The organism is Shinella sp. GW821-FHT10F02, from assembly GCF_058809275.1.
Map to the genome: position 1 here is coordinate 1 of NZ_JBXASL010000018.1, position 40933 is coordinate 40933.

At 61.6% G+C, this 40933-nt stretch carries 38 protein-coding genes and 1 pseudogene; 32 read left to right on the forward strand and 7 right to left on the reverse strand.

Going from position 1 to position 40933, the window contains the following annotated elements; all coding sequences use genetic code 11:
• Positions 1-129 precede the first annotated feature (129 nt).
• Positions 130-915 carry a TetR/AcrR family transcriptional regulator gene (locus AC1RWL_RS31765; protein WP_493097490.1) on the reverse strand — a complete coding sequence of 262 codons (786 nt, stop codon included), beginning with the start codon at positions 913-915 and terminating at the stop codon, positions 130-132.
• A 340-nt stretch (positions 916-1255) separates the two neighbouring features.
• On the opposite strand from AC1RWL_RS31765, the gene AC1RWL_RS31770 reads away from it, so the two are divergent.
• The 5 genes from AC1RWL_RS31770 to AC1RWL_RS31790 all read left to right on the forward strand — a co-directional run bounded on the left by AC1RWL_RS31770 (position 1256) and on the right by AC1RWL_RS31790 (position 6217).
• On the forward strand, positions 1256-1729 hold the full coding sequence (locus AC1RWL_RS31770; protein ID WP_493158606.1) for an RNA polymerase sigma factor: 474 nt from the start codon (positions 1256-1258) through the stop codon (positions 1727-1729).
• Between the two features lie 103 nt (positions 1730-1832).
• Entirely contained in the window at positions 1833-2759 is a 927-nt protein-coding gene (locus AC1RWL_RS31775) for a FecR family protein (protein ID WP_493097488.1), read from the forward strand.
• A gap of 180 nt (positions 2760-2939) precedes the next feature.
• Positions 2940-5381 carry a TonB-dependent siderophore receptor gene (locus AC1RWL_RS31780; protein WP_493097487.1) on the forward strand — a complete coding sequence of 814 codons (2442 nt, stop codon included), beginning with the start codon at positions 2940-2942 and terminating at the stop codon, positions 5379-5381.
• Between the two features lie 162 nt (positions 5382-5543).
• Positions 5544-5798, forward strand: a complete 255-nt coding sequence (locus AC1RWL_RS31785; RefSeq protein ID WP_493097486.1) for a type II toxin-antitoxin system Phd/YefM family antitoxin — start codon at positions 5544-5546, stop codon at positions 5796-5798.
• Entirely contained in the window at positions 5795-6217 is a 423-nt protein-coding gene (locus tag AC1RWL_RS31790; RefSeq protein WP_493097485.1) for a type II toxin-antitoxin system VapC family toxin, read from the forward strand. The genes AC1RWL_RS31785 and AC1RWL_RS31790 overlap by 4 nt, the downstream gene beginning before the upstream one ends.
• Positions 6218-6302: 85 nt before the next feature.
• Here AC1RWL_RS31790 and AC1RWL_RS31795 read toward each other — a convergent pair whose 3' ends face one another.
• Complete coding sequence (locus AC1RWL_RS31795) at positions 6303-6911, reverse strand: J domain-containing protein (RefSeq protein WP_493097494.1); 609 nt, start codon at positions 6909-6911, stop codon at positions 6303-6305.
• Between the two features lie 210 nt (positions 6912-7121).
• Between AC1RWL_RS31795 and groES the strand changes: the two genes are divergently transcribed.
• The 4 genes from groES to AC1RWL_RS31815 all read left to right on the forward strand — a co-directional run bounded on the left by groES (position 7122) and on the right by AC1RWL_RS31815 (position 12637).
• Positions 7122-7418 carry a co-chaperone GroES gene (gene groES, locus AC1RWL_RS31800; protein ID WP_439626987.1) on the forward strand — a complete coding sequence of 99 codons (297 nt, stop codon included), beginning with the start codon at positions 7122-7124 and terminating at the stop codon, positions 7416-7418.
• A gap of 65 nt (positions 7419-7483) precedes the next feature.
• Positions 7484-9118, forward strand: a complete 1635-nt coding sequence (gene groL / locus AC1RWL_RS31805) for a chaperonin GroEL (RefSeq protein ID WP_493097484.1) — start codon at positions 7484-7486, stop codon at positions 9116-9118.
• Between the two features lie 126 nt (positions 9119-9244).
• Entirely contained in the window at positions 9245-9508 is a 264-nt protein-coding gene (locus AC1RWL_RS31810; RefSeq protein WP_493097483.1) for a hypothetical protein, read from the forward strand.
• Between the two features lie 339 nt (positions 9509-9847).
• A complete protein-coding gene (locus AC1RWL_RS31815) occupies positions 9848-12637 on the forward strand; it encodes a bifunctional aconitate hydratase 2/2-methylisocitrate dehydratase (protein WP_493097482.1) in 2790 nt (929 codons plus the stop codon).
• Positions 12638-12888: 251 nt separating this feature from the next.
• On the opposite strand, the pseudogene AC1RWL_RS31820 reads toward AC1RWL_RS31815, so the two are convergent.
• Positions 12889-13080 (reverse strand): annotated as a pseudogene (locus AC1RWL_RS31820) (transposase); the annotation flags it as partial.
• Positions 13081-13198: 118 nt separating this feature from the next.
• Between AC1RWL_RS31820 and AC1RWL_RS31825 the strand changes: the two are divergent.
• Positions 13199-13786 (forward strand): CGNR zinc finger domain-containing protein, encoded by a 588-nt coding sequence (locus AC1RWL_RS31825; protein ID WP_493097481.1) that lies wholly within the window; start codon positions 13199-13201, stop codon positions 13784-13786.
• On the opposite strand, the gene AC1RWL_RS31830 is transcribed toward AC1RWL_RS31825, so the two are convergent.
• Positions 13758-14477 (reverse strand): GntR family transcriptional regulator, encoded by a 720-nt coding sequence (locus tag AC1RWL_RS31830; protein WP_493097480.1) that lies wholly within the window; start codon positions 14475-14477, stop codon positions 13758-13760. The two genes, AC1RWL_RS31825 and AC1RWL_RS31830, sit on opposite strands and share 29 nt — an antisense overlap.
• Positions 14478-14602: 125 nt before the next feature.
• Between AC1RWL_RS31830 and AC1RWL_RS31835 the strand changes: the two genes are divergently transcribed.
• The 12 genes from AC1RWL_RS31835 (at position 14603) to AC1RWL_RS31890 (ending at position 25432) form a co-directional block, all read left to right on the forward strand.
• A complete protein-coding gene (locus AC1RWL_RS31835) occupies positions 14603-15475 on the forward strand; it encodes a fumarylacetoacetate hydrolase family protein (RefSeq protein WP_493158608.1) in 873 nt (290 codons plus the stop codon).
• Positions 15476-15494: 19 nt separating this feature from the next.
• Complete coding sequence (locus AC1RWL_RS31840; RefSeq protein ID WP_493097479.1) at positions 15495-16451, forward strand: VOC family protein; 957 nt, start codon at positions 15495-15497, stop codon at positions 16449-16451.
• A gap of 125 nt (positions 16452-16576) precedes the next feature.
• Positions 16577-17005, forward strand: a complete 429-nt coding sequence (locus AC1RWL_RS31845; RefSeq protein WP_493097478.1) for a nuclear transport factor 2 family protein — start codon at positions 16577-16579, stop codon at positions 17003-17005.
• Positions 17002-17796: an SDR family oxidoreductase gene (locus tag AC1RWL_RS31850; protein WP_493097477.1), complete on the forward strand. Its 795-nt coding sequence runs from the start codon at positions 17002-17004 to the stop codon at positions 17794-17796. Before AC1RWL_RS31845 ends, AC1RWL_RS31850 begins: the two co-directional genes overlap by 4 nt.
• 1 nt (position 17797) lies before the next feature.
• Entirely contained in the window at positions 17798-18538 is a 741-nt protein-coding gene (locus tag AC1RWL_RS31855) for an SDR family NAD(P)-dependent oxidoreductase (protein WP_493097476.1), read from the forward strand.
• Between the two features lie 23 nt (positions 18539-18561).
• A complete protein-coding gene (locus AC1RWL_RS31860; RefSeq protein ID WP_493097475.1) occupies positions 18562-19614 on the forward strand; it encodes a sugar ABC transporter substrate-binding protein in 1053 nt (350 codons plus the stop codon).
• Entirely contained in the window at positions 19614-20408 is a 795-nt protein-coding gene (locus tag AC1RWL_RS31865) for an SDR family NAD(P)-dependent oxidoreductase (protein WP_493097474.1), read from the forward strand. Before AC1RWL_RS31860 ends, AC1RWL_RS31865 begins: the two co-directional genes overlap by 1 nt.
• Before the next feature lie 22 nt (positions 20409-20430).
• Positions 20431-21492, forward strand: coding sequence for a sugar ABC transporter substrate-binding protein (locus AC1RWL_RS31870; RefSeq protein ID WP_493097473.1), 1062 nt, complete (start codon positions 20431-20433; stop codon positions 21490-21492).
• A gap of 7 nt (positions 21493-21499) precedes the next feature.
• Complete coding sequence (locus AC1RWL_RS31875; protein ID WP_493097472.1) at positions 21500-21847, forward strand: putative quinol monooxygenase; 348 nt, start codon at positions 21500-21502, stop codon at positions 21845-21847.
• A gap of 1 nt (position 21848) precedes the next feature.
• Positions 21849-22886 carry a sugar ABC transporter substrate-binding protein gene (locus AC1RWL_RS31880; RefSeq protein WP_493097471.1) on the forward strand — a complete coding sequence of 346 codons (1038 nt, stop codon included), beginning with the start codon at positions 21849-21851 and terminating at the stop codon, positions 22884-22886.
• 31 nt (positions 22887-22917) lie between these two features.
• Positions 22918-24456, forward strand: coding sequence for a sugar ABC transporter ATP-binding protein (locus tag AC1RWL_RS31885; RefSeq protein WP_493097470.1), 1539 nt, complete (start codon positions 22918-22920; stop codon positions 24454-24456).
• Positions 24449-25432: an ABC transporter permease gene (locus tag AC1RWL_RS31890; RefSeq protein WP_493097469.1), complete on the forward strand. Its 984-nt coding sequence runs from the start codon at positions 24449-24451 to the stop codon at positions 25430-25432. The genes AC1RWL_RS31885 and AC1RWL_RS31890 overlap by 8 nt, the downstream gene beginning before the upstream one ends.
• Before the next feature lie 22 nt (positions 25433-25454).
• Here the strand turns inward: AC1RWL_RS31890 and AC1RWL_RS31895 are convergent, their stop codons facing one another.
• Complete coding sequence (locus AC1RWL_RS31895) at positions 25455-26435, reverse strand: LacI family DNA-binding transcriptional regulator (RefSeq protein ID WP_493097468.1); 981 nt, start codon at positions 26433-26435, stop codon at positions 25455-25457.
• Between the two features lie 92 nt (positions 26436-26527).
• On the opposite strand from AC1RWL_RS31895, the gene hisD reads away from it, so the two are divergent.
• From hisD to AC1RWL_RS31915, 4 genes are read left to right on the forward strand one after another with little or no spacing between them, the layout of a single operon-like run.
• On the forward strand, positions 26528-27838 hold the full coding sequence (gene hisD / locus AC1RWL_RS31900; protein WP_493097467.1) for a histidinol dehydrogenase: 1311 nt from the start codon (positions 26528-26530) through the stop codon (positions 27836-27838).
• Complete coding sequence (locus AC1RWL_RS31905; protein WP_493097466.1) at positions 27835-28608, forward strand: SDR family NAD(P)-dependent oxidoreductase; 774 nt, start codon at positions 27835-27837, stop codon at positions 28606-28608. The genes hisD and AC1RWL_RS31905 overlap by 4 nt, the downstream gene beginning before the upstream one ends.
• 22 nt (positions 28609-28630) lie before the next feature.
• On the forward strand, positions 28631-30217 hold the full coding sequence (locus AC1RWL_RS31910; protein ID WP_493097465.1) for a Re/Si-specific NAD(P)(+) transhydrogenase subunit alpha: 1587 nt from the start codon (positions 28631-28633) through the stop codon (positions 30215-30217).
• A gap of 18 nt (positions 30218-30235) precedes the next feature.
• On the forward strand, positions 30236-31669 hold the full coding sequence (locus tag AC1RWL_RS31915) for an NAD(P)(+) transhydrogenase (Re/Si-specific) subunit beta (protein ID WP_493097464.1): 1434 nt from the start codon (positions 30236-30238) through the stop codon (positions 31667-31669).
• Between the two features lie 44 nt (positions 31670-31713).
• Here AC1RWL_RS31915 and AC1RWL_RS31920 read toward each other — a convergent pair whose 3' ends face one another.
• Entirely contained in the window at positions 31714-32901 is a 1188-nt protein-coding gene (locus AC1RWL_RS31920) for a serine hydrolase domain-containing protein (RefSeq protein ID WP_493097463.1), read from the reverse strand.
• 52 nt (positions 32902-32953) lie between these two features.
• A complete protein-coding gene (locus AC1RWL_RS31925; RefSeq protein ID WP_493097462.1) occupies positions 32954-34030 on the reverse strand; it encodes an ester cyclase in 1077 nt (358 codons plus the stop codon).
• Positions 34031-34362: 332 nt separating this feature from the next.
• Here AC1RWL_RS31925 and AC1RWL_RS31930 point away from each other — a divergent pair, with 332 nt between their 5' ends.
• From AC1RWL_RS31930 to AC1RWL_RS31955, 6 genes are all read left to right on the forward strand, one after another.
• Positions 34363-35397 (forward strand): LacI family DNA-binding transcriptional regulator, encoded by a 1035-nt coding sequence (locus tag AC1RWL_RS31930; RefSeq protein WP_493097492.1) that lies wholly within the window; start codon positions 34363-34365, stop codon positions 35395-35397.
• Between the two features lie 157 nt (positions 35398-35554).
• Complete coding sequence (locus AC1RWL_RS31935) at positions 35555-36820, forward strand: ABC transporter substrate-binding protein (protein ID WP_493097461.1); 1266 nt, start codon at positions 35555-35557, stop codon at positions 36818-36820.
• Between the two features lie 139 nt (positions 36821-36959).
• Entirely contained in the window at positions 36960-37832 is an 873-nt protein-coding gene (locus AC1RWL_RS31940; RefSeq protein ID WP_493097460.1) for a carbohydrate ABC transporter permease, read from the forward strand.
• A 1-nt stretch (position 37833) separates the two neighbouring features.
• The gene (locus AC1RWL_RS31945) at positions 37834-38661 is read left to right on the forward strand and encodes a carbohydrate ABC transporter permease (protein WP_493097459.1); all 828 of its coding nucleotides are present in this window, start codon (positions 37834-37836) and stop codon (positions 38659-38661) included.
• An 8-nt stretch (positions 38662-38669) separates the two neighbouring features.
• Entirely contained in the window at positions 38670-39764 is a 1095-nt protein-coding gene (locus tag AC1RWL_RS31950) for a nuclear transport factor 2 family protein (RefSeq protein ID WP_493097458.1), read from the forward strand.
• A gap of 3 nt (positions 39765-39767) precedes the next feature.
• Positions 39768-40853, forward strand: a complete 1086-nt coding sequence (locus AC1RWL_RS31955; protein WP_493097457.1) for an ABC transporter ATP-binding protein — start codon at positions 39768-39770, stop codon at positions 40851-40853.
• Positions 40854-40933 lie beyond the last annotated feature (80 nt).

The following is a 40933-nucleotide window of genomic DNA, read 5'->3' on the forward strand; positions in this document are numbered from 1 at the left end:
ACAACTACTACTGGCTCTATGAAAAAGCATCGCTCTTTTCATGGAAGTCTAAATAACCAGAGGGAACTCCGCGACCGGCTTGCCGGCGCGGAACTGGGGCAGGGCAGGGGCGCGTCATCGTAAGCCCTGTCAGGGCTTTGCCTTGGTATTCAGTGCTTCAAGTCCGGCACATATAAACGCTTTTAGACGACGAACCGTGACTTCATCGGTTTCCTGCTGGTCCACCGAGGCCAGGAAGTCATCCGGCAGCTTCGCCACGGGTGACTTTCCAGCCAATGTGAAGACGAGGATTCCGACCATATAATTGTATCCCCATATGGCGTCCGCCAAGGATATTCCTTCGCAGCTCCGCTGTATCGCCGAAATAAATCCCCGAGCAACCGACTCGTAATAGTTTTGCAGGTACTTGTGTTCATCCGGGTTGGACAGAACCTGCTTGGAAAACAACATGATGATTCGAGCTTTTGCCCCAGGCTTTCCGAAATCTTCACTCTCGAAAAGAGGGGAAATGTATGCCTCGACTATGTCCTGTAAAGAGATTTTGCCTTTTTTCGTTTTCTGATCGAGCAATTCGAGACGTCGATCATTGACCGGAACTATCCTACGCAGGAAGGCCTGCTCAAACAGGCCAGCCTTGGAACCAAAGTAATAGTTTGCAGACGCCAGGTGTTGGCCGGATTCAGCAGCGATGGTGCGCATCGAGACAGCAGAAAACCCTTTCTGCGCGAACAATTCTTCAGCGGCATCAAGGATAGCATCTGCATTCCCGGCGGGAGACATGCTACTTTCCGAACGTCGAACACGTTTCTCGTTTGAAGGCATATACGACTCTCCCACATTGTTAAGCCACACGACGCTATTGGCAGCCGTTCCGTGCAAATGCAAGGCAGAATACGAACGTTTGTATTCGCCCATCGCCTCAAGCCCTCAATGGAACCTGGCGTGGCCCCATTCCGCCATGGGTTTCGAAGCCAGAAATGCCTGTCGTTGATTCGAATCCAATGAAAGCCTCCAGTCAATTCACACTGTGTCGACTGTTGCGCTTTTGGCGATCTTGGGCGGGCCGCTGGGTTGAGACATTCTTCGAGGCTGCGGATGTCCCACGGCGCGTTAAATCTGGATTTTTACAATCCAGATTTATTGACCGCCCCGGGTTTCGCGCCTATTGGAGGCGGCGTTGGGCTTGGCCCTGTCTCAATCCTCAAGTCGTCGTCAGAACCGCCTCGTGAAAGACACGTTTCTCTTTCGGACCTTTGTGGACAGCTACAACGAGCTTGTGCGGTATCTGACGGTCAAGCTGCGCAGCCGGTCCGATGCGGATGACGTGGCGCAGGAGACCTTTCTCAAGATCAGCCGCATGGGTGGCGATACGGTCGTCGACAATCCGCGCTCCTATCTCTTCCGCATGGCGGACAATGCGGCGATCGACCATCTGCGCCGGCAGAAGGTGCGCACGCGTTTCGTTTCGGGCGAGCCGGAAACGGAGCAGCCCGCAGAAGAGCCCTCGCCGGAGGAGCAGGCGGATTACCGCCAGCGCCTCGCGCTTCTCGCCCGCATCGTCGATGACCTGCCGCCGCGCCAGAAGCAGGCGTTCGTGCTGCACAAGTTCGACGGGCTCGGGCACCAGGAGATTGCCGCAAGGCTCGGCATATCGAGAAGTGCGGTGGAAAAGCTGCTCATGAAGGCACTGGCGACCTGCCGGGACCGGTTCGAGGAGCACCTCGAATGACAGGGATCGTCAGCACGGGGGTGAGGTGCCGTTGCGTGAGAAACGTCTTTGCTCCAGATGAGTGCCGAGAAAATCGACCGGGCATGCGGGCTGGATGAGCGCGATGGCGAACGAAGAGAACGATCCGCGATCGATCGCGATGGCGTGGTTCGTCCGGATGCAATCCGGCGAGACGACACAGGCAGAGCGTCTTGCCCATGCCCGCTGGCTGGCGGAGGCCGACGCGCATCGCCAGGAATATCGCAAGCTCGAAGGGCTGTGGACGGATTTCGACGCGATTCCGCGCCCGGTGATCGAGCCCGTCGACCGGAGCCGGCGCCGCTTTCTCGTCGGCAGCGCTGCCGGGCTTGCCGCAAGTCTCGTCGGCGTTGCCGCCTGGCAGGGCGGTTATCTGGGCAACCTCGGCGATTTTTCGACCGGAACGGGCGAACAGCGCACCATCCGTCTTACCGATGGCAGCCAGGTGACGCTCGATGCCGACAGCGCCATCGACGTCGGTTTCGACGCGCGCACCCGGCGGGTCCATCTGCTGCAAGGCCGCGCCTTCTTCGACGTTGCCGCGGACAAGGCACGCCCCTTCTCCGTCGAGGCGTCGAAGGGGGTGGCCACGGCGCTCGGCACGCGGTTCTCCGTCCATCGGCGCGAGACATCCGTGACGGTCGACGTGGAGGAAAGCATCGTTTCGGTGGTGGCGCCGGATGCGTCCACGATCGTGCTGACCGCGCCCGAAAGCCTGTCCTATAGCCAGCGGGGCATAGCGCAGGTCGGCCGGATCGATACGGAGGTCGCCGCCGCGTGGCGCCATGGCAAGCTGATTTTCGAGGATCAGCCGCTGGGGCAGGTGATCGAGGATGTGAACCGCTACAGACACGGCTCGATCCGCATTTATGGTGATGGCCTCCAGGCCTTGCGGGTCAGCGGCATCTTCGACATGGCCAATCCGGATGGCGTGCTCGACACGATCACCCGCACCTTGCCGATTTCCGCCTACAGGCTCACCGACTATTTCGTCGTTCTGCGGCCGGCGTAAGCGCCGCGCGGCTCCGTAAAAATTTGATAGGAAAATTCCACTTTTGGGGTGAGGAGATGCGCGCCGGCATGCGTCTTGCGGGATAGACGGGGCAGAACGCCCCGGGAATGACGGTAAAGGTTGAGGCGCATGGGCATGATTTCGAAGACCGGCAGGGGCTTGCGTGGCGGGGTTGCCTGCATGGCGATTGTCTTGGCGGCGGCAGGGGCGGCGACGCCCGGTTTCGGCCAGGAAACAAAGCAGGCCCGCATTCACGCCGCCAGCTACGCCATTCCGGCCGGTCCGCTCGGCCAGGTGATCTCCCGCTTTGCCAACCGTGCCAACCTGCAGATCCTCTATCCCGCCGGCCTCGTGCGCGGAAAGACGAGTGCCGGCCTTTCCGGTTCACACTCCGTCGAGAGCGGCCTTACCGCAATCCTGTCCGGATCCGGGCTGAGCTACAGGCTCACCGGCGGCAATACGGTGACGATCCTCGATCCTTCGGCGTCGTCCTCTTCGCAGGCGCAGCCGCTGGCGGATGGCTCGACCGGACTGGAGACGATCAATGTCGAGGGGGAGGGTTCCACGACGGAGGGAACCAACTCCTACACGACCCGGGAAATGGTGACCGCGACCGGCTTGCCGCTCTCGATTGCCGAGACGCCGCAATCGGTGACGGTCGTCACGCGCACCCGAATGGAGGATCAGGCCAGCACCTCGCTGCGCGATGCGCTGGAATCGGCAACCGGCATGACCACGCAGCAATATGACAGCGACCGCACCGAATATACCGCGCGCGGCTTCGCGATCACCGAGTTCCAGTATGACGGCGTAGCCGTCGAGACGGATGGCGTCTACGATTTCGGCCTGAGCAATGCCGACATGACCATCTATGACCATGTCGAAGTGGTGAAGGGCGCCAATGGTCTGCTGATGGGTGCCGGCAACCCCGGCGCTGCGGTCAATCTCGTGCGCAAGCGCCCGACCGATACATTCCAGGGCTCGGTGACCGGCACGCTTGGATCGTGGAACACCTATCGCAGCGAACTCGACGTCTCCGGCCCGCTCAATGACGACGGCTCCGTTCGCGGGCGTTTTTCCGGCTCCTTCGAAGACGGGGAGTCCTATCTCGACCATTACGAGAAGAAGTCCTTCACGCTCTATGGCGTGCTGGAGGCCGATATTGGCGACAGCACGACGTTGTCGCTCGGTGCCGACTACCAGCAGAACCGCCCGCGCGGCTCGACCTGGACGGGCCTGCCGATGTTCTTTTCCGACGGAACCCGCACCGACTGGGACATTTCCACCAACCCGGCGACGACATGGAGCAGGCGCGATACTTTCACGAACAATGTCTTCGTCACGCTCGACCATGAATTCGACAATGGCTGGAAGGCGGACGTGACCTACAACCACCGCCGCAACGGCCATGACAGCGTTCTCGGCTCCGCCGGTGGCGGTTTTCCCGATCCCTTTACGGGGGCGGGTGTCTCGCAATATGTCGGCAAATATTCGGGCCGGGTCGTGCAGGACACGATCGATGCCAAGGTGTCGGGTCCGTTCGAACTGTTCGGCCGCGAACACGACCTGATGTTCGGCGCCACCGCATCCCGGCGCACGGACAAGGGCCCGTGGTATGGCTATGGCGGCGTCGGTTACGATCCGTCCGTGCCGAATTTCTTCCTGTGGGACGGGAAGACGGCGGAGCCGGACTTCGACCTTGCAGGGCGCTACGAGGATTCGCTGACCCAGTACGGCGCCTATGCGGCCGCCCGCCTGAAGGCGACGGACGACCTGTCCGTCATTCTCGGCAGCCGCATCAGCTGGTGGGATTTCAAGGACCAGGGAACTTATGACATTGCAACCGATGCGTGGACCGGGGCAGGCGCCTATTCCGCCAAGGGCAAGCTGACGCCCTATGCCGGCATCGTCTACGACTTCACCGATGCCTATTCCGTCTATGCGAGCTATACCGGCATCTTCAAGCCGCAGGGCAACCAGGACGTGACCGGCGCCTATCTCGCGCCGGAAGAGGGCACGAGCTATGAGGCCGGCGTCAAGGGCAGCTTCTTCGATGGCGCGCTGAATGCCAGCGCTGCCGTGTTCATGACCAAGCAGGACAATCTGGCGGAAGTTGCCGGATATGACCCGATCCGCGGCGGAAACTACTACCGGGCCGTGCAGGGCGTGACGACAAAGGGCTTCGAGCTTGAAGCCTCGGGCGAAATCCTGCCGGACTGGAATATCTATGCCGGCTACACCCATGCCCGCGCCCGCAAGCAGAATGGCGACCACGTCTATTCCTTCATCCAGACGAGCGCACCGGACAATGTCGTGAAGCTCTACACGAGCTATACGCTGCCCGCCGAATGGGAGAACCTGACGATCGGCGGCGGCCTGCGCTGGCAGGACGAGATCCACGCCTATGTCTGGAGCCCCGCGAATGTCTACCAGAACATCACGCAGAAGAACGTGCTGCTGGTCGACCTGATGGCGAAATACCGGTTCAACGAAAAGGTCGACGTGACCTTCAACGTCAAGAACCTCTTCGACGAGAAGTATTTTGCCGGCCTCGGGAATTTCGATACCGGCTTCTACGGCGAACCGCGCAGTTTCAGCATTTCGACGAAGTTCAAGTTCTGATGCTGCTCGCCCCGCGCCGGGCTCCCGGCGGGGCGGCGGCCTTCCCGTTCACGGCCGGGCACACGCTCTGCCTTCGCCACCCAGGTGCACCAGCTGCCCTCGGCATTGTTTTACGACCTGCCAGGCGCTATATGTAGGTATGTTCCTACATGGAGGCAGATCATGGGTACGATCCGTTTGACAAGCCGTGAGCTGAATCACGACGTCAGCAGGGCAAAGAAGGCTGCCGAGAATGGGCCTGTCGTTATCACCGATCGCGGTAGGCCGTCGCATGTGCTCATGACCTACAGCGAGTTTGAGCGCCTGACCGGCAAGCGTCGCAATCTTGTCGATGCCCTTTCAATGCCCGGTTTATCAGCCATCGATTTCGATCCACCTCGAGCCGCAATTTCCCCTCGCGAGGTCGATCTGTCTTGAGATATTTGCTGGATACGAATGTTGTCTCGGAGTTGCGCAAAGTAGGTGATGGCAAAGCCGATGCGAATGTGACGGCCTGGGTTGGCGCGCGAGATTCCCGCGACCTGTTCATTTCAGCCATAACAATCTTGGAACTTGAGCGCGGGATATTGGGCATTCAGCGTCGCGACGCTGCGCAAAGTTCGCGTTTGCGGGCGTGGATGGATAGCCGGGTTCGCCCCGAATTTGTCGAGCGGGTTCTGCCAATCGATGACGCGGTCGCTACGCGCTGTGCCCACCTGCATGTCCCAGACCGCCGCAATGAGGCTGACGCTCTCATCGCGGCCACGGCGTTGTGTCATGGCCTGATAGTGGCGACCCGAAATGTCAAAGATTTCGAGAGTATGGGCGTGATCATATTCGACCCGTGGCAAGCCTGAACCGGGGCTAGTGCCTCGTAAGGGCCGACGGTCCAGATGATTGGCCAATCGCCGCCCGCGTCATTCCGGCCTCTGCCGCTACCTCTCAACAAAAACCGTTCAGTTTAAGGATCTTGTGCGCTTCGATCGATGCGCGAAGCTCGTCCTCGGAGAGGCGGTCGCCCTGGTTGGTGTCGGGATGGAGCATTTTGAGCCTTTCCTTATAGCGGCTCTTGATTTCCGCAGGCGTCGCATCCGGTGAGAGTCCCAGGGTCTCGAAAGCCCTTGCTTCGAGGACCTTGAGCTTTCGTTTCTGGAGATCGGCTTTTTGCGCCTGGCGTTGTGCAGCTGTCTTGCGGGCATTCAATGCCTTTGCCGAACCCGAACGGGTGGTGGACGGCATTGGGATTTCGGTTGCCTGGTCGACTGCGGTACCCCATGTCGGTCGAGCACGGGTTGTCGCTTCTCTCTGGTAGCGCGCGACGTCCGCGTGGGAAAGATCTGCCGTGAAATTGTACCCCTTGTTGTACTCCTTCACATGCTCAAGACAGAACAGCAGATACAGGCCCTCGGCATCTCGCCCCACGGGCGCGCGGTGCGCGCCAATCTTTTCGCAACAGTCCCATTGGCATTTCGGGCCGGCGGGGTTGGCGTGCGGAGAAGATTTTTTGCGAGTAGACCGGAGGCCAACGAATATTTTCGAATCGAGCGTCATCGCGCCGGTATGGAGGCAGTGCGGGATCTTGGCAAGAATTAGCAGGATTCGCGGCCCGTTGGCTGTCATGCGCTGTGTTATGTTACCTGCGAGTGCGGAGGCCACTCGCCAGCACAAAAAAGAAACTCCGCTAGCACTCTCCACGCATGAGTGCTAAGAGTGCCTATCGGGATCGGCCATCGGGCCGCGTTCTCGCCAAGGAACCCCAAAATGACAAATACCGTTTTCCGGCCGTTGCACGACCGCGTCGTCGTGCGTCGTATCGAGGCTGAAGCCAAAACCAAGGGCGGCATCATCATTCCTGACACGGCCAAAGAGAAGCCGCAGGAAGGCGAAATCGTCGCCGTCGGCGCTGGCGCGCGTGATGAGAGCGGCAGGATCGTGCCCCTCGATGTCAAGGCGGGCGACCGCATCCTGTTCGGCAAATGGTCGGGCACCGAGATCAAGTTCAACGGTGAAGACCTGTTGATCATGAAGGAAGCCGACGTCATGGGCGTTATCGCCTGATCGCCAGCCGCTTCTTTCCTTTCTTTTCATGAAGACCAGTGGGCGATCAGCCCGGGAGTTTTTCCATGTCTGCTAAACAAATCAAATTCGGTCGCGACGCGCGCGAAAAGCTGCTGCGTGGCGTCGATATTCTCGCTGACGCCGTCAAGGTCACGCTTGGTCCCAAGGGCCGCAACGTGGTGATCGATAAATCCTATGGCGCGCCACGCATCACCAAGGATGGCGTTACCGTTGCCAAGGAAATCGAACTGGAAGACAAGTTCGAAAACATGGGCGCACAGATGGTCCGCGAGGTCGCGTCGAAGACCAACGACATCGCTGGTGACGGCACGACGACGGCAACCGTTCTCGCGCAGGCCATCGTTCGCGAAGGCGGCAAGGCCGTTGCCGCGGGGATGAACCCGATGGACCTGAAGCGGGGCATCGACCTCGCCGTCACCGCCGTCGTCAAGGATCTGCTGGCCAAGGCCAAGAAGATCAACACGTCCGAAGAAATTGCCCAGGTCGGCACGATTTCGGCCAATGGCGAGAAGGAAATCGGCCAATACATCGCCGAAGCGATGCAGAAGGTCGGCAACGAGGGTGTCATCACCGTCGAGGAAGCCAAGACCGCCGAAACCGAACTCGAAGTCGTCGAAGGCATGCAGTTCGACCGCGGCTATCTCAGCCCCTATTTCGTCACCAATGCCGAGAAGATGGTGGCTGAGCTGGAAGATGCCTATGTGCTGCTGCACGAGAAGAAGCTTTCGAACCTCCAGGCCATGCTGCCGATCCTCGAAGCCGTCGTGCAGACCGGAAGGCCGCTGCTGATCATATCCGAAGACGTCGAAGGCGAAGCGCTTGCGACGCTGGTCGTCAACAAGCTGCGTGGCGGTCTCAAGATCGCGGCCGTCAAGGCTCCTGGCTTCGGTGATCGCCGCAAGGCCATGCTGGAGGATCTTGCCGTCCTGACCGGCGGCACCGTCGTTTCCGAGGATCTCGGCATCAAGCTGGAGAACGTCACGCTTGACATGCTCGGCCGCGCGAAAAAGGTCTCGATCACCAAGGAAAACACCACCGTCGTCGACGGTGCCGGCGCCAAGGCCGATATTGAAGGCCGCGTCGTTCAGATCAGGGCGCAGATCGAGGAAACGACCTCCGACTACGACAAGGAAAAGCTGCAGGAACGTCTTGCCAAGCTTTCCGGCGGTGTTGCCGTGATCCGTGTCGGCGGCTCGACGGAAGTCGAAGTGAAGGAAAAGAAGGACCGCATCGACGACGCGCTCAACGCAACACGCGCCGCCGTCGAAGAAGGCATCGTGCCCGGCGGCGGCACTGCGCTGCTGCGCGCCTCGATCGTTCTCGACATCAAGGGCGAGAATGACGACCAGAATGCCGGCATTGCCATCATTCGCAAGGCTCTGCAGGCGCTGGTCCGCCAGATCGCCGAAAATGCCGGCGATGAGGGCTCGCTTGTCGTCGGACGCATTCTGGAAAGCAACACCGACAACTTCGGCTACAATGCCCAGACGTCCGAATATGGCGACATGATCGCCATGGGCATCGTCGATCCCGTAAAGGTCGTGCGCACCGCTCTCCAGAACGCCGCCTCGGTGGCCGGCCTGCTGGTCACGACCGAAGCCATGATTGCCGACCTTCCCAAGAAGGATGCTGCCGGCGGCGGCATGCCTGACATGGGTGGCATGGGCGGCATGATGTAACAGGGGAGCCTTCGCCCCCTGCTATACAGGGCTCCGATCGATCGGAGCCCTGCACACCTGCGCAAATGCCGAAATGATCAAAGGTGAAAAGCGCCATATGGGCGGCTGCAATCTCGTGGATACAGAATGTTGAAATTGAACAGGCCTCGCAGTACCGGACCTTACCCCGACCGGGATATCGGCTGCCAGGAAGCTATCGAGCCGGCCTTTCTTGAACTTGCCAAGGGGCTGGCGCCAGACAACATAGTGGAGACAGCCGGCGGCAAACTTCCGCCAATGCTGTTGGGACTGGCAAAACGCGCCGAAGCGGCAGGATGGTCGTTGGAAGAGGCGGAAGTGGCAATCAGCGAACTGGCGCAGAACCTCCTGGATGACATGGCGGCAATGTAGCGCGGGATGTGGTTTTGCTGAACAGCTCGCCACCGAGCGGCATTCGTCTTAACAAGCCGGAAGCCGTAACTTCCGGCCAGTGTGTTGGTCATTGAAATGGCAGCCGCGCGATGGCTGTCAGGATAGGGTTCGGCCGCAATCGCTGGTGACCCACATGCACTCGACCAACTTTAACCGGCCAAACCTGAATACGAAATACCACTTTTTTACTGAAATGCGGTATCTTGTCAGCCGGCCTTGGTTGAAATACTCGAGACCAATAGGAAACGAGGCCGATCGACGGTACGGTTCGGCCCGCGCTGCGTTTCAGCGCGACAAAGCTCTGACGTTGGGATTGCGATGAACCTTTACCTGGATTACGTGGCTGAAATCAAAAGCAGAGAAACCCAGGGGCTCGCTCCCAAGCCGATCGACGACGGCAGGCTCACCGCTGAAAATATTGCCCTGATCAGGGATTCCGGTAGTGAGCATCGGGCGGATGCCCTTAAATTCTTCATCTACAATACGCTGCCCGGCACCACGAGCGCCGCGGGCGTCAAGGCGGCTTTCCTGAAGCAGATTATCCTGGGCGACGCAATCGTCCCCGAGATCACACCCACCTTTGCCCTTGAACTGCTGTCGCACATGAAAGGGGGGCCATCGGTCGAAGTGCTCCTTGACATCGCGCTCGGCGACGATGCCGTGATTGCCGGGCAGGCCGGCGAGGTGCTGAAGACCCAGGTGTTCCTTTATGACGCCGACATGTTCCGGCTGCGCGACGCCTTCAAGGCGGGCAACGCGGTCGCGAAAGGCGTTCTCGAAAGCTATGCCAAGGCCGAATTCTTCACCAAGCTCCCGGATGTCGAGGACGAGATCAAGCTCGTGACATTTATCGCTGCCGAAGGCGATATCTCGACCGACCTACTGTCGCCCGGCAACCAGGCGCATTCGCGCTCGGACCGCGAACTGCACGGCCAGTGCATGATCACGCCTGAAGCGCAGCAGGAAATCGTTGCGCTGCAGAAGCAGCATCCCGACAAGCGCGTGATGATGATCGCAGAGAAGGGCACGATGGGCGTGGGCTCGTCGCGAATGTCCGGCGTGAACAACGTGGCGCTGTGGACCGGCAAGCAGGCCAGCCCCTATGTGCCCTTCGTCAACTTCGCCCCTGTCGTCGCAGGCACCAACGGCATCTCGCCGATCTTCGCGACGACGGTCGACGTGACCGGCGGCATCGGCATCAACCTGAAGAACTGGGCCAAGAAGACCGGCGACGACGGCAAGCCGATCCTCAACAACGAAGGCAACCCGATCCTCGAACAGCAGTACTCGGTCGAGACCGGCACGGTGCTGAAGATCGACGTCAAGAGCAAGAAGCTGCGCGATGAGAGCGGCAATGAACTGGTCGATGTCGCTAGCGCCTTCACGCCCCAGAAGATGGAGTTCATGAAGGCGGGCAGCTCCTACGCCATCGTCTTCGGCAAGAAGCTCCAGACGTTTGCGGCCCAGACGCTCGGCGTCGAGGCAACCCCGGTCTTCGCGCCGAACAAGGAGATCTCGGTCGCGGGCCAGGGCCTGACCGCGGTCGAAAAGATCTTCAATCGCAACGCGGTCGGTGTGACCCCGGGCAAGATTCTGCATGCCGGCTCGGACGTGCGCGTGAAGGTGAACATCGTCGGCTCCCAGGACACCACCGGCCTGATGACCGCGCAGGAGCTCGAGGCGATGGCGGCCACCGTCATCTCGCCGCTCGTCGACGGTGCCTATCAGTCGGGCTGCCACACGGCGTCCGTCTGGGACAAGAAGGCGCAGGCGAACATTCCGAAACTCATGTCCTTCATGAACAATTTCGGCGTGATCACCGCGCGCGACCCCAAGGGCGTCTATCATTCGATGACGGACGTGATCCACAAGGTGTTGAACGACATCACCGTGGACGACTGGGCGATCATCATCGGCGGCGACAGCCACACCCGCATGTCCAAGGGCGTTGCCTTCGGCGCCGACTCCGGCACCGTGGCACTGGCGCTGGCCACTGGCGAAGCGACCATGCCGATCCCGCAATCGGTCAAGGTGACCTTCAAGGGCACGATGCAGCCGCACATGGATTTCCGCGACGTGGTCCATGCCACCCAGGCGCAGATGCTCAGCCAGCACGGCGACAACGTCTTCCAGGGCCGGATCATTGAAGTCCATATCGGCACACTGCTCGCCGATCAGGCCTTCACGTTCACCGACTGGACGGCCGAGATGAAGGCCAAGGCATCGATCTGTATCTCTGAGGACGAGACCCTGATCGAGTCGCTGGAAATCGCCAAGTCACGCATCCAGATCATGATCGACAAGGGCATGGACAATGCCGTGGGCACGCTGAAGGGCCTGATCGCCAAGGCCGATGCGCGCATCGCCGAAATCCGCTCGGGCGAAAAGCCGGCTCTGAAGCCCGACGACAATGCAAAATACTTTGCCGAGGTCGTCGTCGACCTGGACGTCATCGATGAGCCGATGATCGCCGATCCCGATGTGAACAATGCCGACGTGTCCAGGCGCTACACCCACGACACGATCCGCCCCGTTTCGTATTACGGCGGCACCAAGAAGGTGGACCTCGGCTTCGTGGGCTCGTGCATGGTGCACAAGGGCGACATGAAGATCGTGGCCCAGATGCTGAAGAACATCGAGAAGGCCGAGGGCAAGGTCGAGTTCAAGGCGCCGCTGGTTGTCGCGGCCCCGACTTACAACATCATCGACGAGTTGAAGGCCGAAGGGGATTGGGAAATCCTGCAGAAGTATTCGGGCTTCGAATTCGACGATCTGAAACCGAAGACAACGAACCGGACCGAATACGAGAACATCCTCTATCTGGAGCGGCCCGGCTGCAACCTGTGTATGGGCAACCAGGAGAAGGCGGAGAAGGGCGATACCGTTCTGGCGACCTCGACACGCCTGTTCCAGGGGCGCGTCGTGGAAGACACCGCCGAGAAGAAGGGTGAATCGCTGCTGGCCTCGACACCGGTCGTGGTGCTTTCGGCGATCCTTGGCCGCACGCCGAGCGCGCAAGAGTACAAGGCAGCCGTCGAAGGCATCGACCTGACGAAGTTTGCCCCACCGAAAGCTGCTCCGATCGACTCTCTGTCGGTCCAATATTAGGGAACGCTGACCGAGAACCCCGCGCCAAAAACGCGGGGTCTCCGTAAGCGTCTGGGCATTTCCTGGGTACAGAGATCGCCGGCGGGTTTGCCCGCAGCGTCAGCGACATTGTCTGCACGTTTCATGTTCGCACCTGTGAGCATGACATAACATACTGTGCAATGTTGCCCGGGCAGGAGGTTGACACACGATGACGCCGCCCTGGAAACTCGTCGGCCAACCGCTTGCGGGAGTACACGCCGCAAGGGTCAGGCAAGGGCGGCGACCAGCTTCTTGAACCGGCCGTTCTCTTCCACAACCTGTTTCAGTTGCTCGAACTGGTTACTCTCCAGCCCAGCAAATTGCGTTTTCCAGCGATGATATGTCATCGCAGAAATTCCAAGCTACCGGACCAGGTCAGCGACCGATAACTTGCGTCCTGCCTGTTTTAGAGCAGCGAAAATCTGCTAGAAAACTAACATCAAATCCGTCCAACGTTCACCAGACAACGTCAAAGCCGCGCTAACACGCTGACGGCTTGGATCTGTTTACTCATAGCGAAGAACAGGCTAAACAGGTTCCATGAGTAAGCTATTGACAGCGGGCGACCTCGCTTTCCGATTCACGGCGAACCGGCTTTGCCTCGATTTTCTTGCCACGATTGGAGAGGTTGGGCATCGCAATATCGAACGTATCGGCTCTCCTCAGCAATATTCTTCGTGGATTTCGGCGGCGGGTCTTGTGGATGGTGAGCCGCTGATCGGCAATCCGGATGTCGCGGAAGCCATTGAATTTCGTGGGGTTCTGCGCGCCTATTTCACGCAGTTGAAGAATGGGGATGTGCCGGAAGCATCTCTTGTTCGCGCCATCAATGCTGCGGCGCGGCGGCCGCCTCCTCGGTGGGAATTGAACGATGGCGGGCTTGACATCTCCCGGCGTGCCGACGCGGCCGGTGCGGCAGCCCTGTCATCCGTCGCTCGCGATGTTCTGATGCTCGTATCGGAAAAACTGCATCTGCGGGTCAAGCAGTGTCAGGATCCGACCTGCAACATGTTCTTCCTTGACACCAGCCGGGGAAACAACCGCATCTGGTGCGCGACGGAGGGGCGGGGATGCGGCAACAAGGCGAAGAAGCGGGCCTTCAGGTCGCGTCAGCGGGAACTGCTTTAACCAGTTCCTTCCGGCCCGGGAACTGAAACCGGTCGGCGGCCTCCACAATCAGGGTCGCCGTGCGCGCCAAATGCGCCTCCATCAAGCGGATGGCGAGATCGCTGTCCCTTTCGAGGGCTGCGCGCGCCAGATCGTCATGCTCCTTTCCGACATCGCGATTATTGTCATCAACCGGCATCGACAAGCGGCGATAGCGCTCGGCGCGTCCGAACAACGTCTCCCGGATGCCGAGCAGCGTCCGGTTCCGGCATCCGGCGACAAGGGCGGTGTGGAAGCCGGCATGCGCCTGGCTCCAGGCGGCGGACATTTCGTCCGCAGTCCCGCTCTGCTCCCTCTTGGTGGCATTGAGGCGGTAAAGTGCCGCAACGAGCTGGCTTTCCCACGCCAGATCGCCCTCGGCGATCGCCAGGCGCAGGCACGAACATTCGACTTCGATGCGCGCTCTTGTGAGATCGAACATGTCCTCGACCGACACGCCGACAACCTGGAAGCCGCGCTTGGCATGTGCGTGGACGAGGCCCTCGCCCTCCAGGCCGGACAACGCCTCGCGCACGGCGCCAAGACTGACGCCGAATTCGTCGCAAAGATCGCTGATGACGATCCGCTCTCCGGGCGTAAGCACGCATCCCAGAATGCGTTCGCGCACCGCCTGGCGAATGGCCGCACCATTGTTCTGCTTCAGCTCGTTCATGGAACCCTTATAGAAATTTTTGAGCGGGAAACATATTCCCAAGATAAGAATATATTATTTGATTGACAATAGTGAAATTCGAGTGTTATCGGTTGCTCACATTCGGGAGGATCGTTATGCGATTTATGAGATACCAAGCCAAAAACGGCGACGGAACCGCCGTTCTCGTCGGAAAAGAGTGGCGTGGAGAAGTGGATAATGGAACCTCATCAGAAGGTTCCATCTTCGACCAGATTCTTGGAGGCGCATCCGCGCAGGCTGACATCCTCGAACAGTTTGCGAAGCTGCCGATTGTGGACGTGACGCAGGTCAAGCTGCTGCCGCCGATCCACAATCCCGGCAAGGTCATCTGCGTCGGCCTGAACTATTCCGATCATACCGAGGAAAGCGGCTATAAGCAGCCGGACCATCCGACGCTGTTTCCGCGGTTCAATTCCAGCCTCATCGGGGCGGGCGATCCGATCATCCGGCCGCTCGTGTCGGATGCGCTCGATTTCGAGGGTGAGCTGGTCGCCGTGATCGGCCGCACCGGGCGTCATATCGAAAAGCGGCATGCCCTTGAGCACGTGGCGGGCTACTCGATCTTCAACGACGGCTCGATCCGGGACTTCCAGCATCGCACCCCACAGTGGACGCTTGGCAAGAACTTCGACGGAACCGGCGCGTTCGGACCGCTCTTCGTCACCGCGGACGAGCTTCCCGCGGGCGCGGCGGGCCTCGCAATCGAAACCCGCCTCAACGGCGATGTGGTCCAGGCGTCCAACACCGACAAGCTGATTTTCGACGTCGCGACCCTGGTCTCGGCCATCTCCGAGGCGATCACGCTGGAGCCGGGCGATATCATCGTGACCGGAACGCCTTCCGGCATCGGCCATGCGCGCGAGCCGCGTCTTTATATGCGCCCTGGCGATGTGGTGGAGGTCGAGATCGAGGGTATCGGGGTCCTGACCAATCCCATCGCGGACGAGGTCGCGCAACAGAGGCGCGTGGCGGTCTGAGCCGGCAAGGGAGGAACCGATGACGGCAAACAGAGGAATAATCGAAGCTTCGACCGGTACGGGGCTACTCGGCGTTCATTCGCTGGATACGTTCAGTTTCAGCGTGCCCGATCTGGCACAAGCCGATGCATTCCACCGATCCTTCGGCCTGACGACGCGCTTGCGCGACGGTGCTCTTGAGCTTCTGACCGAGGGCAGCGATCATGTCTGGGGCCGCATCGTCGAGGGTGCGAAGAAGGCGCTCTCATATTTGAGCTTCGGGATCTACGAGGAGGATCTCGAACGCTTCAAGCTGCATCTGAAGGCAAATGGCATACGTCAGGTCGATCCACCGACGGGATTGGAATCGAACGGCCTGTGGGTCAGGGATTTCGAAGGCACGTTGGTCGAGCTGAAGGTCGCCTCGAAAAGTTCGCCCGACGAGAAGTCCCACGGCACCATGGCGTCGTCGGCACCCGGTGTGGCCGGTGCGCCGAAGCGCTCCGCCGGCGGCCTCGTCATCCCGTCGCGGATGTCGCATATCCTGCTGTTCACGTCGGATGTCGATCGGGCCGTCAGTTTCTACACGCGTGTCTTCGGTCTCGGCCTGTCGGACCGGGCCGGCTCAGACATCGCGTTCCTGCACGGCAAGCATGGCAGCGACCACCACATGGTGGCCTTCGTCCGCTCGACGGCGCCGGGAATCCACCACACGAGCTGGGACGTTCCAAGCGTCCACCAGGTGGGGCTGGGCGCGATGAACATGGCCGATCGCGGTTATTCCGAAGGGTGGGGGCTCGGTCGGCATGTGCTCGGATCGAACTACTTTCACTATGTCCGCGATCCCTGGGGGAGCTACGCCGAATATTCCTGCGACATGGACTACATCCCCAGGGACATCGACTGGACGGCAGCCGACCATGACGGCGAGGACGCATTTTACATCTGGGGACCGAAGCCCCCGGCGGATTTCGGCGTGAACCACGAAGCCGACTGACGCGAGACGATACCAGGACCGCATCGTGCACATCGACAGCGTCTCGAACAAACCCGTTCGACGCGGGCCAGCGAAGCTTTGCCGTTTCCTGACAGCGAGACGGCAGACGGATGAAAGGGAGCGAAATGACCATCGAAAATGCCGCCTTCGCCACGTTGCGGCGATTCTACGAGGCTGAAACCATCTATCTCGCGCCGGGCGGCGGGGATTTCGGCCCAATTGCCGCGACCCTCGATCCGGATTGCGTCCTGCATCAGCCGGCATCGCTGCCCTATGGCGGCGAATGGAGAGGACCGCACGGGTTCCAGGCCTGGATGGAGGCCTTCGGAAAGGTTTGGTCGCATCTGGAAGTGCGCGATCCGCAATTCTATCCCTCCGGAGAGGATGTGATCGTCAGCCGCTCGCATGTCTATGCGACCGCCCGGGCCAACGGGCAGACCGTCGACTGGCCGCTCATGCAGTTCTTCCGCATCCGCAACGACAGGATCGTCGAATTGCGTCCCTTCTATTGGGACACGGCCGCATTGCTTGCCGGGATCGAGGCGAGGCCATGAGCGATGTCGTCATCGTCACCGGCGCAAGCTCCGGCATCGGCCGGGCGACCGCGCTGCATCTTGCTGATCTCGGCTACGATGTCGGCCTGACCTATGGTTCCAACGCCGAAGGCGGCGAGGAGACTTGCCGGCGGATCCGGGCCAAGGGACGCAGGGCCGAAGTCTGCAGGATGCTTCTCGACGATCCCGAAAGCATCGAGCAGGCGATCGGCGGCCTGATCGACAAATTCGGCAAGGTCTCGGCCTTCGTGAACAATGCCGGCACGCTGGCTTTCGCGACGTTCACGGAACTCAAGCTCGACGACTGGCGCCGTGTCATCGACGCCAATCTCACCGGCAGCTTCGTCGCCGGCCAGGTTATCGCCCGCCATATGGTCAGGGAGAGCATTCCCGGCCGCATCGTCAACGTATCGTCCGTCCACGAGGCGATCCCTCTTCTCTCGGGCGCTGCCTACTGCGCGTCGAAGGCCGGCGTCGGCATGCTGACGAAGTGCATGGCGATCGATCTGGCGCCGCACCGGATCCGGGTGAACGCAATCGGCCCCGGCGAGACGGCCACGCCAATGATCGGTGTCGCGGAAGGCGAGGACATCCTCGGCCGTCACCGACCCGAAACACCGTTGGGACGGCCCGGCATGCCTGCCGAAATGGCCGAAGCCATCGCCTACCTGCTCTCGCCCGGCGCGCAATTCACGACGGGAACCACCCTGTTCGTGGATGGCGGGCTGAGCCTGATGGCGGCGATCGGCAACCAGAGAACAATCATGAAATCCATGGGAGAGGAAGCCTGATATGGGCATGCTGGATGGCAAGATCGCAATCGTGACCGGTGGTGCGGGCGGCGTTGGCTCCGCCGCAGTGGCACTGTTTGCGCAGGAGGGCGCCAAAGTCGCTGTGTTCGATATGAAGGACCAGGGGCCGGAGGCCGCGAAGGTCTATCGCAAGGTGGATATCTCGGATGAGGCAGCGGTTAAACGTGCCGTCGCCGATGTGACGGCAGAACTCGGTCTGCCGGACGTCCTCGTCAATGCGGCTGCGATCGCCGGCACCGGCGCGCTGACCCACGAGGCGACGGTCGAGGATTTCGACAAGGTCTTCACGATCAACGTCAAGGGCACGTTCCTGTGCACCAAACATGTGATTGCCGGGCTGCTCGCCGCCGGCCGACCGGGCAGCATCGTCAACATCTCGTCGACCTACGGCGTGATCGGCAATGCGGATATCCCGCTGTATCACGGCACGAAGGCGGCGGTGCGGCTTTTGTCGAAGTGCGATGCCGTCACCTATGCCGAAAAGGGCATCCGGTCGAATTCCATCATCCTCGGCTCCACGAGAACCGACATGACGGTAGCCGCCATGAAGGCCAGCCCCGAGGGCGAAGCCTATGTGCGCAATCTCGTTGCGGCGCATCCCATGAAGCGACAGGCCGAGCCGATCGAAATCGCCCGGGTCGTCGCCTTTCTCGCATCCGATCTCGCCTCCTACGTCACCGGCGCGGATGTGCCGGTCGATGGAGGCTACACGGCTCAATAATTCAAACTGGTAGGGAGGATGCCATGAAGAAGAGGACATGTTTTGCCGCGCTCATGTTGACCGCGGCGCTGATACCGGGCGGGGCCCGGGCGCAGGAGACGGTTGTCGATGTCGGCGGAGGGGCAAGCGTCAGCATCAAGAAGGACGCCCCGCTGAAGATCGCCTTCTTCTCGGAGGGCGCGAACAATTCCGCCATGCAGGCAAGCATCGATGGTGCGACGCGGGCTGCCAAGGAGCTTGGTTGGCAGATTGACGTCTTCGACGGGAAGTTCGACGCCGTCACACAACTAAACCAGCTCCAGAACGCGCTGAACCGCGACTACGACGCCTGGGTTCTGAAGGCCGTCGAAGGCAACACGATGTGCGACGTTGCCACGAAGGACGCGCCGGCGAAGAACGTGCTGGTCGTCGTTTCGGTGCTGTCGATCTGCGGTCGCGGCGCCAATGAGGGTGAGGCTTTGTGGTCGCCGGGCACACTTGCCTATGTCGGCGGAGCGGAGACGCCGCAAGCCTTTTTCCAGGTGCTGGACCGCATGGGCCGTGAAAATCCCGGCCCACAGAAGCTTGGGGTTTTCACCGGACCTGAGCTCAATCCGATCACCAAGAACCATGAAGCCGCGCTGAAGATGTTTCAGGCGAAATACCCGGACATCACGGCCGTCGCGATTGCCCGGACCGATTATTCGACGCCGTCGGCGCTCGAAAAGGCCGGACCGATGGTGCAGGCAAACCCGGACATGACGCTCTACTACACGGCGTTTTCCAACCTCGCCAAGGGACTGGTGCCGGTGCTCGAACAAGCTGGCCTCACCGGCAAGGCTAAGATCTACGACAATGGCGCGACGGCCTGGGCGATCGATGCGATCAAGGACGGGACGGTCGCGATCTCCAGCGCGAACCGGCTCGGGTCTAACGCTTATAATGCCGTGAAAGCCATCGAGCGCGCACGCAAAGGTGAGGCCCTTCCAAGGGCGATCGGCGATCTGGGCGAGCCGCTCGTCGAAGGCAAACCGCCGACCGATCCCTATCTCATCGATGCCGGAAACGTCGCGGCCTATCAGCCGGAAATCGACTGATGGACACGAGGCCCTCCATCGCGGTTCCAAACCCCACAGCGCCGCTGTTGTCGCTTGTCGGCCGCAGGGCGCTCGTCACCGGCGGCGGTGGAGGCATCGGCGCCGCCATCGTTGCGCGGTTCCGTGACCTCGGTGCTGTGGTGGCGGTGACAGATGTCGTCGTTCCGCCAGAAGGAGGCGAGGAGCCGTCCCTGTTTGCGAAGGCCGACATCACGCAGGAGGCCGAGGTGGCACGGATGTTTGTCCGGCTCGCCGGAGAACTCGGTGGACCCTTCGATATTCTGGTGAACTGCGCGGCGATTGCCGGGTCCGGCAAGCCGACGCATCTCGCGACGGTCGAGGAGTTCGACCGCGTCTTTGCCGTCAATGTCAGGGGAGCATTCCTGTGCAGCCGGGAGTTCATTCTTAGCTGCCTGACACGCGGCGCGCCGGGAACGATCGTCAATGTCTCGTCGATCAACGGGGTCATCGGCAACGACGATATCCCGCTCTATCACGCGACCAAGGCCGCGCTGCAGTTGCTCTCCAAATGCGATGCGGTCGCTTATGCCGACCGGGGCATCCGGGTGAACTGCGTGCTGCCCGGTTCCACCCGCACCGAACTCACGCTGCGGGCACAGGCCGAAAGCGGCGATCCGGACGGCTATGTGCGCCGGCTGGTCGGTGCGCACCCCACCGGACGGCAGGCGCTGCCGGAGGAAATCGCCAATGTCGCCGCCTTCCTCGCATCGGACGCCGCCGCTTTCGTGACGGGCGCGGATATCGCGGCAGATGGCGGCTACACGGCCCAATAAAAACCTAAAGGAGGAGGAAATCATGAGAAAATACAGATGCCTGAAGAATGCCGCACTTGCTGGCGCGATGCTGGCTTCGTTGGCGGGCATGGCATGGGCGGAGGATGTTTCGATCGATATCGGAACGGAAAAGCCGATCGTCGTGCAAAAGGGCGGCCTGAAGCGCATCGCCCTCTTCATCGAGATGGGTACGAATACGGCGGTGCAATCGACCGTATCCGGCGCCACGGAGGCGGCAGCACGCCATGGTATCACCGTGGATGTCTTCGATGCGCGGTTTGACATCGGCCGTCAGGTCAACCAGATGCAAAATGCGCTGATCGGTGGCTACGACGCCTGGATCGTCGCGGCCATCGAGGGCGAGCAGGTCTGCAACATGGCGGCCAACGAAGCGCCGGCAGCCGGCATTCCGGTTGCGGTCGTCACCATGGCCATCTGTGGTCGCTCTACCAACGAGGGCGACGCGATGTGGTCTCCGGGCACCGTGACCTATATCGGCGGCAATGAAAGCCCCAATTCCTTCAAGCGGGTCATGCAGCAGATGGTTGCCGACAAGGCCGGTCCGCTGAAGATCGCCGCGCTGACCGGCCAGCCGCTGCATCCGATCACGCTTGCATTCGACAAGGCGCTGAAGGAGTTCCTGGCCGAGAACCCCAATGTGACGCTCGTCGCCGAGCACCGGACCGACTACTCGCCGGAAATGTGCCAGCAGAAGGTGCAGACCACGCTTCAGGCGACCCCGGACCTCGACGCGATCATCGGCGTCTACACGAATATGTCCAAGGGTGCGGTTCCCGCCGTGGAAGCGGCCGGGCTGACGGGCAAGGTTCGCCTCTATGAGGCCGGGGGCACGATCTGGTCCGTCGATGCCCTGAAGTCCGGGACCATCTCGGCCACCACGGGCTATTACCGCGGTACGGCCGCGGACACCGCCGTCGAACTTCTGGTCAAGGCCTTCAACGGCGAGCAGGTGCCGCGAGCCGTGATGAATGACGGACATGCGCTCATCGCAGGCCAGCAGGCCGGGCTGGTCGGTGTCGTGACCGCCGCCAACGTCGACCAATACACTCCCCAGTCTCCGTGAGGGCGCCATGACAGACACGACGGAACAATGTGTCCTGATCGTCACCTTCAACGCGCATCCGGGACGCAAGGAGGCTTTTCGCGAGCATCTTTACAGGCTGGTCCGCGCAATGAGCCGGGAGCCGCATTTCGTCAACACGATCGTCCATGACGATCTCGACGATGCGGACCGCCTCGTCCTCTACGAAATCTGGTCGGGAAGCCGCGAACGCTGGCAGCGCGATGAGCCGCAGAAAGCCTATCGCAAGACCTACGAAGAGGGGCTTTCCGACCTGCTCGCCGACCGCATCGTCTCCTGGATGGTCCCCGTCGCCGAATGGGGCAGCCACCTGACACACCACAAGAAGGAAATCTGACATGAAGCATGCATGGCTTCTCGCTCTCGCACTGGCTGCGACCCCCGCCACGGCCGCCGAAATCAAGGTCGATGTCGGCCTCGACGCCCCGGTGATCGTGGATACGGAACAGCCGCTGAAACTGGCTTTGTTCATCGAGATCGGCACGAACAGCGCAGTGCAGTCGACCGTCACCGGCGTCAAGAAGATGGCCGAGAAATACGGCTTCTCCTACGATGTCTTCGACGCCCGTTTCGATGTGGCGCGCCAGATCAACCAGATGGAGACGGCACTTTTCAACGACTACAATGCCTGGATCGTGGTGCCGGTCGAAGGCAGCCAGGTTTGCGACATGGTCACCGAGCGCGCACCCGCCGAAAACGTGCTCGTGGCCCATGCCACGGGTACGGCCTGCGGTCGCTCTTCCATGGAGGGCGACGAGCTTTGGTCGCCCGGAACGCTCGTCTATGTCGGCGGAAACGAAACGCCGAGCGCCTTCAAGGCTATCATGGAAAAGGCGATCGCCGACAATCCTGGCCACCAGAAGGTCGGCATCCTGACCGGCCCCAATCTCCACCCCATCACCGTCTCCTTCGACAAGGCGCTGGAAGAGGTGAAGGCAGCGCATCCCGATTTCGAGGTCGTCGCGGTCCATCGCACCGACTATTCGCCGCCGGACAACCAGGTGAAGACCCAGACGATGCTGCAGTCCAATCCGGATCTCGGCATCATCATCGGCGCCTATACCAACATGTCGAAGGGTGCCGTGCCCGCCATCGAGGCGGCCGGCAAGCAGGATCAGGTGAAGGTCTACGAGGCCGGCGGCACGGAATGGTCGGTCGAGGCGCTGAAGTCAGGCGCCATTCAGGCAACCACCGGTTTCTATCGTCAGACGGCGGCCGAAGCCGCAGTGCAGGCGATCGTCGATGCCCGCGCCGGCAAGGCGGTTCCGCGCGTGATCCTGAACGACGGGCACGCGCTCATTTCCGGCCAGGAAGCCGGCAAGGTGGGTCTCGTCACGAAGGAAAACGTCGGCGCCTACACGGCGGAATCGCCCTGATCCAAGATCAATCGAGCTGGAGGCGCATGCCATGGAAACTATCGCCCGCAACGTTGCTCCTGCCATACGCCTGACCGGCGTGCGCAAATCCTTCGGGCCGGTCGATGCGCTGAAGCCGGTGACGCTCGACGTGGAAGCGGGACGTATCCACGCCTTCGTCGGCCAGAACGGCGCCGGCAAATCGACGACGCTCGGCATTCTTGCCGGGCGGATCGCCGCCAGCGGCGGCGAGATCGAGATCGCCGGCGTCAAAGTCGAACTCGGCGATCCGCGCCGGGCGCGCGGGGCAGGGGTCGTCGCAATCTACCAGGAACTGACGATCGTTCCGGCCCTGTCGGCTGTCGCCAATGTCTTTCTCGGCCAGCCCTATTCGCGCCGGGGCATCCTGTCGGAAGCCGCCATGCGTCGGCGGTTTCACGAATTGACTGGGCGACTCGGTGTCAAGATCCCGGCGGATGCCGAGGCGCGCAGTCTTTCCGTCGCCGATCAGCAGACGTTGGAAATCCTGCGCGCCCTTGAAGCCAATGCGCGTATCATTCTCTTCGACGAGCCGACGACGGCGCTGGCGCCACCGGAGCGCGAGGCCTTGTTCAAGGTGATGCGGGACCTGCGTGCCGAAGGCCACACGCTCATCTATGTGTCTCACAATCTGGACGAAGTGCTCGATATCTCCGATGCCATTACCGTCTTCCGCAACGGTCGCCTCATCGAGACGCGGGAAAAGACGGATTGGACAAAGTCTCAGCTCGTCACCGCCATGCTCGGCGAAGACATGGGGGACATCTATCAACGGCGCCCGGCGTCGCGGCCGCCCGGTGAGACTCCGGCTCTTCAGGTTTCGGATTGTTCTCTTCCCGGCGCAATCGGCGGGATATCTTTCGCGGTCAGGCCCGGCGAGGTGCTCGGGATCGGTGGGCTCGTCGGTTCGGGCCGCACCAGTCTGTTGCGGGCGCTGGCCGGGCTCGAACCCCGGTCGACCGGAACCATGGCCATCGACGGCCGGCCCGTCGGCTGGCCGCGTTCGCCGAGGGCAGCCCGCAAACTCGGCATCGCCCTGGTGCCGGAAGATCGCAAGCATCAGGGCCTCGTGCTTGGGCTGCCCGCCACCGACAACGTGACGCTGCCGAATTTCGGCAAGGTGGCCAGACACGGCCTTATTGCCGATCGCGAGATGACCAGCCATTCGGCCGCCGCCACCCGGGCGTTCGGCTTCGACAGCAGCAGGCTGGGCGCCCCAGTGGGTACGCTCTCGGGCGGCAACCAGCAGAAGGTGCTTCTGGCGCGCTGGGCCTATGAACAGCCAAAGATATTGCTGGTCGACGAACCGACGCGCGGCATCGACGTCGGCGCAAAGGCGGAAATTCTCGATTCCCTTCGAGGCTTCGCCGATCAAGGGCTCGCGGTCATCATCGTCTCATCCGAACTCGAGGAAATCTGCACGCTCGCCGACAGAGTGGTCGTGCTTTCGGAAGGTCGCCTCGTCGATCATATCGATGCCTCACGCGCCGAACTCACCGTCCATCTTGTCCTGAACAGCGCCTTCGGCGTGGAAAGGCATCACCATGACTGACTCAATCGCAGAACAACCGTTTTCGACCGCGACCATGCGCAGGACATCGATCACGGACATTGCGTTTCGCTATGGCCTCCTGATCGTGCTCCTGGTGCTGATCGCCGTCAGCCAGGCGCTCTATCCCCGCTTTCTCGATCCGCAGAACATCAAGAACATCCTGAGCCAGAATGCGCCGCTCGGGATCGTTGCGGTCGGCATGACGCTCGTCATGATCACGCGCGGTTTCGACCTCTCGGTCGGCGCGACCTATGCCGCGGGTGCGACGGTCTTCGCAAGCCTTGCGGTCGCCGGCTGGCCGCTCTGGGCGGCCGGGGCCGCGACGCTCGTCGTTGGGCTGCTTGCAGGCCTCATCAACGGAACGATCATCACCCGCGTGAACGTCAACCCTTTCGTGGCAACGCTCGGCACGACATCGGCTTTCAGCGGGCTTGCGTTGCTTTACTCGAACTCCTCACCCTTCGTGGTCTCCGACAAGGCGTTTTCCTTCATCGGCCGCGGCAGCGTCTTGGGCCTGCCGGTCAGCATCTGGATTCTCGGCGCGGTGCTCATCGTCGGGGAATTCGTGCTGAGGAAAACGGTCTACGGCCGCAGCCTCTATGCAATCGGCGGCAATGACGAGGCCGCGCGACTTGCGGGCCTCCCGACGGCGCTCCTGCGCACGTCAACCTATGTCATCTGCGGCGTATGTGCCTCTCTCGGGGGCATGATCATCGCGTCGCGGCTCTCCATCGGCCAGGCGGATATCGGCTCCTCGATGGCGCTTGACTCGATTGCCGTCGTGGTAATCGGCGGCACGTCGCTGATGGGCGGCGAGGGCTCCGTCTGGCGCAGCGCGATCGGCCTCTTGATCGTCGCGGTCCTGACAAACCTGCTCGACAGTCTTGCAGTCGATTCCAACTATCAGCTCGTGATCAAGGGAACGATCGTCGTTGCTGCCGTGGCACTCGACGCATTTGCAAGGTCCCGACGGTAGGCTGGCGGCATTGGCGTTCCGGTCAGGCGCTTTCGCGCCGGACCAGCGTGCCGGAAAGCATCCGGGTAATACCATCGTCACCCGGCTTGATGGCCGGGTCGTCGATGAGGTTCAGGGCTTCCTGGACCATTCGTTCGACCGGCTGGCGGATCGTGGTCAGCCGGTAGGCATTCCACGACGCCATCGGAATGTCGTCAAATCCGACGACGGCGAGATCTTCGGGAACACGGATGCCACGCTGGCGCGCCGCATCAATGACCGCGAGCGCCATGATGTCGTTGCAGCAGAAGATTGCGTCCGGCGGGTTGATTGCCGACATCAGCGTCTCGCCGGCCTTATAGCCGTGCTGATAATCGAACTCGCCCGAAGCCTGCGCGTGGATGGCAATGCCCGCCTCCGCAAGCACATCGCGAAAGCCGCGGGACCGTTCCGCGTGGGTCGACGTATTGGCGACACCGCCGACGAAGCCGATCTTGCGGTGCCCGCGTTCAAGCAACACCCGGCCGGCATCGCGGCCGCCCTGATAGTTGTCGCAGGCGACGGAATTGATGCGGATGTCCCGCTGCACCCGGTTCAGAAGAACCACCTTGATCTGGTGCTGCCGACAGGCACGCGTCATCCTGGAGGTCAACTGGGCCGAGGTGACGATGATCGCCGAGGGTCGAGACGCAAGGATCTGGTCCGTCGCCATATCGACATCCGCATGGGCCGGCAGCGCATAGACGATCAACTGCCGGCCGCTTTCTTGCAAACGCCGGGCGAGCATGTCCACGACCGTCGGGTAGAACGGGTTCAGGAGATCGCCCGCAACAAGCGTTATGGTCCCCGCCGCAATCACATTGGCGGTGCGGCGGGCGGGGCTGATGTAGCCGATCTCTTCAGCGGCCGCGAGGATGCGCTTGCGCTTGTCGCCATCGATGGGTGCGCCCGGCGTAAAGGCGCGCGATACGGCGGCGACCGAGACCCCGGCGGCGTGGGCGACCTGCTTGGCAGTGGGTTTCATGGCTTCCTCGATTGAAATTTTTTCACTAGATCGATGAAAACTTGCAATAGCTTTGTAGCGCCATATCCTCGGCTTCGAAAGGGAGAAGATACATGGCCATCACTTATCTCAAGCGCGGCAAGCCTGCTGAGGCGCGCTCCGAAGACGACGCCAAGGTTCGCACGACCGTCGAAGGCATCCTCAAGGATATCGAAAGCCGCGGCGATGCCGCGGTGCGCGATCTGTCGGAGAGGTTCGACAAATACACGCCGCAATCGTTCCGCCTCAGCGAGGGGGAAATCGAGGCGCTGATGAACAGAGTGTCGCCGCGTGACCTGGAGGACATCAAGTTCGCGCAGGCGCAGGTTCGCAATTTTGCCCAGGCGCAGCGCGATTCCATGCTGGATATCGAGGTCGAAACGCTGCCCGGCGTCATCCTCGGTCACCGCAACATTCCGGTCCAGTCCGTCGGCTGCTACATTCCGGGCGGCAAGTTCCCGATGGTCGCCTCTGCCCACATGTCGGTGGCAACGGCCTCCGTCGCCGGCGTGCCCCGGATCATCGCGGCAACGCCGCCCTTCAAGGGTGAGCCGAACCCGGCGGTCATCGCCGCCATGAAACTCGGCGGCGCCCATGAGATCTATGTCATGGGCGGCATCCAGGCGATCGGCGCGATGGCCATTGGCACCGAGACGATCAAGCCAGTCGACATGCTCGTTGGCCCTGGCAATGCCTTCGTCGCCGAGGCCAAGCGCCAGCTCTACGGCCGCGTCGGCATCGACCTCTTCGCTGGCCCGACAGAGACCATGGTCATCGCGGACGACACTGTCGATGCCGAGATCTGCGCGACGGACCTCCTCGGCCAGGCCGAGCACGGTTATAATTCGCCCGCCGTCCTGCTGACAAACAGCCGAAAACTCGCAGACGCCACGCTGCAAGAGATCGAGCGCCTTCTGGCGATCCTCCCCACGGCCGACACAGCGCGCCGTAGCTGGGAAGATTATGGCGAAGTCATCGTCTGCGACAGCCATGAAGAGATGCTGGACGTCGCCAATGAAATCGCCAGCGAGCACGTCCAGGTCATGACGGACCGGGACGATTGGTATCTGGAGAACATGCATAGCTATGGCGCCCTGTTCCTCGGCGCCCGCACCAATGTTGCCAATGGCGACAAGGTCATCGGCACCAACCATACCCTGCCGACGAAGAAGGCCGGCCGCTACACCGGCGGCCTGTGGGTCGGCAAATATCTCAAGACCCACAGCTACCAGAAGGTGCTGACCGACGAGGCCGCTGCAATGATCGGCGCCTATGGCTCGCGGCTCTGCATCCTCGAAGGGTTCGTCGGCCACGCCGAACAGTGCAATATACGCGTCCGACGCTATGGCGGTCGCAATGTCGGTTACGGACAGGCGGCCGAATGACCCCGGCCGCCCTGCCACGCACACCCTCGTTCCGGCTTGACGGCAAGTCCGCACTTGTCGTGGGCGCGTCGTCCGGTATTGGCCAGGCCGCCGCGGTTGCTCTCGCTGAGGCGGGGGCGCAGGTCACGCTCGCGGCCCGTTCGATCGACAGGCTCGGACAGACTGTGGAAGCCCTGCGGCTAATGGGGCTTACGGCTACATCACTCGCGCTCGACGTGCAGGACATCGAAGCAACCGGGCGGGCCATCGAGGCCTGCCCGCCTTTCGACGTCCTGGTCAACAGTGCGGGCCTTGCCCGGCATGGGCCGGCGCTCGAGACCACGCTTGACGATTTCGATGCCGTGATGGGGATCAATGTGCGCGGCGCATATTTCGTGACGCGTGCCGTCGCCCAGAAGCTTGTGGCGGCAAAGCGTCCCGGCTCACTTATCAACATCTCCTCGCAGATGGCCCATGTCGGCGGTATCGATCGTGCCGTCTACAGCGCGACAAAACACGCCGTCGAAGGGTTCACGAAGTCGATGGCGATCGAATGGGGCAGGCACGGGATTCGCGTCAATACGATCTGCCCGACATTCATCCGCACGCCGCTCGCCGAGCAGACCTTCGCCAATCCCGAGCGCGTGCGATGGATCGAGGAGAAGATCAAGCTCGGCCGCGTGGGAGAGCTTGAGGACATCATGGGTCCGGTGACGTTTCTCGCCTCCGACGCCGCCGCGATGATTACCGGATCCGCCCTCATGGTGGACGGTGGCTGGACCGCCGATTAAGCGAACTGACAGGAACATGTCGATGAGAATTGCAGCGCCGCAGGAGATGTTTGTTGGTGAGGCGCGCGTCGCGATGACGCCGGAGAGCGCCCGTCAACTTCAGAAATTGGGATACGAATGTTTCGTCGAGGCCGGTGCGGGGCAACTGGCGGGGCATTCGGACGAGGCATATCTGGCAGCCGGCGTAACGGTTGTCGATACGCGGGACGCTCTCTATGCCGCCTCCGACGTGATCGCCAGGGTTCGCCCCCCGGATGCATCCGAGATCGCGCTGTTGTCTGCGGACAAGACGCTGATCTCGTTTTTCTATCCTGCGCAGAACAAGGAACTGCTGGAACAGGCGAGGGCGACTGGGGCGACTGTCATCGCCATGGACATGGTGCCACGCATTTCGCGTGCGCAAAAGATGGACGCGCTGTCCTCGATGGCCAATATCGCCGGCTATCGTTCTGTCATCGAGGCGAGCAACAATTTCGGCCGCTTCTTCACCGGCCAGGTCACGGCCGCCGGCAAGGTGCCGCCGGCTAAGGTGCTGGTGATCGGCGCGGGTGTCGCCGGCCTTGCGGCGATCGGCGTCGCAACCTCGCTCGGTGCGCAAGTTTACGCCTTCGATGTGCGGCCTGAGGTCGCCGAGCAGATCGAGAGCATGGGCGCCGAATTCGTCTATCTCGACTTCGCCGAAGGTCAGGCGGGCGGCCAGCAGGATGGTGCTGCGACCGGCGGCTATGCAGCGCCATCCTCGCCGGAGTTCCGCGACAAGCAGCTTGCCAAGTTCCGCGAGCTTGCGCCGCAGATCGACGTCGTCATCACTACGGCTCTGATCCCCGGCCGCGATGCGCCGAAGCTATGGCTGGCCGATATGGTCGCGGCGATGAAGCCGGGCTCCGTCGTGGTGGACCTTGCCGCCGAACGTGGGGGCAATTGCGACCTGACGGTCGCCGATCAGAGGATCGTCTCGCCGAACGGCGTCACCATCATCGGCTATACGGATTTCCCGAGCCGCATGGCCGCCCAGTCGTCGGCGCTTTACGCCACCAACATCCGCCACATGCTCGCGGACCTGACGCCGGGCAAGGACGGCGTCATCGTCCACAACATGGAAGACGACGTCATCCGTGGTGCGACCGTCGCCTTCGAAGGGGCGATCACCTACCCGCCGCCGCCGCCGAAGATCGCGGCTATCGCCATCCAGAAACCGAAGGAAAAGGTGAAGGCGCCGACGCCGGAAGAAAAGCGTGCAGCGGAAGCCGCTGCCTTCCGGGCCGAGACGAAGAGCCAGCTGACGCTGCTGGCCGTCGGCACGGCGCTGCTGCTGATCGTCGGGGCCTTCGCGCCCGCCGCGTTCATGAGCCACTTCATCGTCTTCGTGCTCGCCTGCTTCGTCGGCTTCCAGGTCATCTGGAACGTCTCGCATTCGCTGCACACGCCGCTGATGGCCGTCACCAATGCGGTCTCTGGCATCGTCATCCTCGGCGCGCTGCTGCAGATCGGGTCGGGCAACTGGCTGGTGGTGGTGCTGGCGGCGCTCTCGGTGCTGATCGCCACTGTCAACATCGTCGGGGGCTTCCTCGTCACTCGGCGCATGCTCGCCATGTTCCAGAAATCCTGATCGGGCAGGGGAATCCCTATGACAATCGGTATCGTTTCGGCCGCCTACATCGCGGCAGCCATCCTCTTCATCCTCTCTCTCGGCGGCCTTTCCGGCCAGCAAAGCGCCAAGCGCGCCGTCTGGTACGGCATTGTCGGCATGGGCCTTGCGGTCATCGCTACGGTCTTCGGGTCCGATGTCGGCAACTGGCTCATCATTCTGCTGATGATCGGTGGCGGTGCGGTGCTCGGATCCTATGTCGCCTCGCGCGTGCAGATGACCGAAATGCCGCAGCTCGTCGCCGCGCTCCACTCCTTCGTCGGTCTGGCTGCCGTGTTCATCGGCTTCAATGCCCATATCGAGGCGGGCCATGTCGCGGGTCTCGATGAGGCTGCCCGCACCGCGCTCACCGGTTTTGCGAAGATCCTGGCCCACAAGGATGCGGCGGAGTTATCGATCATGAAGGTCGAGGTTTTCCTCGGTGTATTCATCGGCGCGGTCACCTTCACCGGCTCGGTCGTCGCCTTCGGCAAGCTTGCCGGCAAGGTGGATGGCAAGGCGAAGAAGCTGCCGGGCGGGCATGTCCTGAATGCCGGCGCGGCGCTCCTCTCGCTCCTGCTTCTGGTCCTGTATGTCAACGGCGCGGGCGCATGGACGCTCGTCCTGATGACGCTCGCCGCCTTCTTCATCGGCTACCACCTGATCATGGGCATCGGCGGCGCCGACATGCCGGTGGTGGTGTCGATGTTGAACAGCTACTCGGGCTGGGCCGCGGCGGCTATCGGCTTCACGCTCGGCAACGACCTTCTCATCGTCACTGGCGCGCTGGTCGGCTCCTCCGGCGCTATTCTCTCCTACATTATGTGCAAGGCGATGAACCGCTCCTTCGTCTCGGTGATCCTTGGCGGCTTTGGCACAACGGCCGGGCCGCAGATGGAGATCACTGGCGAGCAGGTGGCGATCGATGCGGAAGGCGTGGTCGCCGCGCTCAAGGAGGCCGATAGCGTCGTCATTGTGCCGGGTTATGGCATGGCTGTCGCGCAGGCCCAGCAATCGGTCTCCGAGCTCACCCGCAAGCTGCGCGCGGCCGGCAAGACCGTGCGTTTTGCCATCCACCCGGTCGCCGGGCGCTTGCCGGGTCACATGAACGTGCTGCTTGCCGAAGCGAAGGTGCCCTACGACATCGTGCTTGAGATGGACGAGATCAACGAGGATTTCCCCAATACGGACGTCGTGATCGTCATCGGCTCGAACGACATCGTCAATCCGGCCGCACAGGACGACCCCAATTCTCCCATCTCCGGCATGCCGGTGCTGGAAGTCTGGAAGGCCAAGCAGGTGTTCGTCTCCAAGCGCGGGCAGGGCACCGGCTATTCCGGCATCGAGAATCCGCTGTTCTACAAGGAGAACACACGGATGTTCTACGGCGATGCGAAGGAATCGATCGGCAGGCTGCTGCCGCAACTTGCCTGACGACCCTTGCGTCGCACCGTGAAGGCGGCGCATTCGGCTTTGCCTTAGCCTTGATAGACGGCGTCGCGTACGGCGGCAGGAAAACTGCCGCTGGTGCCTTCGAAAGCGGTATTGGTCAGCGCAACGACGCTCAACTGTTCCGCCGGATCCAGGAAGAAACTGTGGCCATAGGCCCCGCCCCACTGGATGGTCCCCGGTCGTTGCGGTGTGTCTGCGGGTCGGCTCGAAAGCACCGCCCAGCCGTAACCGAAGCCCCAGCCCGACCCCTGGGTGCCCACATCCGGTCCGACGTGGTCTTGCATCATCATGCGAACTGTTTCGTCCCGCAGTATCGGTTTTCCACCGCCGCGGATCGCCTCGATGAACCGGAGGATGTCATGGGCGGTGCCGATCATGCCTGCGCCGCCGGAGGGGAAGGCCTTGGTTGAAAAGGCCCGCGAGGGCGAGAAACGAACGACCCCGTCTATTTTTCCCGGCTTGTCGGGAATGCGCACGGTGGGGCCGCCCAACACGGCAATCTGGCTTTTCGTCAGGGTAAGAGCGGTATTGTCATGCATGCGGACCGGTTGGTCATCGCTGCTCGCATAGGGCGTGACGAGCGTCTCTCCCGGTGGGGCTGTAAAACGGGTCTTAAGCATTCCCAAGGGCCGCGTCACCAGTTCGGCGATGATATCGGGCAGGCGCTCGCCGGTGACCCGGCAGAGCACGGCGCCAAGAACGTCGATGCCAAGCGAATATCGCCAGGATGTGCCGGGCTTGAAGGCAAGAGGCAGTTTCGCCAGCCGGCTTATGTTCTCCTCGAGCGTCAGTTCCAGCCCGTCAAGCCCGTCCGAAACGCCGCTCGTGTTCCACGGGCTATCGGTTGGCTCAAGATAGGGATGCGAAAGGCCGCTCGTATGGGTCAGAAGCTGATGGATGGAGATGTCCGGCCGGCTGCCGTCAGGGCAGGGCGGGCGGAACTCCGGCAGCCAGCGGCTTACGCTGTCATGGAGGCCGATCCTGCCGTTTTCGACGAGGCGCAGGGTAGCTGCCGTGACGATGGACTTTGAGATGGAAGCGAGGCGGAAGACGGCGTCGTCCCGCATCAAGATACCGGCCTCACGGTCGGCGAAGCCAGCGGCGCGTTTATAGACGACCTGTCCGGCGCGGCTGACGAGAACCACCGCGCCGACGATCCGGCCAGCCTGAATCGCGCTTTCAAGGACAGTGTCGAGGACAGTAAGCGATGTCATGATGATATCCAGTATGAGCCGGCTCGCCCAAAAACGAGCCGGCTCATTGGTTTCAGGAGAAGAGCTGGGTCAGAACACCGAACTCGTTGAAGACGGTCCATTCCTTCTGGATCCTGCCCTTGTCGATCGCCCACTGGCTGATGCCCCAGAGGTTCACCTGCTTGCCGGTCGGCTCGCCATAGGGGCCGAAGCCGCGATGGGTGCCGACTGCGCTCCAGCGGATCGAGACGACGTAGCCCTCCCTGGCATTTCCCATCCAGTAGACGTCATCGACATTCATGGCGAGGTCGGGGAACATCGCCACGATCGACAGCATGAAGGACCGTATCTGGCCGGCGCCCCGATAGACGCGCCCGGTCGATCCCTGCATGACGACATTCGGCCCGTAAACATTGTCGATGGCGCCGAAATTGCGACGGTTCCAGATCGTGTGGAAGGCAGCCCTCACGAACCCTTCCAGGTCGTCCTCGACGGAGGGAAGCGCCATCTCGGCCGGCTTGCCCTGGCCGGGAAGCCGCTTCGGCTCGCCCGCCAGAAAATTGGAAGGCAATGCGGCGCCCGCTTTTGCGGCGGCAAAACGTTTCGCGGTTTCGACGACGTCGATACCGAGCTGCTGCAGCAGGCCTGCGGTGTCGTAGATGACATGCTCGTGGAAGATCTCGTTCGCCCGCGCCACGCAATTGGCCATGCACCAGAGTTGCACGCGCTTGCCCGTCGGTGCGCCGAAGCGGCTGTAACCGGTATTCGTGCCGAGGATCTTCGTGCGGTGTGACGTATGGAAACCGATGTCCTCGTTGCCTGCCCAGACCACCTCGTCGGCCACGAGGCGGATATCGGGGAAGGCGTTGTTGGTATGCACCGTGTCGGCCACGATCTTGTCGCGGCCGTACTGGAGCCCGATATCGTCCCAGACGGTGCAGTCATGGCTATAGGTGTCGTAGATATAGCCGATGTCCTTCTCTTCCCAGATACGGTGCGTGATCCGCACGATGTAGTCGACGATGTTGACATAGGCAGGGTCGAAGCCGCGCATGGGGTGCGAAGCAAGCCCCTGCGGGGTCTTCCCGATGAAGTTGTCCGTCCCGCCCCGGCGATAGGCATCGAGCGAGATCGAGAAGTCTTTCGGCATGTGCTCCTTGGCGAGAGCTTCGAACTGGACGCGCGGGATTTCTGTCGCGCGGTCCGCTTGGGGATTTGATTTCGGTTTGGTGCCCGCGGTTGCTTCGGCAGGTGGGCGATCTTGGGTTGTTGCAGTCATGTGAGCCTCCATTCGCATACGTATGCTAGCACGGATGCGAATGTTGGCAATGGTGGGCTGCGGATTCTTTTTTCACGCCTCACGGCCAGACGTGATGCCTTCCACCGGAGGCAGCCGGACGTGCGACGATCGGATGCGCTTGCCTAAAGGGGACCGCGGGTCCTATGTCTTGGGGCAGGAAATGCCGTGAAGGATTGATCGATATGAAGAAAAGGCGTGTGACGTCCACCGATGTGGCCCGCAAGGCGGGCGTGTCGCAGTCGGCCGTCAGCCGCACGTTTTCGCCCTGGCCGACGCAATCCGGCGTGTCTGCGGAAATCCGGGAAAAGGTTCTGCGGGCCGCAAAAGAGCTTGGCTACCGGCCGAATGCGATTGCGAGATCGCTGATAACCCAACGCTCCAGGATTGTCGGCGTGCTGTTCAGCTATCTCGACAATCCGTTCTATGCGCGCGCCCTGGAATTGCTGTGCCACGGCCTTCAGGCGCGGGGCTATCACGCCCTCGTCTTCATGATGTCGGATACGCTGCAGGACATCGATTCTACTGTTTCGGACATCCTGCAATATCAGGTGGACGGGCTTTTGACCGCTTCCGTCGAGCTCTCCTCCAAGCTGTGCATCGAGTGCACCGAGCGGGGAATACCCGTCGTGATGTTCAACAGAAGCCAGGACGACCCGAGTTTGTCGGCAGTGACGACCGACAATATCGGCGGCGGGCGACTGGCGGCGAAAGCGCTTCTCGACGCCGGCTGCGAGCGGGTGGCGGTGCTTGCGGGTTGGGAGGGCGCCTCGACAAGCCGCGACCGGGAATTCGGCTTCCAGGCGGAGCTCAATGCGCGCGGCGCGCAGCTTTTCGAGCGGGCAAATGGCAACTTCAATCTGGAAGACACCGCGCAGGCCACGCGAGGTTTTTTCAAGGACAGGTCTCCGGCGGAACGGCCTGATGCCCTGTTCGTGATCAACGACTATATGGCGATCCGGGCGATGGACGTGATCCGCAACGAACTGGGTCTGCGCATTCCCGAGGACGTCAGCGTCGTGGGCTTCGATGACATTTCCTTGGCGGCACAACCGACCTATGGGCTGACAACCGTGCGCCAGCCGATCCACCGGATGGTCGAGGCCAGTCTGCGTCTGCTTTTCGAGCAGATCGAGGATACAGAGGCCCAACCGGAGCATGTGATGCTCGGAGCTCAACTGATCGAACGGCAGTCGGTTCGGGCCATATCCAACCCTTGATTTTTTCCTCGAAGAGGCTATTGCATTCGTATGCAAAAATAGTATCTTGCATACGAATGCGAGGAGCGTTCCAATCTTCAGAGGGAGTCTAGACATGATCACGAGAAGGCAAGTGCTTCAGGGTGGCGCTGGCGCCGCTGCCGCAATGACATTTGGAATGCCGCGCGGAGCGTCCGCGCAAATCCTTCCCGGCAAGCCGTTTTCCGGCGCCGTGGTCAACATTCTCCTGCCCCATGCATCCCAGTTTCGCGCCCATGAAAAGCGCTTTGCCGAATTCGAGGACCTGACCGGCATCAAGCCCGTCTATAACTACGTTCCCTACGCCCAGGTGCGCGACAAGATCGCCGCCGAAGCCGTGGCGGGCAGCTCCACCTATGACGTCGTCTGTTATCAGGATAGCTGGGGACCTTCGCTTTCGCTCTATCTGGAGCCCATCGATGCCTGGCTCGCGCGCGACAGCGTCGACATGAACAGCTATCCGCAGGCCTACAAGCTTGGCAGCGAGATCGACGGCAAGGTCTTCGGCCTGCCGATCCGCGGCCATCCGCAAATGCTTTTCTATCGCAAGGACCTGCTCGCCGCGGCCGGCGTCGAGCCGCCGACGACATGGGAAGAGCTCGTGACGGCCGCCCAGGCGGTTCAGGAAAAATCGGGCATTTCCGGCCTCGCCATGTATTACGGCAAGGGCAACGGCCAGCAGAACCTCTTCCTCTGGCTGAATTATCTCTGGGGCAAGGGCGGGGATCTCTTCACGCCGGACTTCAGCGAGACGCGGTTCACCGAGCCGGTCGCGATCGAGGCGACGCAGATGTATCTCGATCTTCTGCTGAAGCATAAGGTGGCGGCGCCCGGCTCCGTGCAGTTTGCAGAGGACGACGCGGTCAATTCCGTCGCCCAGGGCAACTCCGCGATGGTCATGGTCTGGTGGTGGGTCTATTCGGTGCTCACCAGCGACAAGTCCACGCTGAAAGCCGACCAGATCGGCTTCGCACCGATGCCGAAATTTGCCGACGGCAGCCCGGTTTCCTATGCGCTTTCGCTACCCTTTGCCGTCAGCGCCCTGTCGAAGCAGAAGGATGCGGCCTGGGAGTTCATGAAGTGGGTCTCCCGGCCGGAGCTGGAACAGGCCTGCGCTATCGACAAGTCCAATCCCGATACATCGGATATCGTCGTCACGCATACGGCCAGCTTCCTGGACCAGAAGGTCAACGACGCCAATTTCGGCCTGCACCGGGTCGCGGCAAAGAGCCTGGAAGGCTCCCGCATCATGCCGCAGCTGAAGGAATGGCCGCAGATCGGCACGACGCTGGAAAACACGATCTCGGATCTGGCGACGGGGGCGAAACCCGTCAAGGATGGGCTCGATGAAGCTGCGCGCGACATCGACCGCATCCTGCGCCGCGCCGGTCACCGCAAGGGCTGAGACCCGATACACTTTTTCCTGCGGTCGCCAGCGACTGGCTGCCGCAGGCCGACAATCCGGCGGACGGGCCGGCTGGAGGCGTCGATTGCCTTGCAATCGGCGGCGCCGGTCCGACGAACCGTAAAGAGGAGCTGTTCACTTGCTGGACAAACATCTGAAATATTGGCTTGTGGCGCCCGCCCTGATCATCATGGCGATGACGCTGCTCTACCCGCTCGTTGCCGGGTTCTGGTTTTCGCTGCACAGCTGGAACATCGCCCAGGAAGCGACACTGGGACCTTATGTCGGGCTGGAGAACTATCAGCTCATTCTGACCGACGATCCGGATTTCTGGGAAAGTGTCCGGGTGACCGGTATCTTCACCGTGTTTTCCGTGGTGATCACCCTGGTGCTGGCAATGGCGCTGGCGCTGCTTTTGTCGGGTAACGACGGTCTCACCATCAATGTCCGCACCCTGCTGGTCCTGCCGTTCTCGATGTCGCCGGCGCTGCTCGGCATATCCTGGCGCTTTCTGCTCAATCCGGAGTTCGGCGCCATTTCCGGGGGCCTCGGGGCGATCATCCCCGCATTGAAAGGCGTGCCCATCCTTGCAGATCCGACGCTGGCGATGGCGGCGCTCATCGCATCGGATGTCTGGCACTGGTCGCCCTACTTCATGCTGCTGTTCGTCGGCGCACTTGCCGCCCTGCCGCAGGAAACCATCGAAGCGGCGCAGGTCGATGGCGCCTCGCGGTTTCGCGTCTTCTGGGAAATCATACTGCCGCAGTTGCGACCGGTGCTGACGATCGCGATCCTGCTCAAGGCGATCTTCTCGCTCAAGGTGCTGGACCAGGTGGTCACGCTGACGGCGGGTGGGCCGGGCACGGCGACCGAAACGCTCGCGCATCTCGTCTACCTCACGGCGTTCCGGTTTTACGATCTCGGTTATTCCGCTGCGATCGCCTACCTGCTGGCCGCGGTTATGGGTGTGCTGGCACTTCTCTACACCCGGTTCGTTATGGAGCGCGCGTGACATGAACGTTCGGTCAAGAAACAGGCTTGCCAAGGCTGCGCGCTACGTCACCCTTGCCATCGTCGTGCTGATTTTCTTCGGGCCTATCGCCTGGATTCTCGCGACGGCGTTCAAGAGCGCACCGGATGTCTATTCGCTGAAGATATTCTTCACCCCGACCCTGCAAAACATCCGCGATTCCTTCGACACCCCGTTCCTCGTCGGCGAAAGAACCTGGAATAGCATCGTCGTGACGTTTTGCACTCTCGTCTTCTCGTTGCCGATCGCGACGGCCGCGGCCTATGCCTTCTCGCGCTTCCGGTTTCCGGGTGGCAGCATTTGGCCGATCGGCGTGCTGGCAACACAGTTCATCCCGCCGGTAGTCGTCATCATCCCGCTCTTCATCGTCTTCCGGCAGGTGAACCTGCTGGATACCAAGACGGCGCTGGTGATCGCCAACATGTCGTTCGTCGTGCCCTATGCGATCTGGATGATCAAGGGCTTCATCGACAGCATTCCGATGGACATGGAGGAAGCCGCCCAGATCGACGGCGCCTCGCGCCTCAGGGCGATCTGGGATGTCGTCGTTCCCGTTGCCCTTCCGGGCATCGCAACCGCGGCGATCTTCTGTTTCGTCGTCTCGTGGAACGAGTTTTTTTATGCGCTCGTGCTGACGCAGCAGGACGCGACCACCATGCAGGTCGGCCTGATGAGTGCGCGAACCGAACGGGGTGACGTTTGGGAAATCATGGCGGCGATGGGCCTCGTCATCATCCTGCCGATGCTGGTCCTCTCCCGCTTCGTTCAGAAGTATTTCACCAGGGGCCTGATGTCAGGCTCGGTCAGATAGGACGCAATATGCCCACGCCCGTATCACCAAGAATAAGCCAGGTTCGGCACGTCCCTATAGAGAAGCTGCTGAAGCCGGTCGAGCGCGGCTCGTTTCCCATGGAAGGCTTCGACGACGACTTTGGCGACATCATCGACTACATTTTCAAGATCACCCACTGGATCTGGGCCGACCGAGCCATTGGGCAGATCTATGATTATTACGCCGAAAACTGCGTGGTTCATACCGGCTTCGATGTGACCCATTCCGTGGAGGATGTCGTCACCGGCACGCTCGCCATGCTGCAATCCTTCCCCGATCGCGAGATGGACTTCATCAACGTTGCCTGGAGCGGCGATCCGAAAGACGGATATTACACCAGCCATCTCGGCTTTTCGCGCATGACCAATCTCGGCCCCTCGTCCTATGGGCCGACGACCGGAAGGTCCTCGCGCTTCTTCACGATCGCGGACTGTGTTTCCCGCGACAACCAGATCTTCCTGGAGTGGCTGATCCGTGACAATGGCGCGGTTGCAAAGCAACTCGGCGTCGATATTCACGATCTGGCCAAACGTCTTGCCAAGAACGATGCCCACCAGGGCAAGAAGCCATGGTTTACCGACAAGCTGGAGAACCTGCCGGCCGTGCGCAGCGCGCGCCAGCCGGCCCCACTGGACCGTCCGAAACTGGGCCTGGAAGACCGCCTGCGGCACACTTTGCACGACGCCTGGAACCGGCGTCTGCTGAACGTGCTGCATGATTTCTACGACCCTGATGTCATCGGGCATCTTGCGGGTGGGCGCGAGATCGCCGGCAAGGACGGGCTGATATACCATTACGTGCAACTGCTCGCCGCCATTCCCGACGCCGAATTCTCGTTCGACCATTACTGCGATGTGATCGAGACGGACGGTGTGCTTGCCGCTGTCCGCTGGTCGATCGTCGGGCACCACAGGGGCGACGGCCTGTTCGGCGCGCCGAGCGGCAAGCCGGTTTACGTGCTGGGAATGTCCCATTTCCGGTTCGAGGGAGAGAACGTGGTCGAGGAATGGACGCTCTATGACGAGCTTTCGATCCTGAGACAGATTTATGCCGAGCCGGCAACGGCTGACGGGGAGGAATAATCGTTGGCATCTGTAACACTGAAAAACGTGGCCAAGCGCTTTGGTCATTTCACGGCGCTCGAGCAGCTGGATCTCTCCATCGGCGATGGCGAATTCCTCGTCTTGCTCGGGCCGTCAGGTTGCGGCAAGACGACCACGATGCGCATGGTCGCAGGGCTGGAATATCCATCGAGCGGCGAGATCCGGATCGGGGACCGCCTCGTCAACGAGGTGCAGCCGAAGGAGCGCGACGTCGCGATGGTCTTCCAGAACTACGGCCTCTATCCGCATATGAGCGTCGAGCAGAACATCGGCTATCCGCTGAAGGTTCGGGGCATCGGCAAGGCCGATCGCGCAAAAAGGGTCCGCGCGGCCGCCGACAAGGTCGAACTCGGGCCGTTGCTGGCACGCAAGCCCCGGGAGCTTTCGGGCGGCCAGCGCCAGCGCGTTGCCCTGGCGCGCGCCATCGTGCGCACGCCGCAGGTGTTTCTGATGGACGAGCCGCTTTCCAACCTCGATGCCAAGCTGCGCGTGACGATGCGGGCCGAGATCAAGCATCTCCAGCATGAGCTGGGTGTGACCACGATCTACGTGACCCACGACCAGATCGAGGCGATGACGCTCGCCGACCGTGTGGCTGTCATGAATGAGGGCCGGATCCAGCAATTGGGCACGCCCGCGGAAATCTACGACACGCCGGCGAACCTTTTCGTGGCCGGTTTCATCGGCTCTCCGCCGATGAACCTCATCCCCGGCGCTGTTTCCGAGGGCACGTTCAAGGCGACGGACGTCTCCGTCACCCATCCCGATTTTGAAGCCGATGGCAGCAGCATTCTGGGAATACGGCCGGAAGACGTCGAGGTGGTCGACCCGCAGGGCGCGGGCATCGTCGGCAGCGTTTATGCCGTCGAGCTTACCGGCGAAGCCAATCTTGTCACGGTCATGGCCGGTGCGAGCCGCGTAATAGCCCGCGCTTCGCGGGCATGGGGCGGCAAGATCGGCGACAAGGTCGGTCTGCGGCCTGATCCGACACGAATACATCTCTTCGACCAGCAAACCGGCCTGCGTATCGAACCCCGGCGCGCACCGGCTGCAGGAAATCACATGTGAGCGGGACAGCGGACTGATGGCAAACGACAAGGTCACGTCGAACGATGTTGCGCGGCTTGCGGGTGTGAGCCAGTCGGCGG

Coding starts and splice junctions, on each gene's coding strand:
- AC1RWL_RS31765 (WP_493097490.1), bottom strand. CDS start 915: ATGGGCGAATACAAACGTTCGTATTCTGCCTTGCATTTGCACGGAACG.
- AC1RWL_RS31775 (WP_493097488.1), top strand. CDS start 1,833: ATGGCGAACGAAGAGAACGATCCGCGATCGATCGCGATGGCGTGGTTC.
- AC1RWL_RS31780 (WP_493097487.1), top strand. CDS start 2,940: ATGGCGATTGTCTTGGCGGCGGCAGGGGCGGCGACGCCCGGTTTCGGC.
- AC1RWL_RS31785 (WP_493097486.1), top strand. CDS start 5,544: ATGGGTACGATCCGTTTGACAAGCCGTGAGCTGAATCACGACGTCAGC.
- AC1RWL_RS31795 (WP_493097494.1), bottom strand. CDS start 6,911: ATGACGCTCGATTCGAAAATATTCGTTGGCCTCCGGTCTACTCGCAAA.
- groES (WP_439626987.1), top strand. CDS start 7,122: ATGACAAATACCGTTTTCCGGCCGTTGCACGACCGCGTCGTCGTGCGT.
- groL (WP_493097484.1), top strand. CDS start 7,484: ATGTCTGCTAAACAAATCAAATTCGGTCGCGACGCGCGCGAAAAGCTG.
- AC1RWL_RS31810 (WP_493097483.1), top strand. CDS start 9,245: ATGTTGAAATTGAACAGGCCTCGCAGTACCGGACCTTACCCCGACCGG.
- AC1RWL_RS31815 (WP_493097482.1), top strand. CDS start 9,848: ATGAACCTTTACCTGGATTACGTGGCTGAAATCAAAAGCAGAGAAACC.
- AC1RWL_RS31825 (WP_493097481.1), top strand. CDS start 13,199: ATGAGTAAGCTATTGACAGCGGGCGACCTCGCTTTCCGATTCACGGCG.
- AC1RWL_RS31830 (WP_493097480.1), bottom strand. CDS start 14,477: ATGAACGAGCTGAAGCAGAACAATGGTGCGGCCATTCGCCAGGCGGTG.
- AC1RWL_RS31835 (WP_493158608.1), top strand. CDS start 14,603: ATGAGATACCAAGCCAAAAACGGCGACGGAACCGCCGTTCTCGTCGGA.
- AC1RWL_RS31840 (WP_493097479.1), top strand. CDS start 15,495: ATGACGGCAAACAGAGGAATAATCGAAGCTTCGACCGGTACGGGGCTA.
- AC1RWL_RS31845 (WP_493097478.1), top strand. CDS start 16,577: ATGACCATCGAAAATGCCGCCTTCGCCACGTTGCGGCGATTCTACGAG.
- AC1RWL_RS31850 (WP_493097477.1), top strand. CDS start 17,002: ATGAGCGATGTCGTCATCGTCACCGGCGCAAGCTCCGGCATCGGCCGG.
- AC1RWL_RS31855 (WP_493097476.1), top strand. CDS start 17,798: ATGGGCATGCTGGATGGCAAGATCGCAATCGTGACCGGTGGTGCGGGC.
- AC1RWL_RS31860 (WP_493097475.1), top strand. CDS start 18,562: ATGAAGAAGAGGACATGTTTTGCCGCGCTCATGTTGACCGCGGCGCTG.
- AC1RWL_RS31865 (WP_493097474.1), top strand. CDS start 19,614: ATGGACACGAGGCCCTCCATCGCGGTTCCAAACCCCACAGCGCCGCTG.
- AC1RWL_RS31870 (WP_493097473.1), top strand. CDS start 20,431: ATGAGAAAATACAGATGCCTGAAGAATGCCGCACTTGCTGGCGCGATG.
- AC1RWL_RS31875 (WP_493097472.1), top strand. CDS start 21,500: ATGACAGACACGACGGAACAATGTGTCCTGATCGTCACCTTCAACGCG.
- AC1RWL_RS31880 (WP_493097471.1), top strand. CDS start 21,849: ATGAAGCATGCATGGCTTCTCGCTCTCGCACTGGCTGCGACCCCCGCC.
- AC1RWL_RS31885 (WP_493097470.1), top strand. CDS start 22,918: ATGGAAACTATCGCCCGCAACGTTGCTCCTGCCATACGCCTGACCGGC.
- AC1RWL_RS31890 (WP_493097469.1), top strand. CDS start 24,449: ATGACTGACTCAATCGCAGAACAACCGTTTTCGACCGCGACCATGCGC.
- AC1RWL_RS31895 (WP_493097468.1), bottom strand. CDS start 26,435: ATGAAACCCACTGCCAAGCAGGTCGCCCACGCCGCCGGGGTCTCGGTC.
- hisD (WP_493097467.1), top strand. CDS start 26,528: ATGGCCATCACTTATCTCAAGCGCGGCAAGCCTGCTGAGGCGCGCTCC.
- AC1RWL_RS31905 (WP_493097466.1), top strand. CDS start 27,835: ATGACCCCGGCCGCCCTGCCACGCACACCCTCGTTCCGGCTTGACGGC.
- AC1RWL_RS31910 (WP_493097465.1), top strand. CDS start 28,631: ATGAGAATTGCAGCGCCGCAGGAGATGTTTGTTGGTGAGGCGCGCGTC.
- AC1RWL_RS31915 (WP_493097464.1), top strand. CDS start 30,236: ATGACAATCGGTATCGTTTCGGCCGCCTACATCGCGGCAGCCATCCTC.
- AC1RWL_RS31920 (WP_493097463.1), bottom strand. CDS start 32,901: ATGACATCGCTTACTGTCCTCGACACTGTCCTTGAAAGCGCGATTCAG.
- AC1RWL_RS31925 (WP_493097462.1), bottom strand. CDS start 34,030: ATGCCGAAAGACTTCTCGATCTCGCTCGATGCCTATCGCCGGGGCGGG.
- AC1RWL_RS31930 (WP_493097492.1), top strand. CDS start 34,363: ATGAAGAAAAGGCGTGTGACGTCCACCGATGTGGCCCGCAAGGCGGGC.
- AC1RWL_RS31935 (WP_493097461.1), top strand. CDS start 35,555: ATGCCGCGCGGAGCGTCCGCGCAAATCCTTCCCGGCAAGCCGTTTTCC.
- AC1RWL_RS31945 (WP_493097459.1), top strand. CDS start 37,834: ATGAACGTTCGGTCAAGAAACAGGCTTGCCAAGGCTGCGCGCTACGTC.
- AC1RWL_RS31950 (WP_493097458.1), top strand. CDS start 38,670: ATGCCCACGCCCGTATCACCAAGAATAAGCCAGGTTCGGCACGTCCCT.